The organism is Pedobacter sp. MR2016-19 (assembly GCF_014947265.1).
GTDB lineage: Bacteria > Bacteroidota > Bacteroidia > Sphingobacteriales > Sphingobacteriaceae > Pedobacter.
In genome coordinates, this window is the sequence record NZ_JADCNK010000028.1 from 1 (window position 1) to 57,671 (window position 57,671).

The 57,671-nt window shown below is 40.1% G+C and carries 46 protein-coding genes (1 of these 46 running past the window's edge); 23 read left to right on the top strand and 23 right to left on the bottom strand.

Going from position 1 to position 57,671, the window contains the following annotated elements; all coding sequences use genetic code 11:
• Positions 1–283 precede the first annotated feature (283 nt).
• The 3 genes from IM793_RS22825 to IM793_RS22835 all read left to right on the top strand — a co-directional run bounded on the left by IM793_RS22825 (position 284) and on the right by IM793_RS22835 (position 3,321).
• On the top strand, positions 284–1,090 hold the full coding sequence (locus IM793_RS22825) for a helix-turn-helix transcriptional regulator (RefSeq protein WP_193425521.1): 807 nt from the start codon (positions 284–286) through the stop codon (positions 1,088–1,090).
• 82 nt (positions 1,091–1,172) lie between these two features.
• The gene (locus tag IM793_RS22830) at positions 1,173–2,795 is read left to right on the top strand and encodes a serine hydrolase (protein WP_193425522.1); all 1,623 of its coding nucleotides are present in this window, start codon (positions 1,173–1,175) and stop codon (positions 2,793–2,795) included.
• A gap of 73 nt (positions 2,796–2,868) precedes the next feature.
• Entirely contained in the window at positions 2,869–3,321 is a 453-nt protein-coding gene (locus IM793_RS22835; RefSeq protein WP_193425523.1) for a nuclear transport factor 2 family protein, read from the top strand.
• A gap of 193 nt (positions 3,322–3,514) precedes the next feature.
• Here IM793_RS22835 and IM793_RS22840 read toward each other — a convergent pair whose 3' ends face one another.
• The 3 genes from IM793_RS22840 to IM793_RS22850 form a co-directional block, all read right to left on the bottom strand.
• Complete coding sequence (locus IM793_RS22840) at positions 3,515–3,904, bottom strand: nuclear transport factor 2 family protein (RefSeq protein ID WP_193425524.1); 390 nt, start codon at positions 3,902–3,904, stop codon at positions 3,515–3,517.
• Positions 3,905–3,972: 68 nt separating this feature from the next.
• A complete protein-coding gene (locus IM793_RS22845) occupies positions 3,973–4,863 on the bottom strand; it encodes an MBL fold metallo-hydrolase (protein ID WP_193425526.1) in 891 nt (296 codons plus the stop codon).
• A gap of 317 nt (positions 4,864–5,180) precedes the next feature.
• Positions 5,181–5,762, bottom strand: a complete 582-nt coding sequence (locus IM793_RS22850; protein WP_193425528.1) for a Crp/Fnr family transcriptional regulator — start codon at positions 5,760–5,762, stop codon at positions 5,181–5,183.
• Between the two features lie 396 nt (positions 5,763–6,158).
• On the opposite strand from IM793_RS22850, the gene IM793_RS22855 reads away from it, so the two are divergent.
• Positions 6,159–6,551, top strand: coding sequence for a DUF559 domain-containing protein (locus IM793_RS22855; RefSeq protein ID WP_193425530.1), 393 nt, complete (start codon positions 6,159–6,161; stop codon positions 6,549–6,551).
• An 859-nt stretch (positions 6,552–7,410) separates the two neighbouring features.
• On the opposite strand, the gene IM793_RS22860 is transcribed toward IM793_RS22855, so the two are convergent.
• Positions 7,411–8,313, bottom strand: a complete 903-nt coding sequence (locus IM793_RS22860; protein ID WP_193425532.1) for an AraC family transcriptional regulator — start codon at positions 8,311–8,313, stop codon at positions 7,411–7,413.
• Positions 8,314–8,533: 220 nt separating this feature from the next.
• Between IM793_RS22860 and IM793_RS22865 the strand changes: the two genes are divergently transcribed.
• On the top strand, positions 8,534–9,328 hold the full coding sequence (locus IM793_RS22865; RefSeq protein ID WP_193425534.1) for an SDR family oxidoreductase: 795 nt from the start codon (positions 8,534–8,536) through the stop codon (positions 9,326–9,328).
• A gap of 18 nt (positions 9,329–9,346) precedes the next feature.
• The gene (locus tag IM793_RS22870; protein ID WP_132395243.1) at positions 9,347–9,670 is read left to right on the top strand and encodes a nuclear transport factor 2 family protein; all 324 of its coding nucleotides are present in this window, start codon (positions 9,347–9,349) and stop codon (positions 9,668–9,670) included.
• 62 nt (positions 9,671–9,732) lie between these two features.
• Here IM793_RS22870 and IM793_RS22875 read toward each other — a convergent pair whose 3' ends face one another.
• Positions 9,733–9,942, bottom strand: coding sequence for a hypothetical protein (locus IM793_RS22875; RefSeq protein ID WP_193425536.1), 210 nt, complete (start codon positions 9,940–9,942; stop codon positions 9,733–9,735).
• A gap of 253 nt (positions 9,943–10,195) precedes the next feature.
• Here IM793_RS22875 and IM793_RS22880 point away from each other — a divergent pair, with 253 nt between their 5' ends.
• Positions 10,196–11,152 carry a hypothetical protein gene (locus IM793_RS22880; protein ID WP_193425538.1) on the top strand — a complete coding sequence of 319 codons (957 nt, stop codon included), beginning with the start codon at positions 10,196–10,198 and terminating at the stop codon, positions 11,150–11,152.
• On the opposite strand, the gene IM793_RS22885 is transcribed toward IM793_RS22880, so the two are convergent.
• The 10 genes from IM793_RS22885 to IM793_RS22930 form a co-directional block, all read right to left on the bottom strand.
• On the bottom strand, positions 11,153–12,031 hold the full coding sequence (locus IM793_RS22885) for a hypothetical protein (protein WP_193425540.1): 879 nt from the start codon (positions 12,029–12,031) through the stop codon (positions 11,153–11,155). It abuts the gene before it with no gap.
• Positions 12,032–12,138: 107 nt separating this feature from the next.
• A complete protein-coding gene (locus tag IM793_RS22890; RefSeq protein WP_193425542.1) occupies positions 12,139–13,905 on the bottom strand; it encodes a hypothetical protein in 1,767 nt (588 codons plus the stop codon).
• Between the two features lie 21 nt (positions 13,906–13,926).
• On the bottom strand, positions 13,927–14,679 hold the full coding sequence (locus IM793_RS22895; protein ID WP_193425544.1) for a serine protease: 753 nt from the start codon (positions 14,677–14,679) through the stop codon (positions 13,927–13,929).
• 3 nt (positions 14,680–14,682) lie between these two features.
• Complete coding sequence (locus IM793_RS22900; RefSeq protein WP_193425546.1) at positions 14,683–17,112, bottom strand: tubulin-like doman-containing protein; 2,430 nt, start codon at positions 17,110–17,112, stop codon at positions 14,683–14,685.
• 1 nt (position 17,113) lies between these two features.
• Entirely contained in the window at positions 17,114–17,497 is a 384-nt protein-coding gene (locus tag IM793_RS22905; protein WP_193425548.1) for a hypothetical protein, read from the bottom strand.
• A 2-nt stretch (positions 17,498–17,499) separates the two neighbouring features.
• Positions 17,500–18,678 carry a hypothetical protein gene (locus IM793_RS22910; protein ID WP_193425550.1) on the bottom strand — a complete coding sequence of 393 codons (1,179 nt, stop codon included), beginning with the start codon at positions 18,676–18,678 and terminating at the stop codon, positions 17,500–17,502.
• Positions 18,679–19,878 carry a vWA domain-containing protein gene (locus IM793_RS22915; RefSeq protein ID WP_193425552.1) on the bottom strand — a complete coding sequence of 400 codons (1,200 nt, stop codon included), beginning with the start codon at positions 19,876–19,878 and terminating at the stop codon, positions 18,679–18,681.
• Positions 19,878–21,437, bottom strand: coding sequence for a hypothetical protein (locus IM793_RS22920; protein WP_193425555.1), 1,560 nt, complete (start codon positions 21,435–21,437; stop codon positions 19,878–19,880). Before IM793_RS22920 ends, IM793_RS22915 begins: the two co-directional genes overlap by 1 nt.
• Positions 21,438–21,443: 6 nt before the next feature.
• Positions 21,444–23,678, bottom strand: coding sequence for an Hsp70 family protein (locus IM793_RS22925; RefSeq protein ID WP_193425557.1), 2,235 nt, complete (start codon positions 23,676–23,678; stop codon positions 21,444–21,446).
• Positions 23,679–24,052: 374 nt separating this feature from the next.
• The gene (locus IM793_RS22930; RefSeq protein ID WP_370629850.1) at positions 24,053–24,511 is read right to left on the bottom strand and encodes a DUF1524 domain-containing protein; all 459 of its coding nucleotides are present in this window, start codon (positions 24,509–24,511) and stop codon (positions 24,053–24,055) included.
• Between the two features lie 561 nt (positions 24,512–25,072).
• On the opposite strand from IM793_RS22930, the gene IM793_RS22935 reads away from it, so the two are divergent.
• Positions 25,073–26,506 (top strand): DNA/RNA non-specific endonuclease, encoded by a 1,434-nt coding sequence (locus IM793_RS22935; RefSeq protein WP_193425561.1) that lies wholly within the window; start codon positions 25,073–25,075, stop codon positions 26,504–26,506.
• Between the two features lie 199 nt (positions 26,507–26,705).
• Here IM793_RS22935 and IM793_RS22940 read toward each other — a convergent pair whose 3' ends face one another.
• Entirely contained in the window at positions 26,706–27,170 is a 465-nt protein-coding gene (locus tag IM793_RS22940) for a hypothetical protein (RefSeq protein ID WP_193425563.1), read from the bottom strand.
• Positions 27,171–27,175: 5 nt separating this feature from the next.
• On the bottom strand, positions 27,176–28,570 hold the full coding sequence (locus IM793_RS22945) for a C10 family peptidase (RefSeq protein WP_193425565.1): 1,395 nt from the start codon (positions 28,568–28,570) through the stop codon (positions 27,176–27,178).
• 637 nt (positions 28,571–29,207) lie between these two features.
• Between IM793_RS22945 and IM793_RS22950 the strand changes: the two genes are divergently transcribed.
• The 7 genes from IM793_RS22950 (at position 29,208) to IM793_RS22980 (ending at position 37,923) form a co-directional block, all read left to right on the top strand.
• The gene (locus IM793_RS22950) at positions 29,208–29,900 is read left to right on the top strand and encodes a response regulator transcription factor (RefSeq protein WP_193425566.1); all 693 of its coding nucleotides are present in this window, start codon (positions 29,208–29,210) and stop codon (positions 29,898–29,900) included.
• A 4-nt stretch (positions 29,901–29,904) separates the two neighbouring features.
• On the top strand, positions 29,905–31,272 hold the full coding sequence (locus IM793_RS22955) for an ATP-binding protein (RefSeq protein WP_193425568.1): 1,368 nt from the start codon (positions 29,905–29,907) through the stop codon (positions 31,270–31,272).
• A 206-nt stretch (positions 31,273–31,478) separates the two neighbouring features.
• On the top strand, positions 31,479–31,664 hold the full coding sequence (locus tag IM793_RS22960) for a hypothetical protein (RefSeq protein ID WP_132395219.1): 186 nt from the start codon (positions 31,479–31,481) through the stop codon (positions 31,662–31,664).
• Between the two features lie 116 nt (positions 31,665–31,780).
• Positions 31,781–34,483, top strand: a complete 2,703-nt coding sequence (mgtA, locus tag IM793_RS22965; RefSeq protein ID WP_193425570.1) for a magnesium-translocating P-type ATPase — start codon at positions 31,781–31,783, stop codon at positions 34,481–34,483.
• A 71-nt stretch (positions 34,484–34,554) separates the two neighbouring features.
• Positions 34,555–35,268 (top strand): hypothetical protein, encoded by a 714-nt coding sequence (locus IM793_RS22970; RefSeq protein WP_193425572.1) that lies wholly within the window; start codon positions 34,555–34,557, stop codon positions 35,266–35,268.
• Positions 35,269–35,902: 634 nt separating this feature from the next.
• Positions 35,903–36,706 (top strand): hypothetical protein, encoded by an 804-nt coding sequence (locus IM793_RS22975; protein WP_193425574.1) that lies wholly within the window; start codon positions 35,903–35,905, stop codon positions 36,704–36,706.
• A 236-nt stretch (positions 36,707–36,942) separates the two neighbouring features.
• Positions 36,943–37,923: an MAE_28990/MAE_18760 family HEPN-like nuclease gene (locus IM793_RS22980; protein ID WP_193425576.1), complete on the top strand. Its 981-nt coding sequence runs from the start codon at positions 36,943–36,945 to the stop codon at positions 37,921–37,923.
• A 270-nt stretch (positions 37,924–38,193) separates the two neighbouring features.
• Here the strand turns inward: IM793_RS22980 and IM793_RS22985 are convergent, their stop codons facing one another.
• Positions 38,194–38,898, bottom strand: coding sequence for a hypothetical protein (locus tag IM793_RS22985; protein ID WP_193425578.1), 705 nt, complete (start codon positions 38,896–38,898; stop codon positions 38,194–38,196).
• 569 nt (positions 38,899–39,467) lie between these two features.
• On the opposite strand from IM793_RS22985, the gene IM793_RS22990 reads away from it, so the two are divergent.
• The 4 genes from IM793_RS22990 to IM793_RS23005 all read left to right on the top strand — a co-directional run bounded on the left by IM793_RS22990 (position 39,468) and on the right by IM793_RS23005 (position 44,717).
• Positions 39,468–40,811: a YCF48-related protein gene (locus IM793_RS22990; RefSeq protein WP_193425580.1), complete on the top strand. Its 1,344-nt coding sequence runs from the start codon at positions 39,468–39,470 to the stop codon at positions 40,809–40,811.
• A 2-nt stretch (positions 40,812–40,813) separates the two neighbouring features.
• On the top strand, positions 40,814–42,154 hold the full coding sequence (locus tag IM793_RS22995) for a hypothetical protein (RefSeq protein ID WP_193425582.1): 1,341 nt from the start codon (positions 40,814–40,816) through the stop codon (positions 42,152–42,154).
• Between the two features lie 1,259 nt (positions 42,155–43,413).
• A complete protein-coding gene (locus tag IM793_RS23000) occupies positions 43,414–44,163 on the top strand; it encodes a WbqC family protein (RefSeq protein WP_193425585.1) in 750 nt (249 codons plus the stop codon).
• Positions 44,160–44,717 carry an NUDIX hydrolase gene (locus IM793_RS23005; RefSeq protein ID WP_193425587.1) on the top strand — a complete coding sequence of 186 codons (558 nt, stop codon included), beginning with the start codon at positions 44,160–44,162 and terminating at the stop codon, positions 44,715–44,717. Before IM793_RS23000 ends, IM793_RS23005 begins: the two co-directional genes overlap by 4 nt.
• 13 nt (positions 44,718–44,730) lie before the next feature.
• Here IM793_RS23005 and IM793_RS23010 read toward each other — a convergent pair whose 3' ends face one another.
• Positions 44,731–45,546: a hypothetical protein gene (locus IM793_RS23010; protein ID WP_193425589.1), complete on the bottom strand. Its 816-nt coding sequence runs from the start codon at positions 45,544–45,546 to the stop codon at positions 44,731–44,733.
• Between the two features lie 416 nt (positions 45,547–45,962).
• Here IM793_RS23010 and IM793_RS23015 point away from each other — a divergent pair, with 416 nt between their 5' ends.
• The 4 genes from IM793_RS23015 to IM793_RS23030 all read left to right on the top strand — a co-directional run bounded on the left by IM793_RS23015 (position 45,963) and on the right by IM793_RS23030 (position 51,229).
• Complete coding sequence (locus tag IM793_RS23015; RefSeq protein WP_193425591.1) at positions 45,963–47,000, top strand: fatty acid desaturase; 1,038 nt, start codon at positions 45,963–45,965, stop codon at positions 46,998–47,000.
• Between the two features lie 184 nt (positions 47,001–47,184).
• Positions 47,185–48,537 carry a hypothetical protein gene (locus IM793_RS23020; RefSeq protein ID WP_193425621.1) on the top strand — a complete coding sequence of 451 codons (1,353 nt, stop codon included), beginning with the start codon at positions 47,185–47,187 and terminating at the stop codon, positions 48,535–48,537.
• A gap of 2 nt (positions 48,538–48,539) precedes the next feature.
• Positions 48,540–49,718 (top strand): hypothetical protein, encoded by a 1,179-nt coding sequence (locus IM793_RS23025; RefSeq protein WP_193425593.1) that lies wholly within the window; start codon positions 48,540–48,542, stop codon positions 49,716–49,718.
• A 2-nt stretch (positions 49,719–49,720) separates the two neighbouring features.
• Complete coding sequence (locus IM793_RS23030; RefSeq protein WP_193425595.1) at positions 49,721–51,229, top strand: hypothetical protein; 1,509 nt, start codon at positions 49,721–49,723, stop codon at positions 51,227–51,229.
• 379 nt (positions 51,230–51,608) lie between these two features.
• Here IM793_RS23030 and IM793_RS23035 read toward each other — a convergent pair whose 3' ends face one another.
• The 4 genes from IM793_RS23035 to IM793_RS23050 form a co-directional block, all read right to left on the bottom strand.
• A complete protein-coding gene (locus IM793_RS23035) occupies positions 51,609–52,355 on the bottom strand; it encodes a hypothetical protein (protein WP_193425598.1) in 747 nt (248 codons plus the stop codon).
• An 873-nt stretch (positions 52,356–53,228) separates the two neighbouring features.
• The gene (locus IM793_RS23040; RefSeq protein ID WP_193425600.1) at positions 53,229–55,334 is read right to left on the bottom strand and encodes an AAA family ATPase; all 2,106 of its coding nucleotides are present in this window, start codon (positions 55,332–55,334) and stop codon (positions 53,229–53,231) included.
• Positions 55,335–55,681: 347 nt separating this feature from the next.
• Positions 55,682–56,650 carry a hypothetical protein gene (locus IM793_RS23045; RefSeq protein WP_193425602.1) on the bottom strand — a complete coding sequence of 323 codons (969 nt, stop codon included), beginning with the start codon at positions 56,648–56,650 and terminating at the stop codon, positions 55,682–55,684.
• A gap of 7 nt (positions 56,651–56,657) precedes the next feature.
• A protein-coding gene (locus tag IM793_RS23050; RefSeq protein ID WP_193425604.1) for an AAA family ATPase crosses the window boundary here: on the bottom strand, positions 56,658–57,671 show its 3' portion. It continues 936 nt past the right edge of the window; the window shows 1,014 of its 1,950 coding nt (coding positions 937–1,950); its start codon lies beyond the right edge, outside the window; it ends in the stop codon at positions 56,658–56,660.

A 57,671-nucleotide genomic window follows, 5' to 3' on the forward strand; every position in this document is an offset into this window, starting at 1 on the left:
CCACCCCCAGCCCCTCCTTGCAATAAGGAGGGGAGCTGATTTACCTAGTAAGATTATACCGGTCAGCAGGGATAATTGAACATTTAAATCGCTTTTCATTGCTTATAAAGCCTGTGACTGAAGATTTGGAGAGGAGCATGTTCATTAAAAAAACGACGACTTGTCAAGGTGATTTTCGTTTAGATCATTCTCGAACGACATACTTTCCTGGCATTAGGAAATGGCAGACAGAAATCACTTGTAACTCCCGCCTGTTTTTTGTGTCTTAAAGCTAAAATCATTCATGAAAAAGCTCACATCGGGAATTTTTTTTGGTAATACTGATCAAACCATCAAATTGGATGGGCTCATCATCACCAACACGGAATATACTCACGAATTCGTTGATTGGCACTATCATGACAATGCTTACTTTACTTTCCTAATCGCTGGCAAGGTTTCTGAAATAAATAAAAAAGATCACCATAAATGTGTTCCGGGCACTTTACTTTTTCATAATTGCCAGGAACCGCATTATAATGTAAAGCCAAAAGGCTACACCAGGGGAATGCACCTGGAATTATCTTCTAAATGGCTTTTGGAATTTGCCGGCAAAAATATGGCCGAAGGCAGCCTTGAAGTAATCAATCCCCTGGTAAAATCGCTCTTCCATCAAATCTTAATTTCTACTAAAAATCCTGATGATACCACACCACTATCCCTCCATACGCTAGCTTTTAATGCGATAGACAGGCTTTCCAGCAGTTCGAATTATCGCAGATATAAACAACCTCCGGAATGGGTTGATAAACTCACCCAAATGCTTCATGATAGTCCTGATCAAAGTCATTCTCTAGAATCTATGTCCAGTACTATAGGTATACACCCGGTCCATCTATCCAGATACTTTCCAAAGTATTTTGGATGTAACCTTGGAGCATATATCCGAAGCATCAGACTTTGCCGGGCGGCGGCAGAACTCAATGCCGGAAAAAAAACTGCCATCCAGATTGCTTTTGAATGTGGTTTTTACGACCAGACCCATCTCATCCGGTGTTTCAAAGAAGAGTTTCGGTTTACCCCTCATCAGTATCAGCGTTATTTAAAATAAAAATGGAATGAGTTGTTGCATGTTAATTCTGTACTATTTTTTAGAATCAAAAAAAGCTAACCTTGTCGGGTAATATTTTCCTATGAAGCAATTTTTATTTTTAACCATATTTGCCGAATCTATTGGCCTTTGCTTTACCGCAAGCGCTCAATTAAAAAACCTGGAGTTTCTCGATCACCGGCCTAATCCAACTGATTCTGTATCAAAAGAATCCGCTATTACCAGTTATAATATTGGAAGTAGTCAAGACCTCTACCTGAAGATCAACACCGGAAAATCACTTGCTGAGGAACTCGAAAAGCTGGCACCCGGCCTACCCGCCGATTCTGCCTTAAAAATCGGAAATTTTCAGTTTTCCTTTTTGATAGAGGGCAAACCCGTTTATAAGGAAGATTTACATCCCGGCGCCATTCTTTTACAGGATAAAATAGTTAGAAAACCACTCCCGGTAGTCTTGATTAGCGGGAGCAGATCCGGGCTGTGGAGCCTGAATATGTGGGACCGTTTTATGATTAATTCGGGTATAAATTTACTTGGCCAGACACCAAAAAAACTCAGCATCCAAATTAGGGTCTATATCGATGCAGGCCATAGAATCTATTCTCCTATTTTGCTGGCAGCAGATATTAACATGACCAGAATCCTCCCCCCCATTGATGCAAAATTAATAAAGCTCCAACCGATTAAGCCGGGAAGTGGTTGGCCATTACATGCGGGAAAATATAATCAGGAGCTGATTGAACAGCTCAATACCAAAATACTCGATCAGTCTTACAAAAAGATCAATTCAATTGTTGTGATTAAAAAAGGGTCCTTATTCTTGGAAGAGTATTTTAACGGATCTTCCAGAACGAGCCTCCACGATGCACGCTCCGTTGGCAAGTCTTTTACGGGAACTTTACTTGGTTTGGCCATTAGAGACGGGTATCTTAAATCCGAGCAGCAGAAATTGGGTGAGTTTTACAATTTAAAGCAATTCGCACATCCATCTGCGAAAAAGGATAGTGTAAAACTTGTTGATCTGTTAACAATGAGCGCTGCTTTTGATGGAAATGACGAAGTGATGGAATCTCCCGGCAATGAAGAGAATATGTATCCTACTGCCGATTACGTTAAATTTGCGCTGGATCTGCCCATGGCAGTAAACAAGCAGAATGGTAAACAATGGTCTTATTTCACCGTTGGCACGATGCTTCTCGGAGATATCATAGATAAAGTGATACCAGGTGGTTTGGAGCCTTATGCGAAAAAGAAATTATTTGATCCGCTGGGGATCGACTCGCTCGAATGGGCACGTACGCCAATGGGCAAACCATTCACCGGTGGAGGATTACGCCTAAAAGCATTAGATTTTGCGAAGTTCGGGCAACTTTACTGCAATGCCGGTGTTTGGAACGGTAAACAAATGGTTCCCAAATCGTGGATAAATAAGTCGTTCCGCCATTTGCAAACCCTTCCTGCGGATAGGCCGGGCTTTTACGGGTACCTTTTCTGGAACAAGACCATTAAAATCGATGGTAAAAATCTGGAAGTCTGGTACAGCTCCGGAAATGGTGGCAATAAAATCTACATCATTAAACAGATTGGGCTAGTGGTAGTGGTTAACGCATCGGCATATGGAACTTCTTTTGCCCATCAACAGGCAGATCAGATTTTGGAAAAATATATTCTTCCTGCAGTATTGCAACCAACTGCAACAAATTAAATTTAAAGATGAATGCTGACCAACAGGTCCAGAACTGACGAAAACCGTTTGTTAAACAAAAATCCAAAATAAAATGACTCTAAAATCCCTCTTATTTACCATTGCGCTTATTTTATTAAGTAACGCTATCTTTTCGCAAACCAGGCAAGACAGCATAGAAATAAGGCAAACAGCCCTCGATTATATCGAATCACAGCACAAACCAAACCCAGCACAAATGGAAGGTGCCTTGCATCCAAGAATGGTAAAGAGAACATTTTGGAAAGATAAGCCAACAGGAAAAGACTATATCCAGGAGACAAGCACAGAATCTATGGTTTTGCTGGCCGAAAGCTATAATAAAAACAATGATAAATTTCCGCCTTCCCCAAAGAAAGAAGTAAAATTGCTGGATGTTTCAGAACGGACTGCATCTGTAAAATTAATTGCTGATCAATGGATAGACTACCTGCACATCGTCAAACTAAATGGAAGCTGGAAAATCATCAATGTGTTATGGCAGTTTAAAGACATCAGCCAACATTAAATGATTAACAGCCCTAACCCAAAGGTTAATTGCTATCCGTAATTAATATTCATTCCAATTTTATAGGCTTCGTATAGCTTAACTATAAGCTTCAGTTACAACAATAACTAAGTTGTTCTAAACTAATTTGCTATTTGCCCTTTACCAACTAAGCATGAGCAGGAATAATTGAACAATGCCCATTACTTTGAGCTTATTTCATTGCATCGTTTACAGACTGGCTATCTACAAACTGCTCGAAACTGATTATTTTTCCGTTCTTCAGTTTCCAAACGTGGGCTACTCTTGCTTTAAATGGCTTACCAGTAATTTTGTAAGTTCCGGTATAAGTTCCATAAGCTACTATTTTGTCTTCGCTGCCTACATAATCTTCGGGCGTGAATTTATAATCGATCCATTCACTTCCTAATCTGCTAAAAACGTTTTTGGTTACTTCTGCCAGTCCGATGTAGGTGCCTGCATAGGGAAAACCCTTAGCTTCGGTCCAAGAGATATCATCCGCTACATATTTAGCAAGATTTTTACCATTTTCTTCCGAAGTTTTACCTTCATAAGTACTTTTTACAATTTCAAGATTTGTCATTTTCTTTTGATTTGATAAACAGCCTGACGCTGCAAAAAGCACCATCAGGCTGAATATAATTTTAAGTTTTACCATTTCATTTCGCCTGTATTTACTTTAGCACCAATTTGCAATGCAGTTTCAAAAGTAAGCGCCGGATATTTTGCCTTAATCGCTTTGATCAATTCTTCAGAAGTTTTGTTGGTTTTTAATGCTTCTTCGTAGAACTGAATATAGCTTTTGGTATGTTTTACTGCACTAACGTCAAATGGGCTTGCATTGTTGGCATGTGCAGGAATAACGATTGAAGGATGTAAAGCTTCGATTTTATCTAAAACAGTAATCCAGTTTTTGCGGGCATCTGCTGTCTGCGCATCGGCCATCCAAAGGTTAAAAGTAGTTCCAAAAACATTAATACCACCTATTACAGCCTTGATGGAAGGAACCCAAACGAAAGTTTTGGTTGGAAATTCATCCAATCCAAATATTTCAAGTTTCTGCCCCTCTAAGTCAATGTTATTTCCTTTTAAAACCTGAGGTAGTACCACATTAGAGGTAATGGCTTTACCCAACCGCTCGCCCCAAACGTCCAGTTTTTTTTGCGAAGTGGCTTTGATCGCCTCCACTGTTGCAGGTGATGCATAAGCAGTAACTTCCGGGAAATATTTTTTAAATACTTCCAGTCCGAAATAGTAATCCGGATCGGCGTGGGAAACATAAATAACGGTTAATTTCTTTCCAGACTTTTTGATTTCCGAAGCTACCTTTTCGGCATCTGCCAGGGTAAACTGTGCGTCGATCAACACGGCATCTGTTTTGCCAGAAACGATTACCGATGCCACACCAAAAGCATTTTCTGATGCGTTATAAACTTCCAGTTTTAAATTAGGGGTTTCAACAGTTTTGAAACTTTGTGCATTTGCTTCCATATTGGATGAGATTAAAATTGTTAAGAATAATGTTGTGATAATTGATTTCATACCTTTGTTTAATTGATGATACAAAGATGCGCTCCTTAACAAGTCAAAAAGATTGAACAAGTTCAATAAATAACCCCGGGCAATGTTATTATTTAAGGTTAACCACAGATGCACACAGATAAACACGGATTTTTATAGCTGTGTACATCCTTTTTATCTGTGGTTTAAATTATTTTCACCTGTGCCAATGGCTTAAATAACGGCATTGAGTCCTGAGGTATCAGTGGAACAGCGTTTAATTTTTTGTTTTATGAAAACTCTCCGCTTTTATCCCCGAGGCAAGTCTCAAGGTATGCTCTTCGAATAAATAGCGGCACCTAACTGGCATTGACTATTTTCTTTCTGATTTTGCTCAAAAATTCATGGCTGATGCCCAAATATGCAGCAATCTGAAGATTGGTCAGTCGTTGCAATAACTGAGGATATTTCTCAATAAAATCCAGGTAGCGCTGGTCGGCAGTCTTGCTTAGATTATCGATCATCCTCCTTTGCAAAGCAACATGGGTTTTTTGGGTCATGATCCTGAATAGTTTTTCTATTTTAGGAAGATTGGTATAGGCAAATTCCTTGTCCTTTTTAGAAATGAGCTGTACTTCGCTATCTTCAAGTGCTTCTATATAAAGCTGGGAAGGTTTCTCATTGGTAAAACTATCAATATCGGTGATCCACCAATTCTCCATGGCGAAATACAGTACATTTTCAAAACCATTTTTATCTAAGTGATATACACGAAAAAGTCCTTTCACCACAAATCCTTCAAATTTGCAGATTTCACCCGCTGCAAGTAGAAAACTCTTTTTTTTGATCAGTTTATGCTCAAAGAGGTCGCAGAACAGATCTCTTTCATCTTCTGAAATGGATATGTGACTGGAGATATTTTGTTTGAGAAGCTCTTTCATAAAGTCTGTGCCATCAGATAAATAGCAGTTGTTAAGATATCTGCGGAGATTTGATTTTAATAACGCTAAACTAATAAAAAGTCTGCTTTGTTTTCTCCATAAACATTTAGCTTATCCTGAATAGGTACTGAGGGTTACTTGATCTCTAGTTAAGTATCCGGCAAAAGATTCGAACTACAAATCTTATTACCAGAAACTAACTTTTATTCAGCACATCCTTATAATAAAGAGTAGCGCTATTTCATCTTGTAAAATGTATAGCCAAAGGGTTCAAAATGCAAACGCAATTAACAGAAACTAATCTTGCCCCGGCAGTTCCTACTCCCCTCCTGATTCAGGAGGGGCAAGGGGGTGGTAACTGAGCAAAATTAATTTAAAAAATGATTACATTGAGACGTGGCAATCCATAATCTTAAACAGCTAAAAGAGAAAAGAAAGGAGCTGAGAAACAACCTCACTCCTGCTGAGGCTACCATGTGGATGTACCTGCAAAATTCTAGACTTGATGGCAAAAAATTCAGACGCCAGCACAGTGTTGGAAATTATATTTTAGATTTTTACTGTCCATCAGAAAAATTAGCTATTGAAGTTGATGGCAGTAGTCATGATGATTATTCAGCAGAAATATACGATAAAGAACGAACTGATTTTTTAAACAGTAAAGGAATTAGGGTAATCAGATTTGAGAATGCTGAAGTTTTTGAATCAGAAGAATTGATATGCGAGGCGATTAAAACATATTTCAAAAAACCACCCCCAGCCCCTCCTTGCAATAAGGAGGGGAGCTGATTTACCTAATAAGATAATACATGTAATCAGATTTGAGAATGCTGAAGTTTTTGAATCAGAAGAATTGATGTGCGAGGCGATTAGAACATATTTCAAAAAACCACCCCCAGCCCCTCCTTGCAATAAGGAGGGGAGCTGATTTACCTAGTAAGATAATACAACAAAAGATTCGAACTATAAATCTTATTACCAGAAACTAACCTTTACTCAGCACATCCTTATAATAAAGAGTAACGCTATTTTATCTTGTAAAATGTATAGCCCAAAGGGTTCAAATATAAACGCAATTAATAACAGGAACTAATCATGCCGCGGCAGTTCCTACTCCCCTCCTGTTTTAGGAGGGGTAAGGGGTTGGTAACTGAGCAAAATTAATTTAAAAAATGATTACGTTGAGACGTGGCAATCCATAATCTTAAACAGCTAAAAGAGAAAAGAAAGGAGCTGAGAAACAACATCACCTTTCCTGGCGCAAGTCTTAGCGGTTAGGGAGCTGTTGTGGCTGACTTGTGCTTTCAAAATTTAATAAATTAATGATTCTTAATAATCATTTTATCAAAACGCAAATCAATAGGAAATAAAAAAACCGGAGTCAAGATTTAAAAAACCTGAGCTCCGGTGAAGTACCAATTAGCAGGAATAATTGAACATTTAAATCGCTAATTGAGGATTTGGAGAGAAAAAATTTATTTAAGAATGGGTTAAAATCGCACCCAAAAAACCCTAAGTACAAGTGCAAGAGTAATTTATTTCACGATTTTACCGTACACCATCCCAGGTAGGGCTGTAGTTAAAGATAATTCTTGAACCCTCCCAATAAATTTTTGTGCCCATCGTCCATCTGACCTATTGATTATGCTCAGGCAGTACGACGATAGCTGCTTGGATTTTGGCCACAATGTTTCTTAAAAAATTTACTGAATACGAACTGGTCACTGAAGTTCAATGATTCAGCGATATGTGCGATCGGCAACCCTGACTCATTTAATAATACCTTTGCCTCGACAATGAGCATTTCATCGATTAGTTCTCCTGCGGTTTTACCCGTAAGCCCACGTGTAGCAGTAGTCAGGTATTTTGGGGTGATATTTAGCATATCAGCATAAGCCTGTACACTTCTTTCCTCTTTAAATTTCTTCATAACAAGCTTAAGGAATTGATGAACCACATATTCCTTCCGGCTGCCAGGTACTACGTATGGCTGGACTTCTGATTGATACAATGCACCAACCTCTAAAATAAGTGCTGAAAAAAGGTGTCGCAAAATATCCTCCGCATAAAACCTATTCGCTCGTGTGTCCTTCATCTTTAGCGCCAGTACGGAGAGTTGAGCCTTGAACAAGTCGACCTGATCTTCGCTGAGCCTGGACACCGGGCTAATGATACCAGTCAGGTAATCATAAGCCTCTGCGGTCTTCGACGGGATGGCTGAGTTTAATAAGTAGTCATTTGAGAATAGTAGATTGGTCGCTTTACAATCTGGGGTAACCGTACCAAAGTGACGGATAGTATTGGTGGTAAACAATACAAGATCATTTTTTCTTAGCGTGTATTCCAGCAGATTGATCTTTACATTCACCTCTCCATCAGTGATCAGGTGAATCGAATTATGATCGGCACGATATGGCGACATAAAGGATGTATCCATTTCCTGCGAATCGGTATCAAAAACGTACAGGCCCTTAAATTTGGTATTGATATCCAGCCGGGACTTTAGAAAATCAACCGTCAGTTCCTCAATACGTTTTTTCTTATTTTTCATGATTACCAATAAGCCTATAACCCAGGCATTTTTCCTGTTTGCTGCAGGTTGACATAGATAACAATAATTTATTATACCACCTGAAATACGATATCAATATGGGAAGGAAATCTGAACATATTTCGGCCGTATCTGGCCATGTTTCTAAGCATTCACAGTCCCTAGATTTGTATTGTAAACAAAAACAAAAGCCATTTAGTCAAAAATAACAATTAAAATTATGACACAGCAAATCAATTACAGCAATGAACTTTCCGGAAAGATCGCCCTTGTAACAGGTGGCACCAAAGGTGCCGGCAAAGCAATTGCAGAACGTTTAAAAGCCGCTGGTGCAACAGTGATCATTACGGCGAGGAACAAAGCCGAACAACCAGATCCGGAACTTTATTTTGTTTCTGCCGACCTGAGCAGATCAGAAGATGCGGAAAAAGTAATCAGCGAGGTACTGTCAACCTATGGCAGGCTGGATATCCTGGTAAACAACCTTGGCAGTTCAACAACACCAGCCGGTGGATTTTCAGCATTGAGTAATGAAGATTGGATATCGACCTTGCAAGCTAATCTACTTGCGCCAGTGAGACTTGACAAGGGATTTTTACCACAGATGATCGATCGTAAAGATGGTGTTATCATTCACATCGCTTCCATCCAAGGCAAATTGCCGCTATACGATTCCACATTGCCCTATGCTGCTTCAAAAGCAGCACTGATCAATTACAGTAAAAGTTTATCAAATGAGGTTACGCCAAAAGGTGTACGTGTGCTAACCGTTTCGCCAGGATGGATAAATACTACAGCATCGGAAGCCTGGCTGGGTGAGATTGCCAGAAATTCCAATAGCACTATAGAACAGGCTCAGCAAAGTGTTATGGATGCATTGGGAGGAATACCTTTCGGCAGGCCGGCCCAACCAGAGGAAGTGGCCGAATTGGTCGGCTTTCTGGTCTCGCCAAGAGCCAGTTACCTAACAGGCACAAACTTCGTCATCGATGGCGGAACGGTACCAACTATTTAACCACTTAAACATATCATCATGGAATTACCACAAGTAGTATCGCGTTTCATAGAAACGCAGCACAATTACGATAGCAAGGCTTTCGCGGATTGTTTCACCGAATCTGCCACCGTTCATGACGAGGGGAAAACCCATAATGGCAAACAAGAAATTCATCAATGGATCCAGCATGCAATGGATGCGTACAAATCTGAGCTGGAACCACTCAAGTATGAGCAGACCGGGGCAAGCGGTGTACTGACAGCAAATGTTTCGGGCACCTTTCCGGGAAGTCCGGTAAAGCTGAATTTCAACTTTGGCTTTAAGGATAACCTTATCGATTCCCTAAATGTGACCGAATAATATTTTGGGCATATATATAGCACGATGACACACAACATCAGAAAACCGACTATGGGAACGTTCTATCGGGGTAATTTTCGCTGTCTTCCAAATAAATGCATAGCGCCCATTTTTGTATGAAGAGCTGCCTGAGGCACCTCAATGAAAGAATAATCCCACTTTTGGCCAGTTCTGTTCAATTCATCGGCAAGCCTCGCCACAGCCTGCCCCCCATATCCGGCAACAACTTCCTGAATGGCAATCAAATCATATGGCCTGACTGTTTCTGCCACAAAACTAATCTCGGCGTCGGTTTTGGATTTACCAAAATCTTTGAGGTTCTAGGAAATCAACGATAACGAACTTTTCCTGTGCAAGACATGGATTAACTGAAAATATTAGATTAATCAATAATGCAGAGATGAGAGAAGCAAGCGATATTTTTTTTTGAATTCTAAGGAAGATGAGCTTCTACATGTCTTTAAATAATTGTATTTTGCAATTTGAAAAATATTAATGTTTAAAATCTAAAATAATTTCTCAACCGTGTCTTTTGATAAAAAAATAGTTCTCAATATCACCAGCGAACCGGAATCCCGCATTTATATCAATAACGAGTTTATGGGGCTGACAACCTGTACTGAACATTGCAATGCAGGCGCCCAGCTCAGTATCAGGATAACCAAACCTGGTTTTCTGCAGTACCACAATAACCACGTTGCCCCTCAGAATGATGGTGAGCTCGCCTTGAGTTTAAAGCGGGATCCGAATTTTCAGGGCAATTTCACCGCACAGATAAGCCTGACAGACAATCTGGATACTGCAATTTACCTTGATGGTAAAAAATTTTTCGGAAGAGAACTGACCTTTAACACGAGCTCAGGAACTGCCCACAGGCTCAAAATTTCCAGACCGGGATATAAAAGCTATTCCGCAGAATTCAAGGCTGATTACCTTAATCCTATTTACCGCTATAAGCCCGAAGCCAAAAAAGCAGTCAACGGATCGATTTTTATTGCAGGCCTTTTGATCATAACGGTGTCATTCCTAATTTATAAATTCTCGCAAAACCCGAAATCGCCGGCTGCCACTAAAAGTAACGCTGCATCATCAACTGATACACTGGATAAAATTTCCTTACCTGAAGTTCATCAAAAAACCAAAATATCCAAAGTAGCGGTACCAAACGGAGTTGCTAAGGCATTACCTACGGAAGAGGTGACTGAGAACTGTGAAACGCAGGTCGGAAATATAGCAGTGAACAACAGCGTTGGCGAGGCGACCTTGCATCTGAGTATTTATTCTCCCCAAACAAAGCGCTGGGGAGAATGGCTGGACTTCCAGATCCCGACTGGCCGTCTGACGCTGCAAAACAACGATGCCGACCTGCTGGTGAATACTTATAGATATTATTATGAAACCGAAGCCGGTGGCAGTTATTCAAAGGCAAGTCCCTCACTAGTAACAAAATGTAATGGAAGTTTAAACATTACAATATATTAATCAGAGACTTGTTTTAAACTGTTGGACTGTTCCATAGTAAATTCCGTAATTGGTAACCACATAAGCTCTTACATAATAAGTGGTATTTGCTCTAAGCCCTGACATATTACTGCTGTAAGCGCCCAAAAATACAGATTCAAGCGTTCTGCTATCTGATATAGTCGGGGAACTGAGAGTGTTCCAGCAAATGCCTTTTGAACTGGCGGTTCCGCTGCCGTAAGCAATAAGATTCCCTCCGGAAGAAGCGCTTGTCCGGGTAATATTGGAAACTGAAGATGTGGAAATCGTCGGCGGCGTAACGGAACTGGTCGTAAACTGGATTTGATTTCCGTAGGAAGTGCCATTCTGATTCACTGCATAAGCTCTGACATAATAGGTAGTGGAGGGCAAAAGACCTGTTAGTGAGCTTGTAAAAGGACCCACTCCGGAGGCGTCAGTGGTTCTTGAATTTGATGTGGTTGGCGAGCCGAGGGTATTCCAGCAGATACCCCTTTGGGTAACGGTCCCTCCTCCGGAAGTTAAAACGTTACCGCCGCTAACTGCGCTGTTTACTGTAATGCCCGAGACACTGTTTGTCGTTATTGAAGAAGGAGCAACATTAAGGGTTGTAAACTGTAGTTCATTACTGTATATAGTTTCATAGTTCGTAATCACGTATCCTCTGGCATAATAACGTGTACTTGCGGAAAGTCCGGTCAGATTGACCGAAAATCTCGGAGAGGATCCTATGGTTGCCGATTTTGAATTCGCCGTTGTCGGCCCCGGAGTGGTGCTCCAGCAAACGCCGAGTGAAAACATGCTGATATTCTGACTGGAAATTACCTCAGCTGTAAAAAAAGCATTATTCTGGCTTATCCCGGCTAAAGCCTGATTTTTCATGGAAATCTGATTTCCAGTGCCGGAATCGGGTATCGGGTCCTTTGTGCAACCGCTGATAACAGTCATGCAAATAAGAATTATATTAGTTAAGATAGATTTTATTTTCATTACCGAATATTAAAACCGATACCCGCGTGGATATCATTATATTTAAAATTAATTGAACTAATCCCTCCCATCAGATTGAAAAAGCCAAGACGGATCAAAACACCGGCTTCAGCTTCAGCCCCCTGGAAAGATGAAGGAACATTTGTTGACCAGATCGGGCTGGAGTTCAACGGATCCTGATAAGACTTTAAGTCTACTCCCCACAACAGCTCCCGGGTTCCATATCCGCCACCGAGATAAACAGAAGCTACCTTCCCGCCAAAGAATATTCCTGCCGTGTAACCTGCCCTTTTATTTTTTGTCTGACCATTAAAGAGGTAATAGCCGGGTGAATTAAAATCAGTTAAACTGTTACCAGTTGAGGCATAAGAAGATTTCGTCTGATCAGTAGAAAATTTGATTCTGAGATAGCCACCGAAATTTCTTCCATATCCAACTGTCCCCATAAAATTTGAAAATTGCCCGGTATTATTTACATCATTTGTGGTAACCCCCGCGTTAAAAATAAACAAAGCCCCAGAAGCTGGCCGGGAAAGAATGGGTTTAATTTGCGCTATTTTTGGTTGCTTAATGGCCTTAACCCTGATAAATTTATATAAATAAGGGCTGTTACCACATCCACCCTCTGCATTAGCATAATAAGTAACCGACTGGTTTGCCAGTAAGCCGGTGATAGACCTTCCTTTTCCGATCACATTCTTTTGACCGTTTTCATCCGCATACCAGGTCCATTGTGCATTTGTTCCCAGTATCCCTCCATTTATTTCCAGGCTGAAGTACTGGCCTTGTAAAACCTCCCTAGGACCGCTAATACCCTGTGCATTGACGGTAGGTTCCAGTACAGTTACTTTAAAGTTCTGGCAGTTGGAGGGCTGGCCTGCTCCTTCAGCTCTTACATAAAACACAGTCGAGATCTGAGGATTCACTTCAATGCTCTGTCCTTCACCAATTTTATTTCCCTGCCCACAGGCATCTTTATACCAGCACCACTTGGCGCCTTCAAGAAGCTTTCCGCCAGAGACCTGAAGCCTGACGTTTCCCTCGCCTCTACAGATAACCTCCTTTCCCAGTATACCTCCGGCTGAGATATTACTTTCTTTTACATCCACCGATGCGGACACACAATCGGTAATGTTCTTTCCTTCAGCCCGCACGAAATAAGTTGTTGATTTACTGGGAGCAATCGTAAGAGACTTCCCTGACCCCACCATATTTGTACCGCAGGCGTCAGCGTACCATTTCCAGTTAGCGCCCTCGCCAAGTGTTCCGCCATATACGGACAAAGTCGTCGATTCTCCAGCATTTATCTGTAACCGGCCATTTATAGAGCGTGCTTCAAGCGAATTGGGATATGTATTCTTTACCACCGGGTTGGAAACGAGTTTCGTATTTTCTTTGATTCCGTATTTGTAACTGGCCACTTTGTTCCCTTTGAAAAATAAGGTTTCGTTGGGTATTATCCCCGACACTACTGCAGGGGTAATTTTCAGGTGAAATGATTTTGAAACCAGCTCATTAGCACAGTCATAATAATCCATTGACCAGTTTAAAAAAATGTCAGAAAAACTGTGTTTCCCAATTGCCCTGTATCGGATCAAGGATGGTGTTCCATTACCATCACATGCGGTTTCTGAGAGCCTGTATTCCACAAAAATCGTTAATCCTCCCCTCTCATAAATTGGTCCTTTATTAACCCACGAAGATTGGGCAAAGGCCATTATATTAAAAAAAACAAAACAAATGGTTAAAATTGATTTGATATGCATGAGCGTTAAATGGTTAACTAATTAAAAATTGATGTTAGCATTCTGGAGAAGCAGTTTCACATCATTGATTTTTATGACTGTATCTTCTGCCTGGGCATCGCCTCCACCGACGGAGATTCCGATTACGGTATTATCCTGCCTTAAAATGCAAGGGCCGCCATTATTGCCTGAATTCGAAACGGCGTCTATTTTGAATAAGCTTTTACCATGATAACTGGTATTGTTAATCATACCCTTGGTGAGGGAATATTGCCCGCCCGGGAAACCCAAAATAAACACCTCGTCAGCTGGCTGTAACAGATCTGAAACACCTAGCACCAACGGTTCTATTTCAGAAATAGGATCAATCTCTATAACGGCTACATCGCTTGCTGAAGCATCTGGACTGGAGCCTGTTTTAGATATCCTGTCAGTTTGGTTTGACAGGTATTTAATTCTGCCGGAAACCTTTGGCCGGTTGGGAGCGTTATCAAATGATATATCAACCTGATCGCCGACTTTCAGTCCGTTGACTACCTCTTTCGAGGTCAGCATGATTGTCGGGGAGATCAGGAAGGCCGTACCCGATCCTGCTGCCGAATGGATTACGGCCACAGGAGCCCTGATTTCATCGGGTACTATGGCCTTTTCAGGCACGAGGTTAAACAGAAATAAAAGATAAACCAGCAGCGGCAATATCAGAAATATTGTAAATGTTGTGGTAACGGTTCTGATTTTCTTTTTTATTATTAGAATGGCCTTTTCCTGAAGGGCCGGAGATATTCCAAATAGCATAATTTAAGATTTTGTTGAATAAGCACTTCTATTTGCGGTCCATCTTTGCACCGTAACATTTTCATCTGCTAAATTTGGTGGGACAGTTTCATAACAATTTTTCATCAGATCAATGTAAGAGAGGTCCTTTGTCAAGGTGAAGTTTCCTTTTTCATCGTAAAAGACAACAATGTTCTTGAGTTTGATAAGCTCCATTTTCCCGTCTGTTGAATCCTGAAAATCCGTGTAATTCTGATTATTGAATGAATTGATTACGCTTGTCACTTCCCCCAGGCTATCGCCAATCACGAACCTTGGAATGGAAGGAATGGGTGGCAATATTTTGTTGATTTTCAGAAACGGGCTTGTTGATCTTTTTGCGGTTGCTATGCTCACCTGCACATTATTGCTTACAAAAGAAGCGATATCAAAATCCTCTATGCAGTGTGAAGATTCAATTTTGCTGCGATATTCATTAAGGAATTCAAGGTAAACATCCTTATAAAAACCTGTATTGAGTTTATTTTTGAAGTAAACCAATATATTCCTATGCTGGATCACATCCTGAATGGAGTGCCCCCGGCCGGAATGCTTCTGATAATAATTGAGTTTGGCATTTTCACATTCCATATCGAAAGAATTTGACGGATATACCCTTAGGATGGGCAACGTCTGATCCTCGACATCAGCCTTTATTTCTCCCATTCTCCGTTTGAAACTTCTTACATTTAGAACCAGATCATCTCCGTTGCCGATCAGGACATTGATTTTGCGGATGATTTCATCAAAAGTGGATAGTTTTGGAAGTTCGTGATTGGTTCCCTCAAGTTTAATTTTCCCTTCCTTAATGTGAAGGGAGATATCTTTGAGGACTTTAACCGTTAAATGAACCTTCATCAGCTCAAGTATATTTTTCAGCCGGTCTTTGAGCACATTGTCCTGTTCAAGAACAATTTTATAGGTATTTTCTGTAGCATTCACAGCCAGTTTCCGCAATTCGTTATCCCATTTCTGGGTCTGAGAGGACAGGCCCATTGACTGCCAGTAATTTAGCGTCTTCTCGATACATTCCACCAAATCCTCAAGCACATATTTCGCAAAATAAAAGTTTTCTGTACTCTGAAGGCTTAAATCTACTTGTGTATATATCCCATCAATAAAGACATTAATGGCCGCTTTTATGTTATTGCTGACCATGGCGTAATAATTGTCATTTTTGGAGCTTGTAAACATCCCGATAATGTACTCCGTCGGGCTGCCCTGAATTTGTCCTTTGTTGATCTTTATTGCATTTTTTTCGATACTTACGACAAGGTCTTTGCCCTCGACCGAATTCAGGGCACCAAATCCGTTTGCCAGAATCTTATCAAATTCCACCGACATATTTTGCTTGATAGTTGCCCTTGAAATTTGATTTTTCTGACCCGAACGCATGTATTTCGCACTGTTGGTCATCATTCCCAGCAAGTCCATACTCAGCTCGGATGCGATATACTCTTCTATCTGGTCTTTGGGAAACTGGATTGCAGATAGACCGAATGTCCCATAGCTGCCGATCAAACTATTTCCTGAGGCATCGACAAGTCTTTCGCGGCGTTTTTTGTAGATTCCGGCTATGTTAAGAAAGAGATACAGGCCAGCCATCTTATACAACCCGTCCAGACTTCCGATTGCAGGTGTACCGTCCTGATAATCCTGGCTAAGAAACTGTGAGAAAACAAATGGAGGCTCCTGATAGTTTTTCACAAAACCGTTAGGCCAGGTTTCAGCATATACATTATCAAATTTATTGTAAAAGTCAAGGTCTTTTATCGCGCCATATGCGTTCCCGTACATCACTTCATAACCCTTGAGGGTTACGGGTTGCTTAGGCAACAGGAATAGACCGTAAACATCGAGAATTCCTTCTATTATATGGCGGATCAGATAGCCTACGTCTATAAACACGCCGGAGCCTGTACCTCCTGTTAAACTTCCAGTTATAAATACGGAAGTTTTTTCACTCTGGCTTTGATCTGAAGGGTCTGTAGCAGAACCGCTGTTGACATTTTTTACTTTCTTGTGCGCATTCTGAATTGCGATGATGACCTGGGTAAAATTATCTCCTTTTTTGTTGCTTCCCCAAAGTGCCAGCCTTCCACACGACCTGATCCCGCCTGCTCCAAGACCGGCACTGAGGACAGTTTTTGAATCCGGCATCCATTTAGGATCATTGCTCGAGCGCTTTAATTCCTCAATCATTTCTGCCATGTCATCAAGGCTAATGAACACCCTGGTAATATCATTCCCCAAAGGAGTTCCTGCAGGATGATTTTCTGAATTGGTTTCTATATATAAAAACTCTACATTTTTAGGCTTATTGACCTTATAGGTTTCGTAATAGAATCTTTGTGCATTTTCCAGTGTAATGAGGCCACTGGTGCCTATACCGATTATAATAGTTGGTGCAGCCATGTTAGTTGATTGAATTTCCGTTAATTAGATTATTTAGAGTGCCTCTTTGAATGAAAAATATAACCGGGAAGATGAGGTAGATGATGATATGGGACAAAATGCCAAGGTAAAAAACGGGTGACTCCCATTGAAATTCCTCGTGACCGTTCTGATAAAAAAGAAAGAAAAGATAGACGTTGAACAGGATAAAAACGGCAAAAACAGACCATAAAAATATCAGTCTTAGCTGAATCTCTTTTCTGTTAACATCCTCGATGTTCATCAATTTGGTTAATAGAAAGAAAATCAGGTAAATCAGAATGGAAACCATACCTAAAAAAAGTAATGTTTTGATAAGTGTTTCCTGGGCAGACACATAGTTTATCCCAAATAATATATTTTCCATAATTAAAAATAAGTTGAGTTGCTGTTAGAATTAGTTTGACTGGAATCGCTTGATTTCGAAAAAATATCATCACTTTTTTCACTCTCAGGCGTATTTACTTTCTTTCTTCTAGATTTATCCCAGAAGAAGTACCCCACAATGCCAAGGATGATAATAGCGGCAAGGAAAAGGATCCCGCTGCCACCAGGTGAGACTTCAATAAAGGTGAGATCTGACTGTGCCTGAAAGTTGGCTGCAGAGATAATAATTTTATATTTGCCCCCTGTGGGTTTTTTAAATGAGGTATTCGTGCCAGTCAGGTCTTTTTTTGGTTCTCTGAATTTCGATCCTCCATACCCTGAGAGAATCACATTGAATTTGGCACCGGATGGACAGTTGTTGCAGGACCAGCTCACATTTATGTTCTCACCTTTCTGCTGCACGGGCTGAGAGACTGTACTTTTCGAAGGTGATAAGATTTTAATTACCGACTGCTGGTTTACAGGAGGTATAGCAGAAGTAACCGGGCTGGGGGCAGTAGTTGTCGGAATCTGAGAATTTTGCACATTGGTTACCCGTCTCATCTGTATATAGTACTTGGATTTACTCAGCGTGCCTATATTTTTAACAATTGAGGATGCACTGTTATTCCACTGAAGAAGAAGTTCCTGCTCAAAGTCAGTGTAGTCGTTTCTGCTATCGGTATCATCTTGATCACCCAGGGCATCGGTGATAACAAACATATAATACTCATCTATATTATATGTCTTCGCCAGTGAAGCGGTGAAGGCTTCGGCAATCTGAATATAGGTATAATTGTCGCCGAATTTCCTGGGAAAATTGCTCCCAAAGAAAGTCTGAAAATCCTGTGGGTTGGTTCCCAGCCGTTGAATTTTATAATTCTGATAACGGTTCTTCGCTCCAAAAGGAATTACGGACATCCAGGACTGATTTCCGACAATAGACTGACCCTGCCCGCTGACCAAATCGGAAATTTTCCTGTCTGTAAGTACCGTGGCCGTCCACCCGTTCTGGTTATACTGAGCTGTCAGAAGCCCCATAACCTGCCTTTGGGCCTCAAATTTTATCGGGTCGCTTTTTCTCGATGAAGAGACGTCGACCAGCACAAAAACATGGTCCTGTGCGCGAATGCTAAAATATCCAAAGATAAGAAGCAGAAAAAAGTAGAATTTTATTTTCATTTACATTTTATTTGGGGGATTTATCATTATACCAGCTACTGAAAAAATAAGAACCGTCAAAAGTGTCCAGTACAGAATATTCAAATCACTTTTGAATGAACCCAACGCATTGTCCAGCGCTTCGAGATAGTTTTGTTTATTATTCCCAGCAACAGTAACCTCACATCCAGCCAGTTCAAATTTTTTGATCAGATTGCTCTGCCCCTCCTGTCCATAATTTATTACAAAAAGCTTGTCTGGTGGGTAGGCATTCTGAAATTCTTCGAATTCAAAAACAAAAGGCCCTGTTAAGAGCTTCTCATCCATATTATCCAGGCCATCAGTGATGACAATCATTATTTTATTATCAAAAGTTTCCCGGTCCTTACTGGTGTACAAAAAAGTCTTCCATACACTCTCCAGAATTGGGGATCCCATGCATGCATTCGAAATCTGAGCAAGTCCTTCTTCTGCCGCTCTCGGATTTTCAAAAAACATTACTTTTCCAGCCTTCAACGCCGAGGGGTCGGTCATATTTATAAGCTGGGTAACTGAAGTCTTTGCCTGGGGATCATCTGGGGCATCCAGCCCCTCAAGAGTGGTCAGAGTAATCTGATTGCGGACATCTAATTTGGCAAAAGTTTCTGCCAAAGCACTTTGAGCATTAGTCTGAACCATGCTGGCCGAGTTATCATATATAATAGAGATTAGGTTCTGGCCTTTTGTTAACCCCGCCAGCAAAAATAAAAAACCTGATAAAGGTAAAAGCCAGTAAATTTTAAGTTTTCGAAAACGCTTCCCTACATAAAGAAAATTGGCTTCACGCTTACCGAGGGTCGCCGGAATCTCCAGAATTTCATTGCTTCTATTTTTTTTAAACCGGGTTTTCAGGCTAAGAAGAGCAATTGCGGCGGAGCTCAGTGATAAAATCAGGGACAGCAACAAAGACATTTGCCATGGGTTGCTGGAAAAAAAGTTTATAGCCCACCACACGCTTATCAGGCTTACAATAATCAGAGATGCACACATGGAGGCTATGATCCATGCTCTATAAATAGAGAAAACGGTGAGAACCGGACTGGAAACCGGGAATAGTTTACATAAAATTAGCGTCAGGACATAGATTCCCAGAAATGTAGAAAAAGGAAATACCCAAAACAAAATTTCGGAAAATTTTGCGTTTGACCAGTAATCTGATAAACTATATAAAAGGGCATCCATCAGCTGGCAATTATCACCTTTGTTTCACTTTTTCTCAATATACTGGAGAATCCATAGGACACCACCTCGATGATTGAATCTTTTTCGAAGATTTTTCCGGACCTGTTGAGTAGAGTAGGCTCCGCATTTACTGATGATACCCTAGAGGCATAGTCTTTGTAATTTACGAATAAAGGGACATAAAAGTCACTTAACCCAACGGTTTCAAATCTTTCTAGCAAACTGGTCTGGTGTCCGGCAAACAGGGTGGAGATTTGAGCAAGATAGTGACTCTCGGTTTCAGAGAAACTCTGAATGGAACGAAGTTCTTCCGTCAGCAAAAGAATCGCACTACTAAAATTCTCCAGGAATTCCGAAATTATTAATTTTTTGAATTCTGTTAACTTCTGTTCTTCGGTCTCCTGCTGGCTTAAAGCTCTGATGACCTTTCTGTCTGAGCAGGTCCCATTTTCTGCTATTTGAGCGATTACACCATGCCAGTAAGAGAGATTTGCAGGTGCGCGTCTGTAATATCGCAGAATGATATCGCCGACAATATCCTGCCCGGCCTGTTCGCTTCCTTTAGCATAATCGCCGGATATCTGAGCTAACAATTCCGCTCCGAAACGGATGTAAGCGAGCAACTTGATGGCGTACTCGTTCATAAATCCAAGAAAAATAACTTTATCGTTATACTCTTTATTGATCTGATCAGCCAGCGAAAGCGCTGATTTAATTTTAGTGTTTTCCTGCTCTAAGGTCTGATACTGCTGTATAAGTTTTTGTTCCTGGGTTGCGAGCTGCCCCGATTTTATTTTTAGCACTTCGATTTCGGCCTGAAGGGTATCAACACGGTTTTTTTGATCTTCGATACCAGGCCTGAAGTCAATTGCAGGCAGTGCTGAATACCTGCTTTGAATTTCAAGAACGGTTTCAGTTAACTTACCAAAACCTCTTTTACTTTGCCAAGTTGACTTTATCAGGTAGAGGAGCGTAAATAAAATAGCGATTATCAGAATCAATATTAAGTAGCCGATAACTGGTGTTGATTGCATAGTAGTATTTTGTGTGTTTAAATCCGAGTGTTTGCTTGCTGTCTTCCTGCTAGTTTCTTCTTTATTTCGCGCAATTTCCGAGCGATCATAGATAAGGGTGACTGTCCGGGGAATGATGATTCTGAAATTTGACCCGAGCTCATTTGACTTTATTGTTTTTACGCTTTCACTACTGCTCCATAGAATAACATGATTATCATTGGTGATGATTTTAATTTCTGTTTTGTCTTTCAAAGCTGCACGTTTAAATATCATCCAATTTGGTTTAAACCCTGCAGCAATTGTGTATTTAACAGATTCGTAACTTTCCGGTTTGTCCGATAAGGTCCTGACCGAGCTGCTTACCTCAACTGTATCCCCCTTGTAGAGAAAAGATTTGCCCCCTGCTGTTGATTCATATATTTCACCTTTTATGAAGGAATTGTCGCCGATTGTTTTATCTCGCGTAAATTCGATATACGGGATCTGAGCAAAGCAAGCACCTGGAAGAAGAATTAAGAGGATTAAAAAAAAAATTGCCTGCATATTAATTTAGTTTAGTATCCATGTATAGTGCTCCAGATTTTCCGCACCGATTTCCTGGTCGGCAATCTGTGTTTTTTGTTCAATTTTGTCATTATTGACAAGTTGAACCACACAGATAACTTCATCGTCTTCTGGATTTACTTTCACCCCGACAGCAGCGGTTTTCATAGGTATGGAAATACTGGAAATTTTACTGAACTTATGTTTCTGGTCATTGGCAAATATTTCCTGAAAATTCTGTCCCATTACCTGGTAAAAATTCACTTTGTTACCATCGAAACCGAAATCGTCCTCTATTTTCACCTGCCCCTTCTCTTCGAGCGTATCCTGATAGGTTGAACCCATTTTGAGCACTTCATAAAATTTGATATCAGTTTTATCTCCCATGGTTTTTTTGAATCCAAAGCCTGCATTAGTCCTGAAATTATTCAGAATAACGGCATTTTTGTTTATCCCATACCAGCAGGCTCCCTGAGCCACTGCGGATTTTGACTCTTCAAAGGAAAAAATAATGGCGGTGTAAGCGGTGAGTCCCCTTTTTTTCATCTGGGCATCTACAGTTTCTCTGATCAGCGGAAAAAATGTGCTTCTTCCCGAAAACACAATCTTATCGATGTGCGCGACCTGCGAAACCCTTAGTACCTCGCAGACTGCATCCTCCACATTGCTGTACAAATACTGCAGGAAAATCTCATCGTCAAATAGTTTGAAACGACCGTTGGTCCCGCGTTTAAAAAATTGATAAATCTTTGAATCCTCATTCACCACGATATTGAGGTTGAGGGATTCATTAATATACTTCTGCAGGTTAAAAAATGAAATCAGAAAGTCTTTGGACGGGTAATGTGCAAAGATTTCTTTTTTGATTTTGAGGGCCAAATCTGCCAGGGCATTCTTATCTACATCCAGCTTTATTTTACCCATCTCCGGAAATTCTACAGTTCTGCTTAGAATAAACCTAATTAGGCAATAATCGATGGTATCGCCTCCAATACCGTAGCCAATCTTGGAGAGCAGATCGATCTGGTATTTCTGATCCTTATTTTTGTGCGCATTGACCAGCGTTACATTAATTGTTGCGCCCCCCATGTCGAAAACCAAAATATTTTCCTTATTAAAAGTCTGGGCAGTATTGTTGAGTCTCTTGTAGTTGGACAAATAATAAAATAATACAGCTTCTGCTTCATAAACATATCTAACCTCAGAGAATTTATTGAGTTCGGTTATGCAGCTGATCATTTCCTTTGTTTTCAGGGAAGTAAAATTATTCGGTATCGCGACAACTGCTCTTTTAGATTTTTTATCCCCTGCAGAAAACCATGTTTTGGAGCTGTTTGCAGTCTTCTTTGTAAAGTAATCGAGATCTTCAAATAAACCTTTTACAAGAAGCGTAGCCAACTGGACACCTTTGAGTGATAGTACTTGTCCATTTTTAAACTGGATCTGCTTTGCATCGTTGAAGCCTAAAAGTTTTTTAAAAGAAGTGAAGGACTGATAATTATTATCGTTTCGCAGAGAAAAGGCATTTGTCCCGTGAAGGTTAAAAACTCCTGTCGGATGGGATGAAGAAAAGTTCTGGTTTTTGTCGAAAGCTAATCTGGATGCAATAATTTCCTCACCATTGCTGTCGGCTGCGATCATAATGTCATCAATAGCAGACCCGATGGCCATACATGAGCCGCTTGTACCTGGATCTAAACCCACCCAGATGTCTCCTAAATCAGGACCGATATGAAAGCGATATTTGATTTCCTTCCGAATGAGCGATTTTAACGGATATGAATGCTGGACGAATAACTCGATTGAAAGTTCAAAAAAAACTGGCTTCAGGATTTTCACCTGAATATCGTTCTGGCGTATGCCGATCAGGAAATTAAATTCACCACCTTTCGCATCCAGTAGCATCGGATATGAATTTGAAAACTCCCTATTGCTGTTTCGGCTTTCCGTTAAAAATACGTCAAAACCTGGAGGCAGATCCAGATGGGAAATATTGACTGTGACCGGGGAATTAGCATTCAAAAAGTAGTGAGGTGAAGTAAAAATTACATGCCCTGTGACCGGAATATAATCTTTGGTGGTATTCCAGAATTTATATGCTGAAGTATCCTTTCCATCCGGACCGGTATAGTCATAACTATCCAGGTAGCCAAAAATCTTGATATCAAAATCCAGTGGTTTGCCATGGTAAAGACCATATAAGACAGCAACAGCTATTAAGAGAGCTATTAAGAGCAGCATAGAGGAGTGATTTATTTAGATATAATGAGCCTTTAAATATAGGCGATAAATTTATCTTGTGCAATTTTCATTTAATTTTGTAGCATAAAAAAGTCATTTTGTTTTTTACAGACTGCAAAAGTCATGCTTCAAAGCCTTCTGATCAAGTTAGCTCGACTAAATTAGGAGGAAATATTTATAAGTTTTTACGGGAAACCGTAAAGTTGCTGAAGTTCCGGATCAAAACGTTAGAGCTGGTGCATCATTAAATGCCGGATTCTAATTCTTGCAATTCAGAATAGTGTTTTTACACGCACAAAACAAAGTTGGACTGACAAATAATGGCTGGTCTCTCCATGGGAAATACCAAGTCCAGGAGCGCAATCCAGCAAACGCTAAGTCAGTGATTGCTGGAATAAATGAATAATTTCATTCCTGTGCGCAACTGCTTTTTTCCAAGCCCAGCCCTCATGCTTAAAAATTAAATCTGATTTAAGTGAATCCACATATGGCTTTGAAATAAACTGCGCCCGCTTTTCTGGGTAAGGCTTATTGCTATACTGCGAGTTCATTCCTGGTGACAATAATACAAGGTTACCAAAATCATCTCCAAAGGGATACCTATTCTTTATCTCGGCATTTAAATTCATATTTAGGTTCATGCTGAAGATCTCCTCCTCGCCGGGATCAATAAAGAGAATGGGCCTGTTTTCCTCCTTTTGGATTTGTGGAAAAACATATTCTAAATAATTTTTCGATGTCATCCTGTAATTCTCCCACTTGGACTTGTCTATGGAATGCGAGAAAAGCATATCCCTGCTTTTCCAGAGTATATATTCTGTTTTATAAATAATAGGGAAACTTTACCCCTAATGTTTTTTTTAATTCCTTTCCTAGCGCAAGTCTTAGTTGTTGCGAAACTGTAATGGCCGACTTCTGCTTTCTAAAAACTTAATAAATCATTTATTCGTAATAATCATTTTTACTAAAGCCCTTTCCTAGCGCAAGTCTTAGCGGTTAGGGAACTGTTGCGGCTGACTTGTGCTTTCCAAAAACTTAATAAATTAATTATTCTTTATAATCATTTTATAAAAGCACAAATCAATAGAGAATAAAAAACCGAAGTCAAGGTTAATAGACTTGAACCCCGGTGAAGTACTGATTACCAGAGACTTCCCCCCATTAATTCAGCCAAATAAATTAGGTAAAGAAATCTACACCCAATCATCGAACGTGGTGAAACAGGGAGTTACCGTGGCGAAACGAGCATTAGACACCAGCATTCTACCCAATTGCAATTACCCTGCTTTTTGTTAATATTAACTTAACACAACAGACATCTTTTCTCCATATCTTCGCGGCGCATTGAAAAATGATCTACGTTAACGCGAACAACCAGACATTAAAATCAAAGCATGAAATTAAAAAACATCCTTACCTATTCAGGATTTATCGGCATCCTGATCCTATCCTCCTGTTCAAAAAAAACAAGCATTGGAGATGAAACACCAACCACACCACCACCAAAAGCGCCAACGGCTTATGCCATAACGGAGACTTTCGAATCTGGCAGCAAAGGCTCTTATGCATTAGACAGTGTTCAGCTACTCACCGGCAAATGGACATTGAGCGATGCGCTGCTGGGCAATCTTGCAGCTGATGCCAGGGACGGCGCGAAGTCTGTCCGCTTAAGAACAGGTTACCTGTCTATGAACTTTGATATCGCAGGCACTCAAATGATTTACGTTTCCCATGCCAAATATGGAACCGATGCCAGTTCAACCTGGCAGCTTATGGCTTCTACCGATGGTGGTAAAACCTTCACGCAGTTAGGTACGGATATTACAGAAACCAGCACCACACTGGTTACCGATTCCTTTAAGGTTAATACAACAGGCAAAATACGCTTTCAGATCAAAAAAGCCGGTACAACCAGAATCAACATCGACGACATCATCTTTAAAGGTACAGGTGATCCGGGCATTACCGTAGGTGGAGCGGATACGGATCCTGTGGATAACGGCGGCTCCACAGCAACCCCTGGAAGAGGCACGCCCGATGCAGGTGCGGATGCACCACCGGCCGGAGGTGATAATTCCAACCTACTTTTTGGTAACCCATCAGGCGCTACGGCCAACCTGGTTTCAGCAGAAAATTACCTGATTGATCAAAAATATTACACCGAGAGTTACAGCATGACCCGCGGGACACCAAACTGGGTAAGCTGGCACCTGGATCCGAACAACTTTACTGGTGCAGCAAGCAGAAAAGACGATTTCGCTTCATTTACAGGCCTGCCGGCAAATTGGTACCAGGTACAGAGCAACAGCTATTCAGGTTCTGGTTTTGACAGGGGGCATAACTGTCCAAGCGGTGACCGTACAAGCTCAAATACTGCCAATTCAGCAACTTTCCTGATGACCAACATGATTCCTCAGGCACCGAACAACAATCAGAAAACATGGGAATCTTTTGAAAGCTATCTCCGCGCCCAGGCATTGAACGGATACGAGGTTTATGTGATCATGGGAAGTTATGGCACAGGCGGCATCGGTTCGGCAAGCGCATCGGTAGTGAATACCATCAACAATGGCAAAGTAACCGTTCCGGCAAACGTATGGAAAGTGGCAGTACTGCTAAAAACGGGAGATCAAGATATCAGCCGCGTGAGTAGTTCGACAAGGGTTATTGCCATCAACACACCCAACATTAACAGCACAAATCCAAGCTGGAAGAACTATATTGTGTCTGTACGCGATATAGAAAGTGCAACGGGTTATAATTTACTTTCAAATTTACCGCAGAACATACAAGACGTGGTGGAGAAAGTGAAAGATCCGGGTAACTAAAACCAGTTATTAACTTGAGGATATAGCGATTACCCCCTACAGAGGCGAAATTTGCATCCCATAAACAAGTTAAAAAATATACTTTCAGAACTAAAAAGGAATCCCATTGCCGATGAGTACAATGGGATTCTTTTTATACTTTTTTTTGCTCAGTAGGATGTTCGACTTATGTTTAAATACTTACATTATCGCATATCAATTATTTGAGAATAACAGTTGGGGTAATTCTGTCTATCAGCGCGTTATTTAACCAGACCTTTCCTAATGCGATTGAACCCCCGTTTCTTACGATTTCTGCCTTGACAGTATCCGGTTTATTCTCCCCAAATTGGATGAGGGTATAACTTATCCCGCTTTTATCTGTTTCGGTGTTTACGAATAATTCAAGTTGATATTCCGCTGCATTCTGCTTCTTGAATATTTTAATATTTTTTGGAAAATCCATTGATGGTTTGTTTATCTGCTGATACGTACCATCTATTAGGTTAAAAATCTGTATGTTTTGCTGATTGAATCCGTTTGCAGTCTCCGGAGCAAGAAGATCTGCCTGTACATTATTTTTTACAGCAAACATCACACTTGTTTCCACTGAAACATTTGCAACCTTCTTTTTGCAGGAAAACAACGGGTAGATCATAAAGATTAAAGCTATTACTCTTGTCATTTTTCTCATAACGGTTTTATATTGTAGTACATGATATTTTTGTAATTGTAAGTACCCTCAAAATCATCTCTGTAAACATCCCGGAAGTTAGTAATCGTAGGCCCAAAATCCCCAACCATATACCATCCGTTATAAGAACCGTTCCAACCCCAGTTCATATGAAAATAAGTTGGATAAGTTACTTCGACGCGTTCGTCAAAATAGTCATCTACAGGTATTTGCACAATACGGGTATATTCATAGCGGTAAAACCCATCGCATACCCATTCATGACCGCCTTTATAGGTATCAAAGAAAATAAAGGAACCCTTTCTGCCTCCGGAAATGATAAAAGGTCTGTTAGCGCGCAGTTCGTTTAAAAAATCATTGGTCGGATCGGTGGCAGAAAATGCCTTGAATTCCCTTTTGGACATGGAGTAACCTAATAAATTAAAACCATCAACAGTTTTTGTACCGCCATTTGTTCCCGACCCGTCACATTTATAGTCCATATCTACCGCTACGCCGATGTTATGCATTAATCTGGCCGTTTCGGGTGTTCCGTAATAATTAGACATGGAACTCCAGTTGTAAGAAGACGGGAACTGATGATAGGCCGCAATCTGGGCGATGGCTGTTGCTACACATCCGGTAACCGCCCTGCCGTTGGTTGCGTAGGTGTTTCCGCAACTCATATAGTCACATTGGTCATTGTATCCGTCACCTTGTCCCCAGTAAGTTTGTACCAAAGGATCTTTATGTTCGATCAGGACATTATCATCGCTGGTTGCAGGCAATTGACCATTCACCCAAGCGGCTGTTTTTTTACCACTCGAAATGGCTACATCGCTGGTTGCAGGCAATTGCTCCTTCACCCAGGAGGTTGTTTTTTTACTATTTGAAATGGCTACACCAGATGTAGCAGTGGGTTTAATTGCAAATTGATTTGCACGAATGTTCTCTATGCTATGCTTAACATCATTCATCCAACTCAGTATACCTTCCGTTCCATTGTCTTTGTTGAATGAGGCAGTCTCAGAATATGCGAGTAACGATGGTGCCCTTTCATCAGCAGATACGATACAAAATCCGTTCGGTTTAAAATTGATAATATAGAAGGCGTTAATGCCAGCCCGATCTTTTACCGTAAAAACGGTATCTACGCTATTCGTCTCACTGGAAGTTCCCTTCCGGCTTGCCAAATTAGAAACCGAGGCAAAGGAGCCCGACATTAATTTACCACTGGGTTTACGTTTTATACTTAGCGCATAGCTTTTAGCCTGATCAATCCCAATGAAGGCACTTTTATTTAAAGAATCTAAGCGGGAATGATCGGTTTGTGCCTCATTAAGGCTCTTCTTACAGGAGAAGTTTAGGATAAGACTGCATGCAATCAGTAGAATCGAGAAATTTTTGTTCATAAATGTTATTTTAGATTGGGCTCAAATATATCAATTTATAATTATTCTAAATAATAAATATGTAATTTAATATAGACATCAATATTCACAATTAAATGAATGAGTATATTTTAAAAAATACATAAAATGTTAATTTCAGGATACAGTCTTTTTTTGATTACCAGCATTACTCACACTGGCGCAAGTCCAATGTCATTAAGTTAAGCCATCAGGCATAAGAAAATAATTTAACCACAGATAGAAAGGATGTACACAGATATGAAAATCCGTGTTTATCTGTGCTTATCTGTGGCTAAAAACCCTTAACTTAATGGCATTGGGCGCAAGTCTTAGCGATTGGGGAACTGTTTTGGGTAACTTCTGTTTTCCAAAAACACAATAAATTAATTATTCAATAATCATTTTAGTAAGGCACGAATCATGCCCATTGCTTAGGACTTTGGTCACAAAGACTTTCGCAAGGAAGTTGGTATCGATCCGAAAAAAGGATATAAACTGAAGCTATAAACAAAAAAGCTTCGGTGCTACCGAAGCTTTTAAAGTACCGATCAGCAGGAATAATTGGACACTTAAATCGCTTTTTGCAAGGCAAATCCGGATCAAATAAAAAACTCTAACTTTGTTAAAAAAGCTGATTATGCATATACTCGTTATCGAAGATGAACAAAGGGTTGCTGGGCTCATCCAAAAAGGATTAGAAGAGCAGGGATTCATTGTTACTTTAGCATACGATGGGGAGTTTGGGAAAAAATTGGCCTTCTCAAACGAATATGATCTGATCATTACCGACATCATTCTCCCAAAGCTTAGCGGCATTGACCTTTGTAAGGAAATAAAGACCAGATACCCACTTGTTCCGATTATTATGCTTACCGCTTTAGGTACAACCGATGATAAAGTTGAAGGCTTTGACGCAGGAGCAGATGATTATATGGTTAAGCCCTTCGATCTACGAGAACTATATGTTCGTATTCGGGCATTGCTGAAAAGAAATTCGTTTGAAGTGAAATCTAAAGCGCCATTTACCGAGTATGCCGATCTTAAATTGAACAACGATACCAAAACAGTAACTCGTTCTGGCAAAGAAATTAGCCTGACCCCAAAAGAACTGAAGCTGTTGGAATACATGATCCAGAACAAAGAGCGATTACTAACCAGAGCAGAAATTGCAGAAAAAGTATGGGATACCCATTTCGATACTGGAACCAATTTCATTGATGTTTATATCAACTACCTCAGAAAGAAAATCGACAAGGACTTTACGGATAAGCTCATACACACCAAACCTGGCCTGGGCTTTATATTTAAACACGAACCCATCACCCTATAACCCGATGAAAATCCGCAATAAGCTAACTTTACTGTTTACAGGAATTGTTGCTGCAATATTTCTGGTTTTTGCCCTTGTTATTTATATCTCATATGATAAGAACAGGGAGGAAGAATATTATAAACAACTGAATAATATTGCCATTACCAAGGCCAAACTGCTCTTAGACGCAAAGATTTCTCCTTCAGTACTACAACTTATTTATAGGAATTCCCAAAATGCACTCTACGAAGAAGAAGTAGCCGTCTATGACACCTTGTTCCATCTAAAATACCATGATGCGGTTGATATCGATAAGGTAAAAGAAACCCCCCAAATGATAGATGAAATCGTTAAAAAGCAACACATTGAATTCTATCAGGGCAAGATGCAGGTAGTAGGTATCTTATACAGGCACAAAACAGGGAATTATGTCCTTACTGCAGCAGCGAACGATCAGCTGGGCTATGCCAAGCTACTGAACCTAAAATACACATTGATCATTTCATTTCTGTTCACGATTATATTGATCTATGTGAGCGGCCTGTTTCTGGCAAATAAAGCCCTCAAACCAGTTTCCGATCTAATTGATGAAGTGGAAGAAATTACCGCTACCAATCTGGACTTAAGAATCAGAGAAGGCAATGGCAGGGATGAGATAGCGGAACTGGCCATTACCTTTAACGCCATGCTCAACAGGCTGGAAAAATCCTTTGATGCGCAAAAGGAGGTCGTTTCCAATATATCCCATGAACTCAGGACACCCCTTACCGCCATGTTGGCCGAATTGCAGCTCACCTTAGAGAAAGACCGTAGTAACGAGGCATACAAGGAATCAATTGTCCACGCAATCACTGACGCCCAAAAGCTGGTGCGCCTATCCAACAGCCTATTAGATTTGGCCAAGGCTAATTATGATCTTACCGAAATTGCATTCAGGGAACTTCGCATAGATGAGCTCATCCTAGATGCTAGAGGTGATGTGCTGCACGTACAGCCCAATTATAAGATCAATATTGTTTTCGAAACCGAAATAGAGGATGACCATTTTATATCTGTTATGGGCAACGAATACCTATTAAAATTGGCATTTATCAATCTTATTGAAAATGGCTGTAAGTTCTCAACAGCGCAGGAAATTACAGTTGCCATAAACTATTTCAGGAACAAAACCATCCTGCGTTTTCAGGATCAAGGCATTGGAATAGATGAAAAAGATCTTCCACATATTTTCACAGCCTTTTATCGTGGAGCCAATCAGGGTTTTGCCGCTGGAAATGGTATTGGTCTTTCTTTAACAAAAAAGATTTTAGAATTGCATCGTGGAACGATAAGTATACAATCAAAAACTGGCGAAGGAAGCACTTTCACCATTGAAATCCCCCACGTTTAATTCAACACCATTCTAATCAAATTCTAATGAATTTCTAAGCCTTCTCTAACGGGAGGCTTTTTTTGTATACCCTACTTTTGTGGCACTTAAAAACAATCGAAATGGACACAGAGCCCGATAAACAGCAACAATTTTTAAACAATCCCAGCTAGAGCAGGCAAGCTTCTTTTAGGCGGCCCCGATATGTTGGGACTTATCTCATCATTATGCCAAAAAAGAAAGAAGTGCAACACCAGCTATTGCCCCACCAAAAACCACAGCCAGGAAAAAAATATTTCTCAAGCCAAAGCAATTACCAGTTAGGTAAAATTGAGCTCGGCGCATCTGCCTTAAAAGGTATATCCGGTTTCTCTGCGCTACCAAAACAGCTCATCGTACAAATAAAAAATTAAGATTCACTATAAGTAAGGCGTTAAATCAATGCACGTGAAACCATCATGACTTTAAACTTAAAAGCAGTGCATAAAACCCCTGATAGTTTCATAACCGTTAAAACAATTAAATACTGATGAAAATACTGGCTAATATCAACAGAACCATACGAAAAAAAACAACAGCAGAAGGAAACCTGGATAAACTTTCCGAAAACCGTTTGCTAAGGGTTGCAGAAGAAGGGGATCAATTCATCTATACCATGCTCAAAAGCAGCGAACATGGCCTATCCCCCTCTGAAGTAGCAGATAGAAAGAAAAAATTCGGCTTCAATGAAATTGCCCACGAAAAGGCAGCAGCCTGGTACATCCAACTTTTCCAGGCTTTTTTAAATCCATTCATCGGGGTGCTGATCGTACTTGCTGTTGTTTCATTCATCATTGATGTAATGATTGCTGCTCCCGATGAACGTAGCTACAAAACGGTGATCGTAGTTGGGGTGATGGTCATGCTCAGTTCGCTGTTGCGCTTTTGGCAGGAATACAGTAGCAACCGAGCGGCAGAATCGCTGAAGAGTATGGTAAAGACTACCGCAACCGTACTTCGCCAGGGCAAGGAGAAAGCAGAAATCAACATTAAAGACCTTGTTCCTGGTGATATCGTTTTTTTGAGTGCGGGAGACATGATTCCTGCCGATTGCAGGTTGATGCAAAGTAAAGATTTGTTCGTGAGCCAATCGATGCTTACCGGCGAATCACTTCCGCTTGAAAAAAGAGCTGCGCAATCGGGTAAGCGCAAAAAAACCTCTCCACTTGAACTGGACAACATCTGCTTTATGGGAACAAACGTAGTCAGCGGCACGGGGATGGCCATTGTGGTCAATACTGGAAATGCTACCTATTTTGGTGCAATTGGCAAGGCCATTACAGGAAAGCGGGCCGAAACTAGTTTTGATAAGGGCATCAATAAGGTAAGCTGGCTACTAATCAGGTTTATGATGGTAATGGTACCGCTAGTATTTCTGGTAAACGGACTTACTAAGGGTGATTGGTTTGAAGCACTACTGTTCGGGATTTCGGTAGCCGTGGGTCTCACTCCCGAAATGCTGCCGATGATTGTAACTGCTAACCTGGCCAAAGGAGCTAAGAACATGAGCAAGCGCAAAGTGATCGTTAAACGTTTGAATGCCATCCAGAACATTGGTGCTATGGATGTACTTTGCACAGATAAAACAGGTACATTGACCATGGACAAGATTGTACTGGAACGGCACCTGAACGTTTTTGGTGATGAAGATGATGAGGTGATGAAGTGGGCATACCTGAACAGTTTTCACCAGACAGGACTGAAAAACCTGCTGGATGTTGCTGTACTGGAACATGCAGAAATCCATAGCTGCATCAATGCAGATGAACATTTTATCAAGATAGATGAAATCCCTTTTGATTTTCAAAGAAGAAGGATGAGCGTGGTATTGGAAGAAAAAAATGGCAAGCACCTGCTGATCTGCAAAGGTGCAGTAGAGGAAATGCTCGAACATTGTTCACATGCCTTTGATCCGGGAGAGGATAAACAGCTCCATATTGAAAATGATAAAATTGTGCCCATGGATGATGCCATGCGCAAGATTGTGCTGGACACATCCAGGAAACTGAACGAAGAAGGTCTTCGTGTATTGTTGGTAGCCATCAAGGAAGATGATAAAAGACCGCTTACCTATTCTGTTTCCGATGAGACCAATATGGTGCTTACAGGTTTCATAGGATTTCTGGATCCCGCAAAGCCCTCTGCCAAACCTGCAATAGAAGGATTACAGAAACTTGGCGTAAACATCAAGGTATTGACTGGTGATAATGAAATCGTGACCAAAAAAATATGCCGTGATGTGGGTATCCCGGTAAACCATATCCTGCTCGGCCGGGAAATTGAATTATTGAATGATGAACAGCTGACTGAAAAACTAGATGAGACCAACATTATGGCGAAGCTGAGCCCAATGCAGAAATCACGTATTGTTAAGCTTTTGCAAACCAAAGGACATACGGTTGGCTTTATGGGCGACGGAATCAACGATGCCGCTGCGCTACGTGATGCAGATGTTGGCATCTCTGTTGATACCGCTGTAGATATAGCAAAAGAGAGTGCAGACATTATCCTATTGGAAAAAGACCTGATGGTTTTGCGCAAAGGCGTAATCTATGGTCGGAGAACTTTTGGCAACATCATCAAATACATCAAAATGACGGCCAGCAGCAACTTTGGAAACATGTTCAGTATGTTGGGTGCAAGTGCCTTTCTGCCATTTTTACCCATGTTACCCATCCATTTATTGGTACAGAACCTGTTGTACGATATTTCCCAGACCTCCATTCCATGGGATAGCATGGATGAAGATTTTATTGAAAAACCACAGAAATGGGATGCGAGTGGCATTAGCAGGTTCATGCTGTTCATCGGCCCGATCAGTTCGATATTTGACTATGCCACCTTTGCGGTGATGTGGTTCGTGTTCAAGGCCAATATGCCCGGGCATCAGAGCCTGTTCCAGAGCGGTTGGTTCATAGAGGGCCTGCTCTCACAGACTTTGATCGTGCACATGATCAGGACACGGAAGATCCCGTTTATCCAGAGCTGGGCAGCTACACCTGTTGTTGCGCTTACCTCCTTGATCATGCTCATTGGCATCGGTATACCCTTTTCTCCAATTGCAAGTGCATTAAAGCTACAGCCTTTGCCATTGAGCTATTTTCCATGGCTGATTGGTATTCTTGCAGGTTATTGTGTGCTTACCCAGTTGGTTAAAACATGGTTCATTAAGAGATTTAACCAGTGGCTTTAGCAAAATATGCAGATTTTGCATTTATTTGCAGGCAATTAAGGGGCATTAAATATCAGATAAAGAAAATGAGTATGAAAAAAGGATTTCATTATATGTTGGCTACATTAGTAGCCAACATATATTTTTGTAGCTGTAAAAGCGTACAGACCGTAACTGAGATACCTACAGATATATACACTGTTTCCTCGAAGGAATATATCATGCTGGACAGCGGTGCAAAACAACTCCCATTACAAAAACGCATTAAGATCGAGGTTGAGGAATCAGATGGTACCCTTAGCCTTAAACCTGTTTCTGAAAAGTTCAATCCCCTGGAAATTAAGATGTCCTCCATACAAAACCTAAAGATTTATCGATATACTTTTGATGTGGATATATTGACCATACCATTTAAGATCCGTCCATCGGTAAAGGGATTTCCTCAACAGCTAAACCCAAATTTTAGTGCCGCCGTTTACCTGGGCCGCAGAAGGGACAGCTATCGTATCAGTTCTTTAAACGATAGAGGCTCCAAGAAGTTCAAGGTCAGCGGAGTCGGCTATGGCTACGGAGGTTTCATAGGTCTGGGTGCGGTAACGATGAACCCTTTTGTAACCGAACAGCAGATTGATTATGAATATGACGGTTTTGTAATTAACGGTGGCCTTGCCGGAATTTATGATGCCAAGAAATTTAATCTGGGATTAGCCATTGGCGCCGACTACCTGCTTGATAAGAACAGCAAGAACTGGATCTATCAGGGTAGGCCCTGGTTCGGCCTATTATTCGGCATCAACCTGAACTAGGGCCATCTTTTCTCTTAAGATTAAAAGGGTTACTACCCTTTCCTGGCACAAGTCTTAGCGGTTGGGAACTGTTATGGCTAACTTGTGCTTTCCAAAACTTAATAAATTAATTATTATTAATAATCATTTTTACTAAAGCACAAATCAATAGGAAATAAAAAAAACCGGAGCCAAGATTAAAAAACCTGAACTCCGGTGAAGTACCGATCAGGGAGAATATTTTGAACATCTAAGGCGCTTTTTAATACTTATAGAGCCTATTATTGAGGATTTGGAGCGAAAAGGTTTCATATAAAAAGGGTATAAAAATTTTTCAATTTTTCATCAAGGATACCTTCAGGTTATATTAGAAAAAAACAATTGGCAGGTATGGGAAATTTTTATTAATAGGAAACTTGCATAACTTCCTATGTTTTCCAGTGAATTGTAATTAAGTTAGACTTTAAGTTTGATACGGTAACATTTCTCGCAACTGCTATATAGTTTTTAGCCCTGAGATAGCCGAAAATTTCAAATTTTGTTCTTATTAAGGGCTAAAACAGCAGCAAGAAAAGTCTCTAAAGGAAATGAAAAACAACGTTAATATCGTAGATTTACAAGACAACCGGACCACAATACACAAGACCAACCAAGAATGAAACCACTTATTGCCTCCCTGCTCCTAACTATCCTTCTCACTCCACAGGTACAAAAAAAAGAAAACGACCTCTCTATCGAACTGCTAAGGGGAAAGGTAAAAACAAGGACAGAAACTTGGTACACGGTCAGCAGTCGTGGCGGCGACCGTTCATTTGTCAAAAAGACCAGGACTGAGTACAACCTACAAGGCTTCAAAACCAAGTTCACCACCATCAATGAGTGGAACCGCGAGATAAAAAGCTGGGACTACCAATACGACGCCAATGGAAACCTCTTCAGCGATAGCCCGGACAGAGGCAAGACCATCCAGAAAGCCAAAGACGGGAGCTGGACAGAGACTACAAGGGGCTACTCTGACCTGATCACCATCGAAAAATACGGCAAACACGGATCCCTACTGGAAAGGCTCACCACGGACCGGCAGGGCAAAACACTTTCCTCGGCAAAAATAATCAGCAGCAAACCGGGCCAGAGCACAAGGGAAGACGATTTTAATGCAGATGGCACCCTCATCCAGAGCATACTCCGGACTTGCGACGCATACGGCAACCTCACCGAAATTTCCTTCCTTGATCCCAAGGGCAAACAGACTGGAAAAATGAGCTACACCTACCTTTCAAACAATGGCCCGCTCATCGAATACGTCATTTATGACATGCACATGGGATCACTCCAGCGCTTCAAAACCATCAAATTCTCCAAGCCGGACCAAAAAAATAATTGGCTGGAGTCCATCGAAACCCGTGAAACCGAGCTACCCTTCCTGAAAATCAGGGAACTGGAATATTATCCGGATTGACGACACCAGTATAATTTCCCTCCAAATGTCTGGAAGGTCTTCTGGAATACTCCTGTTCCCCTTGTGGAAAAAGCACCGGTCAAAATCTCGTTTCTTTTAAAATCAAAAGCTATAATGATTATTTCCAAAAAAACAGGAGCTCTCCCACACTAAAAATAAAAATTGAATTACGCAAGTAGGTTGCGTAGTTCTGATTATATCTTTGTATCCAGAAAAAACAATCTAAAACACTTTTCATGAAATATGAGGATTACGCTGAACAGAAAGACCTCCTCCATCACTTATTGAGGTACACGGGAATAATCAGATCAGAACATTTTGTAATAAAAATCAACCATTTCCCAGATTATGATCTGAGCAGCTACGAGGGAGAAATAGGAAAGGATTATATCTTCAATAATACCTGGAATTTCAGGGATGATATGAGCTATGTTCTAAATTTCAAGTTTGGTGACCTAAGAATCTACCATAGTGAAGATATTAGGCGAATGGTTGCCGACAGTGGAATAGAGGTTGATGAGAAAATAGAAGATTTTCTTGACCACATCACACATGCCGATCCAGAATTATTAACCGATTACGGATTAGAGGGGAACGAATATGATGAATTTAAAATAAAGGTATTAATGCCACAATCTATTGAGAATGCAAAGAGATTGCTTTGGTACAAAGGCGTCTTCTTCGGTGATTCTATTTATATCGATCCTATTGATTTTGCCGTGTATACCAAGTTGGGTATCACTTACGTACCTGCCTTAACGGAGCTGAAGTTCTATGAAGCGCTTATTGGTGAGAGTATTAGCATATCAGACGGGAACCAAAACAATCTAGCCTTCTTTACCCTATTTTCGGCTTTTGACTCACTGGTCAACACTGAATTAAAAAACTTGGGCCATGCCAACAAAAAGCCGGAAGATTCGATTGCCAAGAAGTTCGAAATCCTGTTTACCAGACGATTTGGTAATATTGGTAACCATGAAATCTATAATAGTTTTAAAAAGAAGTTTTTGGCTTTTAAGGATTTCAGAAACAGCATAGCCCATGGATCGAAACCCATAAAGATCAGCGAAGGCGAATTAAAGGAGATGCAGTTGTTTGTACTTACGATGCTGATCAGCTTTCGTGACAAGCTTACCATGTTTAATGAAGTGAATATAAAAATCGCCTACCTTCAAAATAGGGTCATTCAAACAATAACTCCTTGGGGCGTTTTTTAAATTGAACTCATTTGTCCTAAATCGGATTCCATATTGTCTTTTTGTGAGTCAACATTGCCTTTGAAGGAATCAGGCGGCAGAAGATTAAATGATTGCTTTTTTGAAGCCTATTGCATACTTTACTAAAATTGGGGGAAGAACCGTTTCCTTGAAATACCCGCGCTATGGCAATTTGCTCTGATCGTACAGATAGCCAAAGAGCGATTTTTTCTGTTCCTGGGATTCAAGCGGAAAGTGATCCTCGTGCACATACGCCGGCTGTCGTATATGCTAGGACCATAACCTTACAAATAGGTTATCCGGCATTGCCACGGCCATGGAAACATATTTGAATTCTGTATCGTATATTTCATCATAGGAAGTAAATCCGGCAGCCGGAAAGGTTTCCTTATACTCGGTATTAAATTCCGGTTGGAAATATTTTATAAGGCTAGCCTCAAAAAGCGTCAGCTGTTTCTTTGGCGAGATACGTTTTCCCGCATCTCCCCGCAACTTCATTAGACTGTCTACACCCGCGTCAACCTGCGTTTCAGCAGCAACGAAAGCAACAGCATTGTCGTTGGCCTTATATGCCAGACAGATGACCAGCAATTCTTCAGTGGTGCTTTCCTCGACAACTCTCAAGGCTATTTCTTTGATTTTTTCATGTTTTTCCAATCGGCATTGGATGCCTTTGAACGATTGACCTACATATATCACTTCAAGGTCGGAGGGATGGAGGATATCACTCTGATTGCCATAATATGTTTGGTCTCCGCTCACATCGCGATAGAAAAACATCATGGAAACCACATGATGGCTTCTGATATCTGAAGATTGGCCATTGTCAATAACAGTGATATAACCCGGCCGTTCTGATTTGCACAATACAACATCTTTTTGATGTTCCCTGTCCAGCCATTGCTTATCATGGTTCTCATCGAGGAAATAGAACCATGAAACGTTTTTTTCACTTAACTGCTCACATCTGAGCAAAAAACAGTTTTTTTTTTGCGTTTGGTTACCAGATAGACCTGATACTTTCCGGTCGAAATTTCTGAAGCTACGTCAGAAATCTTAACATCGTATGCATTAAATAGAATTACGTCGGTATTGTAAAAATTATATCCTAGAGTCCAGTTCAATTTAGTAGAGCGTTCGTGTTAAAGCAAATATAATGGAAATTTAAAGGAAAAGCCTTCCCAACTAATGTTTAGGCATCAAACCATTCCGGGTTGCCCATCAAAACTATAAGTTAGTCCTTTCCTAGCGCAAGTCTTAGCAGTTGCGGAACTGTTGTAGCTGACTTGTGCTTTCCAAAAACTCAATAAGTTTATTATTCGTAATAATCATTTTTTGTAAAGCATGAATCATGCCCACTGCTTAGGACTTTGGGCACAAAGACTTTCGCAAGGAAGTTGGTATCGATCCGCAAAAAGGATATAAACTGAAGCTATAAACAAAAAAGCTTCGGTGCTACCGAAGCTTACAGTACTATTAGAAAAATATTTATGTTCAAAACTTCCCTAATTTTTTATCCTATCTTTAGCTTTACAATTTAACGTATGCTCACAATAAAAAAATACACGCTCTTATCGGCTGCCATAGTCTTATTTTTTTCCTGTAAAAAAGGCGGTCCAAATCAGTCAGATACTACAATTAATTCGAAGTCTAGAGAAATAAAAGGTATCGAGATTATAAAGGGTAATAATCAACTCGCCTATAAAAATCAAGTTTTAGATACTATTGTGTTTAAGGTAAAATTAAATACAACTACTGACGAATCTCCATTGCAATATTACACTAAAATGAGTGGTAATAGTGGAAGTTTTAATGTATTAAGCCAAGTTAAATCTGGCGATGACATGATAATTAAAGTTTTTTGGCAACCTAATTCTACTGAAGTTAATCCAACAATTAAATTTTACGTTGGGGCTGGATGTACAAATGAGCAGTTTATTCAAGGCACATGCAAAACTATGGATTCAGTTAGTCTTTCAGCAAAATTCCGTCAACCCTGGAGAAGCGTTTATTATGGCAATCAAGGTGGTTATAATGTTTTACAAGACATTCAATTTATAGATGAAATGAATGGAATAGTTGTTGGAGAAGGCTCTGGTACGATTAGAACAAATGATGGCGGAAAAACTTGGATAAAGGGCGAACCCGTAAGAAATGATAACAGTGCTTACCTTATCTCTTTTACTGGAAAAGACACAGCAATGGTAAGTATTGTAAATAACTACGCATCTTTTACCAACGATCGTGGAAAAACATTTGCTCAGCCTAGTTCCTGGACTCCCCCGTTTGTAGGTCATCAAAGCTCATCTGCATATTACCTCCAAAGTAGAGACGTGATTTATTCGGTAGGTTGGCAGGGAGGAATTGCAAAAACCACAAATGGTGGCAAAACCTGGGATAAGACGGCATCATTTAACATCCTAAATAGCTTAACCGATCTTACTCATGTTGGAAATGACACATTATTTACCTGTGGTTCCGTAGGTTTCATCGCCAGAACAACCGATGCTGGCAAAACCTGGAAACAGCAACCAATTCAGTTAAACAACAATTTAAACAAAGTTTATTTTGTAAACAATAAGTTGGGTTATATAGGTGGGCAATATGGTACACTTATCCGAACAAATGATGCAGGCGAACATTGGGATAAAATATCAACTGGTATGAGTTTTTCAATTATTGCAATCCGCTTCTTTAAAAACCATGGCCTAATCGTAAGTTCCGGTGGTGAAATTGCAGAATCAAAAGACAATGGACTAAGCTGGACATTATTATTAAAAAGTAATTATGGCGCCGGTGATCTTCGCAGAGCAATCATAAAAGACGAGACTAATGTCTTCGGTTTACAACAATCTTCTATCTTAACGTACGACATAACTCAGCCATAATCATGATTAAATCTGTATTATACATAAAACTTATCTTTTCATCGCTTTTGATGTTGTCGTTAATGGCAGGTTGCAAAAAAGATTCAGATAAAGAAAAAGATCCTGAAAGTTTATTGCCGAAGGCAAAATTGTCATTAACTGGGGGAGATAAACAATCTGGTATTTATGGCGAGAAGCTGGCAAACGAGCTTTCATTTAAAATCACTCCTATTGAAGGCATAAAGCCTGAACAATATTATTTGGAATTCGCTTTTGTGCAGGGAAACGGCATGATTAACGGCTATACAATTCCACAATCAAACGTACAACAAGATGGAACTGCAAAAGCCATATGGCAACTGGGCTGCAACAGTAACGCTCAAAAAATAAAAGTGTACTTGTATGCGTACCCTACTACCTATACAAATAATGGCAAAGCTTCTGTGCCGCAAGATTCGATTGAAGTTCAGGCGACTGGCACAAAACCAATCGGTTGGGGAAAATCTTGTGGTTGCGGAGTACCAGATATGTTTACAGCACAGGTAACAACATTTGACTCTAAAACCCTGTATTTAGCTTCCAATAAATTATACTCATCTACCGATGGAGGTATGAACTGGTACGAAGTAGCGGGTGTACCAAAAGGGTCGAGCATAGTTGGAGCTCAGTTTAACACCAAAGGGTGGTTATATGTACTTACAAAAACTGATGGCATTTTTTACTCTAAAGACCTTAAAAATTGGCAAGCGATAAACAATGGTATACTCGACAAACGTGATCCAACAGGTTTTATGGTTAAAGACGATACACTAATGGTAAGTTTCTACTTTGATGGCCCTTACATTACCACTGACAACGGACTTTTTTGGCAAAAAATGCTAGTTTCAAACAGTTCGCAGCGGTTCGGTTTCTTTAACAAACATGCTGATGGCAGTTTATACCTTTTTGATGATTGGGGAAAACTGTTTAGGTCGAAGGATACTGGCAAAACCTGGCAGCCCATTTTACTGGATTATGGATATTATTTGTCACAGCCAACCGGCTTTTCTATTGGTACAGATGGTAATTTGTATGTTGGTGCTGATGATGCGGTCATTGCGCAGGTTTCCCCTACAACATTAAAAGGCACGGCGAAACGTTATTATCAATACAATGGAACGTCGCAATCGGTAACCAATATCCAACCATCAAAAGACGATGTGTTTTATTTGGTCCGCGCAACACCGAATGCAGGTGTTTACAGTATGAAAAACAATTGGAGCAAGGTAGAACTTAACTTTTCAAAAACAATTACTTCATTTTTCATCAAACCTGATGGTAACTTCCTATTGTTGAGTACGGATGGATTGTATTATCGGAATTAAATGGTTAATCATCCTAGAACGACGGTATTAGTAATTGTTTCTGATGCAGTAGCTGCTCATATTCCAATTTTGAACTAAATAGCTATTTTAAAAATAGCATCCTCAAGAACATAACATTGTTTTAAACAAAAAAGCCACTCATCTCTGTGTGGCTTTTTTTCGCTTGACAATCACTATCTAATTTGTACCCAAGAGGAGATCCGATAGCTATCGGATCGAACTCCCACACCCATACAGGCGCCAGCCCCTCAAGCTGGTGCGTCTACCACCCCGATATCGGGGTCGCTTTTAATGATATCGCTCAATAAGTTTAGCTACCAGCTCAGGATATTGCTTTAAGTTTTAATATAAATTATACTTTTCATTTTTTTGATATGTAATTCGATCAATCGGGACTGTTTGTAATCAAGGTCATTTATAGTAAAAAATAGTTCCCAATCTTCTGTCTTAGATGTGAAACTATCCGTAAAAATTTATCCTTATGCGATTGTAATCGCTGTAGCAAATCCAGACAAAACCGGTGTAATAACGATTTAATTTTTCAGAAAAAAAGATATAAACTGATGCCATAAACAAACAAAAAAGCTTCGGTGCTACCGAAGCTTTTAAAGTACCCTCTCGGAGGAATACTTTGAACACTTAAGTGCTTTCTTACAGGTTCTTGGGCCAATTGTCGATGACTTAAAGAGCAAGGGATTTATATAAAAATCTAGTTTTTCGGAAAAGTGGCAACCGTTGTACTAAAAATTTAAAACACAAAAACTTGGCAAATATGAATGAGAATAGTTTTGCTTTTTTTCGTTGACAAGGACGAACAAATGAATTCGACTGGAGATTCCGCTAGGACTAACCAAATCATTTTGGAACTTAAGATCAGAAAACCCAAATGTGAGTTAAAGGTTATATCCGATCCTTTGAACTATCCTTGCGACAATGAGTTTACCAATGCGCATCACCTCTATATTCGAACTAACTCTAATAAACTCAACAGACACGAATTGGATAAACCGTAGTAGATTGACCTCGTCTCGCCAGTAAAAAGTATATTACAACACACTATTTTCAAAGCATTTACAAATAATTAAAAATTGGTGCAAAGGGGTCAAATAAATTGGTTCAGCAGGATCTGACAATCCCGTTGACACAGCCCCTAACATTTAAAGTATTGGTGAGATCACATTGGTTCGTTTACCCAATAAATTATATTCCTTTTAAAACATTATAGTATTTGTTTACATTTGATCAACATCAGAAAACAGATGACATACGATCTCAGCATAGTAAATACGGTTACCATGCACCAACCTCATTTTTTACCATGGTTCCCATACATGGCCCGTCTGGCAGTATCGGAATACTATGTGGTGCTTGATGACGTACAGTTCCGAAGACGATTCTATCACAACGGGACGGTATTGGTAAAATCCAAAGATAGGCCGTTCCGCCTGACAACACCGGTAACCCTGGGCACTGAAGGGACAATTGCAGATGCAGTGATCAAAAGTGATTTACATGAACTCATCCGGATAAAAAAGACAATATTTTACAACTACAAGAAATCACCCCATTTTGAGGAAATATGGCCGAAACTAGCCTCATTACTGGATCTTTCCTGGGGAGATGGCAGCCTTAAAAAACTGAATGTCAGCCTCCTCACCGGGCTGCTGGAAATGATGCAACTTAAAGCACCAAAGATTATCTATTCCAGTGAGGTAACCCGTTCGCCCGGAAGGGACGAGCGCATCTATAAGGTATGTGAGGAATTGGCAATCACTAATGTCCTCTGTGGCTGGGGAATGAGCACGCAAATACACAGTGAGGAAATGCTTAAAAAAAATCACATCAAAATGTATCCACTCAAAAAATCATTCATTGACTTAACGCTACCCAATTACATCCTTTATGATGGCCTTTCAATAGTTGATACCCTTATGCAGTTCGGAAGCGAGGCTACAAGAAAAGCCGTGGAAAGTATAAGAGGTTTTTACATTAAAGAAATACAGAAATGAAATTAATTGCGCGAAATATTTTGTTCAATAATGAAAGATTCCAGGTTTTTCAGGACGATATCGAGTTGAATGAGCAAAGCCTGCAATTTACGTATCTGAACAAAAACAATGCTGTCGGCATCATTGCGCATAATGACCGGGAAATCGTTCTTGTCGAACAGTACCGCCATGCCATAGGACAACGGATGCTCGAAATACCAGGTGGCAGGATAGAGAACGGAGAATCTGCCTTCGATGCTGCCCTTCGTGAACTAAAGGAAGAAACAGGATTAATTGCAGCCGATTTGCAATTTTTGACCAAGGCTTTTGTACACCCCAGCCTGTGTAATGAGGAAATACAAATCTACGTTACCACTGATTTTGAAAAAATAAAACAGTCACTGGAACAATCTGAAATGGATCTTTCGATAAAGACGGTTGGGATCGAGGAGATTCCTTCCTTACTCTTATCAGGTAAAATGTTATCCATACCAGACGCCTATGCGCTTTCCCTTTTTTATTTCCATTACCTCAAGGCGAAAAAAAAGCGAAAATCAGGCAAAAATGGTATATAATCAACCTTATGTATCACTCCATGATCATGGCAAGATGCTGGGTTCCGACATGGTGATCGTCGCCCGCGAGAATTTTCACGATTTTTTGATCTTTTAAATCACTAGCGGTAACTGTTTTGGCAACAAGGTTTTCATATTCTTCCTGAGATCTCTGTAGCACAGCAATGCCGGATTTCACATTAGTTATCCCAGAATCTGCATATGCCACGACCAGGCGCTGGATTGAGCTCATCTTCTTCGGCCCACCATTTCCGATCATAAAGGTTTTTCTAAAGTTTTCAGTTTCGGTAAGTTCCATGTAAAAACGCTCAGCAGTGATGGGGCTTACCAAGCCGCCATATTCCGATTGCCCTGATTTGATCAGCACATTCCCGCAATCAATTTTCAGGATAAAAATATTAACCAGGCAGTTTTTCAATTCATAGCAGTTATTTTTTTTGTCTAATGAAGCATTTCCACTATAGCCATCCTTTTCCCAGGAATAACCTTTCCATACCCCATCCAGGCCTAAAAACTCCTGCCTCTCTTGTGGCATGTTTTCCTGAACGAAGGTAAAACACTTCTTCTTCAGATCCCAGCTATGATTGTAATCAGCTAATATAATGGCATCAATAATCCGAAGAATTTTATCATACTGGTTGGCATTGTAAAACTCCTTAGCCCCCGTAAAATGATTACTGAGCGTTGCAGCCGACATGTTTTTGATCGTAGCTAATTTTGACAGCCACTTTTTCTGGGTGTTCATCTCTTCATCACCCTGACTTTTAAAAAATTCAAGTGCAGCTATTAAATGTTTTTTGAGATCGGACTTGGCATTATCTTGAGGCATTATTTCAGTTATTTTCAGTAAAATTAGTTTTTTTTTAGTAAAATAAGTAAAATTTCAATATATTTTAATAAACAACTGATTAACAGTGTTTTAAAAAAAATTAAAACCCTTTTTTTCGATATATTTGTTTACACAAAATCAGGAAAACTACTATTATATAAGACAAAAAAACTAAAATAACCACAATGGTGTTTACTGCGGAAAATCAGCAGAAAGCATCCGGGCTTTCGAAGTTATGCCCGCCGCTGAAAACTACAAAAAGAAAGCACAATAACCGAACAATCCGGGAAGATCCAATCGGTACTGTGCTTACAACAAATGAATCCCGCGACTCATCGTCACTGCAAAAGTAATCATTAAGCTTTGAATGCAGTCAAAAAAGTCGCGTTGTGTTTGAAATATCAAAAAACAACACCATGCAAAACAAAAATTCTATGGAATCTGGCGCTGAAGCAGCCCGGATGACCAGCATTCTACAAGGCGCTGTTGCAACACACCTTGAATCCACTTCAAAAACGATATCGGTAGGCGCTGAAGTTAATGAAATCAAAAAAGCGCTTCAAGCGCAATCAGCCTTTCAGGAGCTGAAAGATTTGATGAAGCCGAAAACCAAAATCTCAATGGGATGGATATTGAGAAGTATATTATCAATAGCATTCGCCACCTGGTTAACCTATCAGTTCACTTATTTATTGCCACTGGGGATGTTATTATTAACAAGGTCCTTGAGGGCCTTAGGGAATCAGGTTCATGACCTGAGCCATTTTAATATCTTTAAATCCGCAAAGGTAAACAAATGGCTAGGCACCTGGATTTTGGGTCCATTAATGTTCTATGATTTTGAAACCTTTTTGAATAACCATAAACCTCACCACAGTGAGCTGGGCGTTGATGGAAAAGATGAAGACATCATTATCTGTAGCAAAACAATCAAGCCAACTGACAGCGATCTGGTTGCCTTTTTAAAAATATACCTGCCATTGTTAACCGATAAAAAACTCTGGTTGTCGTCCGTTTTTGGCCATCTCGCTAAACCCACCTGGAAGGGAAGGGCCAGGATTCTTGGATTCTGGGCTTTAACCATGGCCTGTATCGCCGCCATATTTTCATTCAAAATCATGATTTTTTTCGGCTTTACCTGGATTCTGGCCAGGGCCACCACCTATCATGCACTGAAGATGCTCGTTGAACTGGCAGACCATGCCTGTCTGGACGCCACATCGGTTATCAACTACACCAGAACGATGCCTGATAACTGGCTTTCCTACTTAATCCATCCTGAAAATGACAACTGGCATACCGCGCACCACCTGTTTCCAAAAGTTCCGATGCCCAACCTAAAAAAGGCACATACAATACTATTGAAAGTGCCGCAATTCAAAGCTGCAATCCAGCTGGACAGCTACTTTACAGGCAGAAATTCATTGATTAAAAGCCTGAGAAAGCACAGGTAATACAGCCGGCAGCGTGGCAAATGCCGCGCTGCCCTTATACCAACAGCCCTAAAAATAACCCGCATTTTAAAAGATCCGTCCTATCGAATGATTCATACAGCTGGGTAATGAGATAATTACCAAATATTAAGTATTTGAAAACCAACAACTAAGCGCTAACTTAACCATACCAAACGCTTCATTCATGAATAATCCAGCGCTCGATGTCGTGATCGGCATTGTATTCGTCTACCTCCTTTACAGCCTCCTGGCCACCGTTTTACAGGAAATGCTCGCCAAGGTATTTGACCTCAGGGCCAAAATGCTCAAGACTGGCATCAAAAGAATGCTGGGAACCAAATCCGGAAAAAATGAGTTTGTCGGGAAATTCTATTCCCACCCCTCTATCAAATACCTCGCGCAAGGAAACGGAATGCTATGGAACAAACCCTCTTACCTCTCCTCGAACACTTTCAGCCAGACCCTGATATACCTATTACGGGGCGATGACTGGAGCCGGACAAGCAACCAGGCAGATGCCATAGAAAAAAAAATAAAAACCGGGCTTGCTGCCTACGCCCAGAATCCCCAGCCCGGCGGTAATCCCTCGCAGCCTTCAAAGGCAAGTGGCTCAAACTTTTTAAAGAAAAGCCCCCAAAAAGATAAACAAGCCGAACCCTTTGACATCTGCAGCGATGCCCTGATACATCTGAATAACCTGTTTCAGGATGCAGGAGGAGACCTGGGTAAATTCAATTTCTATCTGGAACGTTGGTACAATGACACCATGGAAAGGGTTAGCGGCTGGTATAGAAGGCAAACCCAGCTATGGCTTTTAGCCATAGGCACTCTTATTGCCATCGCAGGCAACATCGACACCCTAAAAATCTACCGCATCCTTTCCACAGATACCACAGCAAGAAAACTGATGGTGGAAATGGCCATCAAAAAAAGCGAAGCCTACACCGCCATTGTGAACCAGCCTCCGACAGATCGCGGTGCCATTCCCTCTGAAGGCAAAGAAACGATGCCCGCCGATTCGGCTTTCATCAAAACTTACCAGATGCTCCAAAAAGATGCGGACAGGACAAAAGGAATCCTTGGCCTAGGTTGGATCGATGAAAAAGGCAGCAACAGCAGAGACTCGCTCGCTAAATTAATAGCGGCCAGTGAAGCACTCCTGCAAGCAGGGGTAACCAGGCAAACCAAACTTGCAAAAGATTTGCAAAAAAATGACCTATTGGCCCAGCAAAAGTTTAAAAAAGCAATTATGGCTTTGAAAATTGATAGCTTAAATTCAAGGATACAAACGTTAAACCAGGTAAAAAAAAGCATCAATACCTACCTGACCTTTCATTTCTGGCCTTCAATTGCAGGCTGGCTACTTACGGCAATCGCCATTTCCTTTGGTGCCCCATTCTGGTTTGACCTGCTCAATAAGCTCATCAATATCCGAGCAACCGGCGAAAAACCCCAGGAAATACCAAAGAGCGAAAGCATTCCAACCAGGGAAACCCTGGGGCAGGAAAAAATCAAAGTAACCGAAATTGCCGGATAGTTATGAAAGTGACGATATCCTGCTATTTAAATGAACGGATTGGAAAAGCCTCACTCAGTTCAAAAACTGGGAGAGTTTTAAGCCCCGGAGAAAACATCGAAATCACCCAGGTAGGCTATGGCGATGTGATTGATGGCAATGGGCTATGGTTTGGTTCAGCTACCCAGGCCTACTACTGGAGCGGCGGTATTTACGAATCCGATTTCGATCTGGGCCAAAGCCTGAATGAATTCAAGCAGGATGAGCAAATCCAGATACTCAACTACGTCAAAAACCTTGCCCAGCCACTTCTAAAAACAGCGGTAAGCGGCTACGTTGGCTGCGGCGTAGGCTTTAAAAACCTGGACACCGGGAACATCCCCTGCCTGATCGTTTATGTCAACGAAAAAATCGATCTGGCCGTCGCCAAGGGACAGCACATGGTCTTGAAAAACGTTCTAATAAAGGGGCTAAGCATCCCAACCGACGTGATTGCCCTTCCCGCGAACAGGCTGCATTACGACCCAAATACAAAACCCCGCGACAAGGAGCAGGACAGCCCGCCCAGGATCGGCGGAGGCATCAGGGCAATCAGCACAGCCAAAACCGGAACCCGATCGATTGTGGTGAAAAGGCTTAAACCAGGCAGTACAAATACCTATGATTATTTCCTGCTGGCCTCCTTCCATGTACTGCTCAGTGAGCTGATCAAAGATGGCAGCGGCCGATATTCCCAAGGCAAACTGAGAGCCCGAATCCCAATGAACGACGATGGCGAAGAATTTATCATCACAGAAGGGCTTTACAATCAGGACGCGGATTATGCAGCCATCCGACTCCATTCAGCAGGTGAAGTGATCAACAACAGCGACGAGGTCACCATCACAGGTTATTATGAATATGATGACTTTCACAAACTAAAAGGCAGGCAGGTTTACATGATGGGTTATAAATCCGGAAAACAGACGGCAAAAATACTCTCCATGTTCAACAGCATCACCCTTGATCCCTATCAGAGCACCTTTAATAATGTGGTGATCACTGAAAAGCTATCCATCGGCGGGGATTCCGGGGCACCGGTCATTGACTGCGAAACCAATAAGCTCATTGGCTTTATTATTGGCGGCGATGAGCTCAAGGTATCCTTCGTGCTTCCCTTTTACAACCTCAGGTATGACCAGAAATTTTATCTAAATATTTAATCATGAAAGCAATCTCCATCTTCATTACCGCCTGCTGCCTCACCATGTCAGCACTCGCTCAAAAAGACCAGGTCAGCGACTTTGCCAGCTGGCCAGCCCCCCTGAAAGACAAAATCATCCGCCTGGATCCCGCCAACGCTTTTTCAGTCAGCATTTCAAAGATCGAGGAAACAGCCCTTACCGAACTGCTCAAGAACTCCAGCCTAAGCGGCACGCTAAACGCCGAGAAGGTCACAGAACAGCTAAATGCCACAAAATATCAGGATACGGCAATCATCGCCTATGACAAACAGAAAAAAGAACTCATCATCAAGGTAAGCCGGATGCTAAACAAAATCACGGAAAAAGACTCGCTGATCCTAAAGCTGAAAAGCACGGCCAGCGACAAGGGCATTACCTACACCATCCTAAAGGCGAAGGCCACTGCGCCTGCAAATACAACATCATCCACTAGCCCGCCCAAAATGAGCGTACAGGCAACTGACCTATTGAACGATGAACAACTAAATGATTATTTCAAATCCAATTACCTGGACAATGACTATAAGCTCACCGATGTTGGTTACAAGAAAAAGGACGAAATATACACCATACACATCTTTTTTGACCAGCTCGGAAACCCACTGTTTTCATCCGTGCCCACCGGTATCCAACGCAAATACCATTACAAGATTCATATCCTCTATCCCAAATACCTGTTTGAATCAGGCAGGTTCCTTTTTAAGCAGACCGCAGGCACACTGACCGATGAAGACCTTTATTATAACAGCGCAGTTACGGCAGGCAAAGCCGCAGATGGCAAATCCCAGTCCGAGAATCAAGGCCAAACCCAGAAAGACATGACCATCATCGATCACTCCATAACCATGCTACCCACCTCAGATGAGCTGGCTTTTAACATCCTCTATTTCAAAGGCGGCAATCCCGCTGAACCGGTACAGCTCAACAGCACCAAAATCAAAAAAACAGCATTCTACAAAGGCTCCTTTGATGTCGGCATCCTTTATACCTGGCTCAATAACCCAACCTTCACCTCGGTAAATTCACCCGCAGACGCAAGCAAACAAACCCTAAAGGTCACAAACGACAAACCCGCCATTATAGGAAGCTTCATGTACACACTATACGTCTCTCCGGTAAACCTGATTTTCCCTGAAGGAAGGGATGGCAGGCGGTTCAATGCATGGGGCAGGTCATACCTGGACGATGAGGGCAGTTTCATCCGTAAAATTTACCCCTGCCTTGGCGTCGGGCTAAGCGGAGAGCTACTCACCAACTGGTTCTTCGGGCTAAACATACAACCCATGCAGGGCTTTGGTATCTTCGCCGGCAAAAACGTCCGCAAAGTCAATACCTTTGATATGCCTGGTCTCATCCCGGGAGAAACCCTAATCAGCACCGAACAGTTCAACTATTACCAGAACACCAAAACCAAATCCAACTGGACCATCGGCATCGTACTGGACACCAACATCTTCAATAAAATCATCGGCAGCGTCAGCACACCTTAAACAAAAACAAAAATATATCCGGCAGCAGATACAAGGCTAGCCGGATATATCTTAAGCAGAACATAAACTACTAAGCCGGATCAGCAAAGGCACAGCCTATCGGTCAATTTCAATTAGTTTCCATCGGTATCATTGAATTTTATCCAGCGAACGCTGAGGATAATTGTACCATGGATACCAGGTGAAGATGCCATGCTATAAGAGCTGGATCAATGACCAAAAGACAGTAAACCGAATACCAAGAAAAAATCATCAGGCCATGGCTGCGACAACAATTGAGGCGGATAAAGTTTGAGTCGCTGTGTTAAAACAAAGCAACTTTCTTCCACCAGCCCGATTTACGGGTATGCATGGCTTAAATTTGCCCCCCTAAAGTAGGTCACAGCGGCAACACCCAACTTTTACATCCACTAAATGTTAAAAATGCCTGATCGGGATGGCAATAAATGTCTATCATGTCCTGTTTTGGAATTGCTGAACGTGTGTGGTCTTCATGACGGATGGGCTCCTGTATATCATGCCCCCTGTTTATCAGGTAAATTCTTGAGATCTTGTTGATTAGATAAGCACCTCCAATAGTTCCAATTTTTAATCTTACTTCTATAATCGCTGGAATGCCGATTTTTCGGAGAGCTAAACCAGTTTGCAGATCCTCCTCATGGCAATTATATAAAGCTTCACCGCCCCAAGACCTAAAAAACCTACCTATACCATGTTCTCCCTCAAAATATGGGGCCTGGAAAACGAAATGCAGCATATCCTTCCGATATTTATCATCTGCTTCATTTTTGGCTTTCATACTTTCAGCCAATTCAAGCGAAACTAGGCCACTTTCTTTCACTCTATCAATCCTATCATTTAAAACTGCCTGGTTGGGCAACTGCATACCATGCGCTCTGATCAAAAACATTTCCTCAGCAGTCAGCCTTGTACAGTGATAGACACCCTCAAAGGTGAATTTGGACATCATTTGCCAAAGATGCCTATGAGCCTTGTCATATTCAAATCCGATGAAATGATAGTTATTACTATTGAAATTTAATTCGTAGTCTAGTAAAGGTTGTCCATCATTTTTCAAAAAATCAATGATTTCAGTTGGCCAGGTTTCTTCTTTGCTCAGTATCATGCGCTATCGGTAATCATCCGGCAATTTTAGGGTTGCTTCCAGTTTTAGAAATGCCCTTAGCATCAACAGAATATGGATGAACAATCCCAACAAAACAATAATGCCGATATTTAAATACAACTGGTCATCAAAAAACAATTTATGTACAATAGGCCAAATAACTGTTAAAAAAATAATTGACACGGCAGCATAGAAATAATACTGAATGGAGACCGGCAAACGACCTTCATTAAAAACCAGCAAATGAAAGAGATTTGGCAGTACATTGTTTTGTACTTCGTCAGCAACACCAAGCAAAAGCTCCTTTGAATAAGGGATATCAGCAAACCTCTCAGCATCGATTTTTTTGCGGCAACTTTAATACTAGCTCCGTAAGTTGTTTGGTCGTTGTACACCGGGTTATCTGTTGTTTTATCGAAATAGCTCTCTAATTCGTTATATTCAGTGAAATCGAGAAAGTCCGTTATTTCCCGTAAGGAGTAGATTTTCACGGGCGCATGTTTCGTAGAAAAAAGATTGAGGTTTTGCAGGGGATTTAAATCTGCGAACATATTTAGTTGTAAATACAATACTTAGAACAGCAATATTTTAAAAACGCAAATAGCTAACAATCAGATTTTTAGCTATTAAAAGCATACCAATCAACAGGAATACTTTGGACATTTAATCGCTTTTTATTGCTTATAGAGCCTATAATTGAGGATTTAGAGAGGAAGAAATTCATTTAAAGCCCTTGCAAAAATTGACGAATTTTGGTTCTTCTCAAAGCTGGAGATACCTTGAGAAGATTAGCTTAGAACAAAAAAGTTGGCAGAAATCAACAATCGTTTTCTTTTTTTCCCTCCCTGCGAAAAATAACTCATTAATCCTCGTTTAAATATTTCTTTTTTCCTCGACATATTTCGTGCATTCATCAATAATAAAGCTAGGAACCAAATCGTAATCATTAGGATCTAGCTGACAAATGAGTTCATTTTCAATATGATATGATTCATTAATAAATTTCCTAAGTACATTAGGAAGCTCTTCCAATTGATCTTCATAAATTAATCGAAAAACATTCAGACGCACATAGTTGTTCTCAGCCGAATCATAAATCTGATAAAGATGATTTGGATTATCTACCCTAACAAGACTTTCACTATAGTCAAAACCTGGAATGAAAGTCCTAATATTCACGATACCATTTTGAAAATCCACATCTTCCATTAAATCATTATCAATAGGTTTCCTTGTATCTCTTAGCTCTGTTAATCCTCTTTTATGAAATAGGTTTGATAATATTTGATACTCATCACCAAGATCATCGATTATTTCGTAGTTCCGTCTTAAATAAATAAGTTTAATGATCTCGTCAATATCTGATTGAAGTGCTTTTTTGCAAATCTGGGCAAAAGTTAATAGATCTGTTTTTGTAATTTGTTTCTCTTTAAGGTTACCTGAATCAATATAAATATATTTGGCTTCGCATATAGAGGAATATTCTCTTATAACTTTTACAGTATCGATAACCGGGTCAAGATCGTGAGTTAGCAAAAGAACTGTTTTATTTCGAATATTTTCCTTATTCTGCTGCTTCCCAAAGAGCATATGCATAATTGCATATTTTTTATTTTTATCAAAGGATGAAATTGGATCATCCAAGATGATAAGTTCTGGTTTCTTATAAAGTGCCTCATACATAAAAAGAACCAATGAAAATGCATTTTTTTCACCAAAACTTAAATGTTGCTTCCCTCCATTTAATGTCTTAGTTGAATCTTTATGTCGCAGAATCAACTTGTAATCCTTTTTTTCATTATCAATAATCTCGACCTGATATTTATAGCCAGCATTCTGCAAAAATTCGTTTATGTTCTTCTTATGGTTTTCAATGAGTTTTTTAAGTAAACTTTTTTGCTTATTAATCTCTCCTTGTAGCATTCCAACTTTAGTAAGAACCTGATCAAGCGAATTGTTCAATGAAGCCAAAATTTGTGATGTCTTTGTAGACTTAAACCGGTCGAAAAGATCAAGATTAATCTTTAAACCAGTCAAAATCTCAGAAACTTTTGCGTCCTCTGCAAACGAAATAGGAGAAATATACTTCAGTGCTTTTAATTTCGATAAAAGGTTGTCTATCTGCTTCTTAATTTCTATAATATAGTCTTCTTCAGCTTTCTCTAAACCGCTCTGTTTTTCAGTAATGGTTTTAAGAGTTTGATTGGCAGTTTCGGAAAAGTAATCGCCAAGATTTTTCAGTGCATCTAGGATAATGCTGAAGTTCTTAATAACGGTTTTGTCATAAACTTTTGATACACTATGTATAATTTCCTTTTTCTCTTTTGTAGAAGAAGTGCAATACGGGCAGTCATCTGATATGCTTAGAAATTGCTCGCCCTGAACCTGCCAACCCAGCCAGCTTACACAGCTTTTATCCTTGATGAGTTTGGAGTAGCCCTTTAGCTCTATTGGAATATTATGTATTTTGTTTCCATCTTTTAATCCCTTTACCAATGGTGAGGTCTTAGATAAACCCGACTGAGTCATAGCAAAGCTTTTGGATAGTCCCTCAAAATCTTGGATGATAGTATCCAGTTCACTATTTTCAGAGAATACGTCTTTGATCTGTTTTAGCAGAATATCAATCTGATCAGTATAGCCTTGATATTCTGCCGTCCTGATGAAAATTTCATAACTATTGGCAATCAGCTCGTCTTCTTTATACAGGAACTGGTTAAGGTACTCTTCATTAAAAATTAACACTGTATTGATTTCATCTGGGCAAGTAACTTCTGGTATAAGTATGGTATCAGTGTCAATCAACTTGAATGGCGTCAGCTGAACAAGTTGCGATTGGTCTTCTGCTCCAAATTTAATTGCTTTGGAAATTGTACTTTTTCCTGTACCATTAATTCCATACCTGATATTTAAAATATTCTTTGTAAGAGTAATTCTTCCATCATCGATGTTGTTACAGTTCTTAATTACGAATTCCATATAAAAATATCTTATGATAAATTAACTGAGTTGTAACACAACATTGATTTTTGATAGTAGAACTTGTGGATTGTGAGAGCATACTATAAGGTTATTTATTAATTGAGCCATGGATTCATTAAAAACATGAATCTTTAGGATTGTAATTTACATATATTCTCAAGACTATTAATGTTGTTAGCCTAAATACTATACGAACAATTTTTGTGTAATCTGTTAATTCCAGATATCTGAGTTTTAATTTATTCTTAATATGGAGGCTATCAGCCGATAGTAATTGTAAATTAAGCAAAACACCAAGCTTTAAGATCTATTTTTGTATCTGGTATCCATCAAAGCAGCTAATTTCATGGGTCTTTTTTTAAAAGACCAATTTGGTAAGCAATATCCAATGTAAATTTGGCCAATGGTCTTTTGTGAATATCACTTTCTTCCGCATAATTACCAGTAATAAGCCTATTCACTACAGATTTATTTTGAAAAATCTTTGGCAACGAAGTCAACAGGGTGTTTCGATAGCTCAGTGGGTAGGCCTCCGCCTTAAGAATAAGATCTGCAGCAACATCTCTCTGGGTAGCATAAGTACCTTTTATTGAGAAAAGATCATCAAACTTCTCATGCCCCTTTGGTGGTATTGGCTCATCAAACTCTATAACTATGTCGTCCAAGTTCCTACTCAACAAAAATTTTGCCTTACAGCCGTTAGACAAGCGAAAACTAAAAGGAGATTGATGATGCTTATTAACATCGCTATATAAATTAAAGGAGACCTTTTTTACCCCTTTAACAATATTGCAATTGGCACAAACCGGGTAAAGATTAAAAATCGAAATACTAAAACAGGGGTACTCTTTCTTTGGCAGATAATGATCCGCTTGAAATTTGGCTTGATAACCCTTAGATTTCCCTAAGACCATTGCCCGTTCCACTACAACTGTTAATAAGGCATTACAATAAACGCAAGTCTTAATACCGACTTTAAAAAAATATTTAGGGTAAAAAGTGGAACGCAAATTGGCATAACCCATAAGTTCAATGAGCGTATTTCGAAAAACTTTTCTCTTTTTACTTTTCATATCACTAGCTGAAATGATTTTGCCAAATTCTTTTTTTAAATCATTTAAGCGTTTTGTATTGGCAGTAATGATCTCTTTTCCTAGAGCCAATAAATGATTTAAATAATTCTTTTCCTTGGCATCTGTTAAAGTGCTGTTGTAGGTAACAAGTCCTTTCTCCACCATTTGCCAATGATCAATTATTTCGGCGTCATACCCTACAATAATATCTTCTATCCCTTTTGTTGCTATAGAAATCATAATAATATTACGATAAACCGTCTCTGAGATTTTGTAAACGTTCAATTTCCATATCAATTTCTGATTTACTTCTTAAAAATGCCTGCGAGTATAGTTCATTTAGACTACTCTGGATTAGTGGTTCACCAGTCATATCAATAACTTTTCTGACTTTTGCTTTTGTCCAACCATCAATGTCCTCCTCTCCCCTATATTTTCCTTGTGCCCTAATAATAAATTCGAGATATTTATATGCCTCAGTCAAAATTTCCTTTGCATTTTCGCCAATATATCCATCCTCATCCAGAAAAAAATTATTGGCTAAAAGATCATGGATATTTCCGCCAAAAGTATTGCCCTGTGGGTAGCGTTGCGAGGCTTTTTTGTCCACAACATCTAGATAAAGCGTCTGTTCACACGGAATATCTGAAAGGACAAAGGGCGAATGAGTAATAAATATAAAGTTAATAGAATTGATTAATTTCAAGTTCGCACTATGAATGCTTTTAAGTAAATCGTTAATAAATCTTCGTTGTAGATCAGGATGATAATACAATTCTATCTCATCGAATATTACGTTGATGTTATTATATCGAAGAAGGATATCCGAAGGCTTACCCCCCTCAACAGTATTTAGCAAGATTGAGTCAAGATTTTTGAGATGATAAACTAATGATGAGTAAGCATATATTTTTTGTTTTTCGCCGGAACTGAACCTACTGAAATGATCATCTTGGTCGGAAAATTCGATATCAAATGATAAAAATGCCGGTGGCATTAGTTCTATAGTGGGAATATCATATTTTTTTTTTACTTCTGCAATATTATACTTGACCACTTCAATTTCCATCATAATACTTTCCGATGCTTTATCTATTATATCAAAACGCAAAAAATTAAGTGCTTGTTTGAGCTTAAAGGTGATATGACTAGTATCTTCATTCAGCGCTTTCAGATAATTTACTAACCTCGTATTCGCCTTTTGTGTGCTAAACCCACGATACTTAAAGTAATGCTTATATTTCGTTACAATTGAGTATAA

Bases quoted from the DNA above. Each gene is read 5' to 3' on its own strand.
- IM793_RS22825 (WP_193425521.1), top strand. From the start codon at position 284: ATGAAAAAGCTCACATCGGGAATTTTTTTTGGTAATACTGATCAAACC.
- IM793_RS22830 (WP_193425522.1), top strand. From the start codon at position 1,173: ATGAAGCAATTTTTATTTTTAACCATATTTGCCGAATCTATTGGCCTT.
- IM793_RS22835 (WP_193425523.1), top strand. From the start codon at position 2,869: ATGACTCTAAAATCCCTCTTATTTACCATTGCGCTTATTTTATTAAGT.
- IM793_RS22840 (WP_193425524.1), bottom strand. From the start codon at position 3,904: ATGACAAATCTTGAAATTGTAAAAAGTACTTATGAAGGTAAAACTTCG.
- IM793_RS22845 (WP_193425526.1), bottom strand. From the start codon at position 4,863: ATGAAATCAATTATCACAACATTATTCTTAACAATTTTAATCTCATCC.
- IM793_RS22850 (WP_193425528.1), bottom strand. From the start codon at position 5,762: ATGAAAGAGCTTCTCAAACAAAATATCTCCAGTCACATATCCATTTCA.
- IM793_RS22860 (WP_193425532.1), bottom strand. From the start codon at position 8,313: ATGAAAAATAAGAAAAAACGTATTGAGGAACTGACGGTTGATTTTCTA.
- IM793_RS22865 (WP_193425534.1), top strand. From the start codon at position 8,534: ATGACACAGCAAATCAATTACAGCAATGAACTTTCCGGAAAGATCGCC.
- IM793_RS22870 (WP_132395243.1), top strand. From the start codon at position 9,347: ATGGAATTACCACAAGTAGTATCGCGTTTCATAGAAACGCAGCACAAT.
- IM793_RS22885 (WP_193425540.1), bottom strand. From the start codon at position 12,031: ATGAAAAATCAGGCTTTAGCCGGGATAAGCCAGAATAATGCTTTTTTT.
- IM793_RS22890 (WP_193425542.1), bottom strand. From the start codon at position 13,905: ATGCATATCAAATCAATTTTAACCATTTGTTTTGTTTTTTTTAATATA.
- IM793_RS22895 (WP_193425544.1), bottom strand. From the start codon at position 14,679: ATGCTATTTGGAATATCTCCGGCCCTTCAGGAAAAGGCCATTCTAATA.
- IM793_RS22900 (WP_193425546.1), bottom strand. From the start codon at position 17,112: ATGGCTGCACCAACTATTATAATCGGTATAGGCACCAGTGGCCTCATT.
- IM793_RS22905 (WP_193425548.1), bottom strand. From the start codon at position 17,497: ATGGAAAATATATTATTTGGGATAAACTATGTGTCTGCCCAGGAAACA.
- IM793_RS22910 (WP_193425550.1), bottom strand. From the start codon at position 18,678: ATGAAAATAAAATTCTACTTTTTTCTGCTTCTTATCTTTGGATATTTT.
- IM793_RS22915 (WP_193425552.1), bottom strand. From the start codon at position 19,878: ATGGATGCCCTTTTATATAGTTTATCAGATTACTGGTCAAACGCAAAA.
- IM793_RS22920 (WP_193425555.1), bottom strand. From the start codon at position 21,437: ATGCAGGCAATTTTTTTTTTAATCCTCTTAATTCTTCTTCCAGGTGCT.
- IM793_RS22925 (WP_193425557.1), bottom strand. From the start codon at position 23,678: ATGCTGCTCTTAATAGCTCTCTTAATAGCTGTTGCTGTCTTATATGGT.
- IM793_RS22935 (WP_193425561.1), top strand. From the start codon at position 25,073: ATGAAATTAAAAAACATCCTTACCTATTCAGGATTTATCGGCATCCTG.
- IM793_RS22940 (WP_193425563.1), bottom strand. From the start codon at position 27,170: ATGACAAGAGTAATAGCTTTAATCTTTATGATCTACCCGTTGTTTTCC.
- IM793_RS22945 (WP_193425565.1), bottom strand. From the start codon at position 28,570: ATGAACAAAAATTTCTCGATTCTACTGATTGCATGCAGTCTTATCCTA.
- IM793_RS22950 (WP_193425566.1), top strand. From the start codon at position 29,208: ATGCATATACTCGTTATCGAAGATGAACAAAGGGTTGCTGGGCTCATC.
- IM793_RS22955 (WP_193425568.1), top strand. From the start codon at position 29,905: ATGAAAATCCGCAATAAGCTAACTTTACTGTTTACAGGAATTGTTGCT.
- IM793_RS22960 (WP_132395219.1), top strand. From the start codon at position 31,479: ATGCCAAAAAAGAAAGAAGTGCAACACCAGCTATTGCCCCACCAAAAA.
- mgtA (WP_193425570.1), top strand. From the start codon at position 31,781: ATGAAAATACTGGCTAATATCAACAGAACCATACGAAAAAAAACAACA.
- IM793_RS22970 (WP_193425572.1), top strand. From the start codon at position 34,555: ATGAAAAAAGGATTTCATTATATGTTGGCTACATTAGTAGCCAACATA.
- IM793_RS22975 (WP_193425574.1), top strand. From the start codon at position 35,903: ATGAAACCACTTATTGCCTCCCTGCTCCTAACTATCCTTCTCACTCCA.
- IM793_RS22980 (WP_193425576.1), top strand. From the start codon at position 36,943: ATGAAATATGAGGATTACGCTGAACAGAAAGACCTCCTCCATCACTTA.
- IM793_RS22990 (WP_193425580.1), top strand. From the start codon at position 39,468: ATGCTCACAATAAAAAAATACACGCTCTTATCGGCTGCCATAGTCTTA.
- IM793_RS22995 (WP_193425582.1), top strand. From the start codon at position 40,814: ATGATTAAATCTGTATTATACATAAAACTTATCTTTTCATCGCTTTTG.
- IM793_RS23000 (WP_193425585.1), top strand. From the start codon at position 43,414: ATGACATACGATCTCAGCATAGTAAATACGGTTACCATGCACCAACCT.
- IM793_RS23005 (WP_193425587.1), top strand. From the start codon at position 44,160: ATGAAATTAATTGCGCGAAATATTTTGTTCAATAATGAAAGATTCCAG.
- IM793_RS23010 (WP_193425589.1), bottom strand. From the start codon at position 45,546: ATGCCTCAAGATAATGCCAAGTCCGATCTCAAAAAACATTTAATAGCT.
- IM793_RS23015 (WP_193425591.1), top strand. From the start codon at position 45,963: ATGCAAAACAAAAATTCTATGGAATCTGGCGCTGAAGCAGCCCGGATG.
- IM793_RS23020 (WP_193425621.1), top strand. From the start codon at position 47,185: ATGAATAATCCAGCGCTCGATGTCGTGATCGGCATTGTATTCGTCTAC.
- IM793_RS23025 (WP_193425593.1), top strand. From the start codon at position 48,540: ATGAAAGTGACGATATCCTGCTATTTAAATGAACGGATTGGAAAAGCC.
- IM793_RS23030 (WP_193425595.1), top strand. From the start codon at position 49,721: ATGAAAGCAATCTCCATCTTCATTACCGCCTGCTGCCTCACCATGTCA.
- IM793_RS23035 (WP_193425598.1), bottom strand. From the start codon at position 52,355: ATGATACTGAGCAAAGAAGAAACCTGGCCAACTGAAATCATTGATTTT.
- IM793_RS23040 (WP_193425600.1), bottom strand. From the start codon at position 55,334: ATGGAATTCGTAATTAAGAACTGTAACAACATCGATGATGGAAGAATT.
- IM793_RS23045 (WP_193425602.1), bottom strand. From the start codon at position 56,650: ATGATTTCTATAGCAACAAAAGGGATAGAAGATATTATTGTAGGGTAT.